At 37.2% G+C, this 57671-nt stretch carries 47 protein-coding genes and 1 tRNA gene (2 of these 48 only partly in view); 33 read left to right on the top strand and 15 right to left on the bottom strand.

The genetic code is table 11. The features are described 5' to 3' along the window. On the top strand, positions 1 to 2000 hold the 3' portion of the coding sequence (locus DKG77_RS12835) for a cytochrome c biogenesis protein CcsA (RefSeq protein WP_109663523.1). The gene continues 1171 nt to the left of window position 1, outside the view; 2000 of the gene's 3171 nt are visible here — the last part of the coding sequence; its start codon lies off the left edge, out of view; the stop codon is at positions 1998 to 2000. Between the two features lie 3 nt (positions 2001 to 2003). Here DKG77_RS12835 and DKG77_RS12830 read toward each other — a convergent pair whose 3' ends face one another. After that, positions 2004 to 3308 (bottom strand): M14 family metallopeptidase, encoded by a 1305-nt coding sequence (locus tag DKG77_RS12830; protein WP_109663521.1) that lies wholly within the window; start codon positions 3306 to 3308, stop codon positions 2004 to 2006. A gap of 252 nt (positions 3309 to 3560) precedes the next feature. Between DKG77_RS12830 and DKG77_RS12825 the strand changes: the two genes are divergently transcribed. Genes DKG77_RS12825 through bshB1 form a run of 3 tightly spaced genes read left to right on the top strand, consistent with a single transcriptional unit; the run spans position 3561 to position 6908 of the window. Continuing rightward, positions 3561 to 4970, top strand: a complete 1410-nt coding sequence (locus DKG77_RS12825; RefSeq protein ID WP_109663519.1) for an MATE family efflux transporter — start codon at positions 3561 to 3563, stop codon at positions 4968 to 4970. Positions 4971 to 5005: 35 nt separating this feature from the next. After that, positions 5006 to 6175, top strand: a complete 1170-nt coding sequence (locus DKG77_RS12820; RefSeq protein ID WP_109663518.1) for a trans-sulfuration enzyme family protein — start codon at positions 5006 to 5008, stop codon at positions 6173 to 6175. A 10-nt stretch (positions 6176 to 6185) separates the two neighbouring features. After that, positions 6186 to 6908: a bacillithiol biosynthesis deacetylase BshB1 gene (gene bshB1, locus DKG77_RS12815; RefSeq protein ID WP_109663516.1), complete on the top strand. Its 723-nt coding sequence runs from the start codon at positions 6186 to 6188 to the stop codon at positions 6906 to 6908. Here the strand turns inward: bshB1 and DKG77_RS12810 are convergent. Next, positions 6905 to 8995 carry a tetratricopeptide repeat-containing sensor histidine kinase gene (locus DKG77_RS12810; protein WP_243414926.1) on the bottom strand — a complete coding sequence of 697 codons (2091 nt, stop codon included), beginning with the start codon at positions 8993 to 8995 and terminating at the stop codon, positions 6905 to 6907. The two genes, bshB1 and DKG77_RS12810, sit on opposite strands and share 4 nt — an antisense overlap. A 329-nt stretch (positions 8996 to 9324) precedes the next feature. Between DKG77_RS12810 and DKG77_RS12805 the strand changes: the two genes are divergently transcribed. Further along, positions 9325 to 9400: transfer RNA gene (locus DKG77_RS12805), tRNA-His, on the top strand. Between the two features lie 53 nt (positions 9401 to 9453). Here the strand turns inward: DKG77_RS12805 and DKG77_RS12800 are convergent. Continuing rightward, entirely contained in the window at positions 9454 to 11010 is a 1557-nt protein-coding gene (locus DKG77_RS12800; RefSeq protein ID WP_109663514.1) for a M28 family peptidase, read from the bottom strand. A gap of 73 nt (positions 11011 to 11083) precedes the next feature. After that, positions 11084 to 11926: an AraC family transcriptional regulator gene (locus DKG77_RS12795; RefSeq protein ID WP_109663512.1), complete on the bottom strand. Its 843-nt coding sequence runs from the start codon at positions 11924 to 11926 to the stop codon at positions 11084 to 11086. Positions 11927 to 12055: 129 nt separating this feature from the next. On the opposite strand from DKG77_RS12795, the gene DKG77_RS12790 reads away from it, so the two are divergent. From DKG77_RS12790 to DKG77_RS12775, 4 genes are all read left to right on the top strand, one after another. Then, positions 12056 to 12964 carry a dihydrodipicolinate synthase family protein gene (locus tag DKG77_RS12790; RefSeq protein WP_109663511.1) on the top strand — a complete coding sequence of 303 codons (909 nt, stop codon included), beginning with the start codon at positions 12056 to 12058 and terminating at the stop codon, positions 12962 to 12964. After that, positions 12965 to 13975 carry a 4-hydroxyproline epimerase gene (locus DKG77_RS12785; protein WP_109663509.1) on the top strand — a complete coding sequence of 337 codons (1011 nt, stop codon included), beginning with the start codon at positions 12965 to 12967 and terminating at the stop codon, positions 13973 to 13975. A gap of 1 nt (position 13976) precedes the next feature. Further along, positions 13977 to 15233, top strand: coding sequence for an NAD(P)/FAD-dependent oxidoreductase (locus tag DKG77_RS12780; protein WP_109663507.1), 1257 nt, complete (start codon positions 13977 to 13979; stop codon positions 15231 to 15233). Positions 15234 to 15317: 84 nt separating this feature from the next. Then, the gene (locus DKG77_RS12775; protein WP_109663505.1) at positions 15318 to 16247 is read left to right on the top strand and encodes a hypothetical protein; all 930 of its coding nucleotides are present in this window, start codon (positions 15318 to 15320) and stop codon (positions 16245 to 16247) included. Here DKG77_RS12775 and DKG77_RS12770 read toward each other — a convergent pair. Continuing rightward, entirely contained in the window at positions 16240 to 16638 is a 399-nt protein-coding gene (locus tag DKG77_RS12770) for a VOC family protein (protein WP_109663503.1), read from the bottom strand. The two genes, DKG77_RS12775 and DKG77_RS12770, sit on opposite strands and share 8 nt — an antisense overlap. 4 nt (positions 16639 to 16642) lie before the next feature. After that, positions 16643 to 17278: an alpha/beta hydrolase gene (locus DKG77_RS12765; protein ID WP_313789957.1), complete on the bottom strand. Its 636-nt coding sequence runs from the start codon at positions 17276 to 17278 to the stop codon at positions 16643 to 16645. 74 nt (positions 17279 to 17352) lie between these two features. Here DKG77_RS12765 and DKG77_RS12760 point away from each other — a divergent pair, with 74 nt between their 5' ends. From DKG77_RS12760 to DKG77_RS12690, 15 genes are all read left to right on the top strand, one after another. Further along, a complete protein-coding gene (locus tag DKG77_RS12760) occupies positions 17353 to 17775 on the top strand; it encodes a PaaI family thioesterase (protein WP_109663500.1) in 423 nt (140 codons plus the stop codon). Then, positions 17756 to 18817: a chorismate-binding protein gene (locus DKG77_RS12755; RefSeq protein ID WP_109663498.1), complete on the top strand. Its 1062-nt coding sequence runs from the start codon at positions 17756 to 17758 to the stop codon at positions 18815 to 18817. The genes DKG77_RS12760 and DKG77_RS12755 overlap by 20 nt, the downstream gene beginning before the upstream one ends. Before the next feature lie 55 nt (positions 18818 to 18872). Next, a complete protein-coding gene (gene menD / locus DKG77_RS12750) occupies positions 18873 to 20612 on the top strand; it encodes a 2-succinyl-5-enolpyruvyl-6-hydroxy-3-cyclohexene-1-carboxylic-acid synthase (RefSeq protein ID WP_109663496.1) in 1740 nt (579 codons plus the stop codon). A gap of 40 nt (positions 20613 to 20652) precedes the next feature. After that, positions 20653 to 20994 carry a DUF2853 family protein gene (locus tag DKG77_RS12745; protein ID WP_109663495.1) on the top strand — a complete coding sequence of 114 codons (342 nt, stop codon included), beginning with the start codon at positions 20653 to 20655 and terminating at the stop codon, positions 20992 to 20994. A 75-nt stretch (positions 20995 to 21069) separates the two neighbouring features. Next, positions 21070 to 21900 (top strand): CvfB family protein, encoded by an 831-nt coding sequence (locus DKG77_RS12740; protein ID WP_109663493.1) that lies wholly within the window; start codon positions 21070 to 21072, stop codon positions 21898 to 21900. Positions 21901 to 22064: 164 nt separating this feature from the next. After that, positions 22065 to 22664 (top strand): SPOR domain-containing protein, encoded by a 600-nt coding sequence (locus tag DKG77_RS12735; RefSeq protein ID WP_109663492.1) that lies wholly within the window; start codon positions 22065 to 22067, stop codon positions 22662 to 22664. Between the two features lie 2 nt (positions 22665 to 22666). Then, positions 22667 to 23575, top strand: coding sequence for a 1,4-dihydroxy-2-naphthoate octaprenyltransferase (gene menA / locus DKG77_RS12730; RefSeq protein ID WP_109663490.1), 909 nt, complete (start codon positions 22667 to 22669; stop codon positions 23573 to 23575). Between the two features lie 33 nt (positions 23576 to 23608). Further along, positions 23609 to 24364: a LytR/AlgR family response regulator transcription factor gene (locus DKG77_RS12725; protein WP_109663488.1), complete on the top strand. Its 756-nt coding sequence runs from the start codon at positions 23609 to 23611 to the stop codon at positions 24362 to 24364. A 558-nt stretch (positions 24365 to 24922) separates the two neighbouring features. After that, positions 24923 to 26884: a histidine kinase dimerization/phosphoacceptor domain -containing protein gene (locus DKG77_RS12720; RefSeq protein WP_109663805.1), complete on the top strand. Its 1962-nt coding sequence runs from the start codon at positions 24923 to 24925 to the stop codon at positions 26882 to 26884. A 111-nt stretch (positions 26885 to 26995) separates the two neighbouring features. Beyond that, positions 26996 to 28048 carry an o-succinylbenzoate synthase gene (locus DKG77_RS12715; protein ID WP_109663487.1) on the top strand — a complete coding sequence of 351 codons (1053 nt, stop codon included), beginning with the start codon at positions 26996 to 26998 and terminating at the stop codon, positions 28046 to 28048. Next, a complete protein-coding gene (locus DKG77_RS12710) occupies positions 28039 to 28977 on the top strand; it encodes a CPBP family intramembrane glutamic endopeptidase (protein ID WP_109663485.1) in 939 nt (312 codons plus the stop codon). Before DKG77_RS12715 ends, DKG77_RS12710 begins: the two co-directional genes overlap by 10 nt. Next, the gene (locus tag DKG77_RS12705) at positions 28958 to 30037 is read left to right on the top strand and encodes an AMP-binding protein (RefSeq protein ID WP_109663483.1); all 1080 of its coding nucleotides are present in this window, start codon (positions 28958 to 28960) and stop codon (positions 30035 to 30037) included. The genes DKG77_RS12710 and DKG77_RS12705 overlap by 20 nt, the downstream gene beginning before the upstream one ends. A gap of 23 nt (positions 30038 to 30060) precedes the next feature. Then, positions 30061 to 31407 carry a M24 family metallopeptidase gene (locus tag DKG77_RS12700; RefSeq protein WP_109663482.1) on the top strand — a complete coding sequence of 449 codons (1347 nt, stop codon included), beginning with the start codon at positions 30061 to 30063 and terminating at the stop codon, positions 31405 to 31407. Between the two features lie 86 nt (positions 31408 to 31493). Beyond that, positions 31494 to 33251 (top strand): Plug domain-containing protein, encoded by a 1758-nt coding sequence (locus DKG77_RS12695; protein WP_109663480.1) that lies wholly within the window; start codon positions 31494 to 31496, stop codon positions 33249 to 33251. A gap of 187 nt (positions 33252 to 33438) precedes the next feature. Then, positions 33439 to 35601, top strand: a complete 2163-nt coding sequence (locus DKG77_RS12690; protein ID WP_109663479.1) for a TonB-dependent receptor plug domain-containing protein — start codon at positions 33439 to 33441, stop codon at positions 35599 to 35601. On the opposite strand, the gene DKG77_RS12685 is transcribed toward DKG77_RS12690, so the two are convergent. Continuing rightward, the gene (locus DKG77_RS12685) at positions 35602 to 37230 is read right to left on the bottom strand and encodes an acyl-CoA carboxylase subunit beta (RefSeq protein WP_109663477.1); all 1629 of its coding nucleotides are present in this window, start codon (positions 37228 to 37230) and stop codon (positions 35602 to 35604) included. Between the two features lie 67 nt (positions 37231 to 37297). On the opposite strand from DKG77_RS12685, the gene DKG77_RS12680 reads away from it, so the two are divergent. The 3 genes from DKG77_RS12680 to ettA all read left to right on the top strand — a co-directional run bounded on the left by DKG77_RS12680 (position 37298) and on the right by ettA (position 40254). Beyond that, complete coding sequence (locus DKG77_RS12680) at positions 37298 to 38281, top strand: Gfo/Idh/MocA family protein (RefSeq protein WP_109663475.1); 984 nt, start codon at positions 37298 to 37300, stop codon at positions 38279 to 38281. Between the two features lie 72 nt (positions 38282 to 38353). Next, the gene (locus tag DKG77_RS12675; RefSeq protein WP_233782090.1) at positions 38354 to 38530 is read left to right on the top strand and encodes a CAL67264 family membrane protein; all 177 of its coding nucleotides are present in this window, start codon (positions 38354 to 38356) and stop codon (positions 38528 to 38530) included. A 32-nt stretch (positions 38531 to 38562) separates the two neighbouring features. After that, a complete protein-coding gene (gene ettA / locus DKG77_RS12670; protein ID WP_109663472.1) occupies positions 38563 to 40254 on the top strand; it encodes an energy-dependent translational throttle protein EttA in 1692 nt (563 codons plus the stop codon). Between the two features lie 4 nt (positions 40255 to 40258). Here the strand turns inward: ettA and DKG77_RS12665 are convergent, their stop codons facing one another. Then, positions 40259 to 40945 carry a hypothetical protein gene (locus DKG77_RS12665; RefSeq protein WP_109663470.1) on the bottom strand — a complete coding sequence of 229 codons (687 nt, stop codon included), beginning with the start codon at positions 40943 to 40945 and terminating at the stop codon, positions 40259 to 40261. A 66-nt stretch (positions 40946 to 41011) separates the two neighbouring features. After that, positions 41012 to 41788, bottom strand: coding sequence for an MBL fold metallo-hydrolase (locus tag DKG77_RS12660; protein ID WP_109663469.1), 777 nt, complete (start codon positions 41786 to 41788; stop codon positions 41012 to 41014). A gap of 168 nt (positions 41789 to 41956) precedes the next feature. On the opposite strand from DKG77_RS12660, the gene DKG77_RS12655 reads away from it, so the two are divergent. Then, entirely contained in the window at positions 41957 to 42844 is an 888-nt protein-coding gene (locus DKG77_RS12655; protein WP_109663467.1) for a hypothetical protein, read from the top strand. Between the two features lie 77 nt (positions 42845 to 42921). On the opposite strand, the gene fumC is transcribed toward DKG77_RS12655, so the two are convergent. The 5 genes from fumC to prfB form a co-directional block, all read right to left on the bottom strand. Further along, entirely contained in the window at positions 42922 to 44319 is a 1398-nt protein-coding gene (gene fumC, locus DKG77_RS12650; protein WP_109663466.1) for a class II fumarate hydratase, read from the bottom strand. A 344-nt stretch (positions 44320 to 44663) separates the two neighbouring features. Continuing rightward, complete coding sequence (locus tag DKG77_RS12645; RefSeq protein WP_109663803.1) at positions 44664 to 47177, bottom strand: TonB-dependent receptor; 2514 nt, start codon at positions 47175 to 47177, stop codon at positions 44664 to 44666. Between the two features lies 1 nt (position 47178). After that, positions 47179 to 47652, bottom strand: a complete 474-nt coding sequence (locus DKG77_RS12640) for a hypothetical protein (protein ID WP_109663464.1) — start codon at positions 47650 to 47652, stop codon at positions 47179 to 47181. 124 nt (positions 47653 to 47776) lie between these two features. Continuing rightward, complete coding sequence (gene arsC / locus DKG77_RS12635; RefSeq protein WP_109663463.1) at positions 47777 to 48118, bottom strand: arsenate reductase (glutaredoxin); 342 nt, start codon at positions 48116 to 48118, stop codon at positions 47777 to 47779. A 12-nt stretch (positions 48119 to 48130) separates the two neighbouring features. After that, positions 48131 to 49226, bottom strand: a protein-coding gene (gene prfB, locus DKG77_RS12630) for a peptide chain release factor 2 (protein WP_109663461.1) whose coding sequence is annotated in 2 segments (ribosomal slippage) — positions 48131 to 49162 and positions 49164 to 49226 — 1095 coding nt in all. Because the reading frame shifts where the segments join, the coding sequence is not laid out codon by codon here. A gap of 82 nt (positions 49227 to 49308) precedes the next feature. Here prfB and DKG77_RS12625 point away from each other — a divergent pair. Together DKG77_RS12625 and DKG77_RS12620 are read left to right on the top strand one after the other, a co-directional pair. After that, on the top strand, positions 49309 to 51711 hold the full coding sequence (locus tag DKG77_RS12625) for a zinc-dependent metalloprotease (protein ID WP_109663460.1): 2403 nt from the start codon (positions 49309 to 49311) through the stop codon (positions 51709 to 51711). 13 nt (positions 51712 to 51724) lie between these two features. Beyond that, on the top strand, positions 51725 to 52750 hold the full coding sequence (locus DKG77_RS12620; RefSeq protein ID WP_109663458.1) for a threonine aldolase family protein: 1026 nt from the start codon (positions 51725 to 51727) through the stop codon (positions 52748 to 52750). Between the two features lie 5 nt (positions 52751 to 52755). Here DKG77_RS12620 and DKG77_RS12615 read toward each other — a convergent pair whose 3' ends face one another. Further along, on the bottom strand, positions 52756 to 53082 hold the full coding sequence (locus tag DKG77_RS12615) for a YbaB/EbfC family nucleoid-associated protein (RefSeq protein ID WP_109663457.1): 327 nt from the start codon (positions 53080 to 53082) through the stop codon (positions 52756 to 52758). A 61-nt stretch (positions 53083 to 53143) separates the two neighbouring features. Here DKG77_RS12615 and DKG77_RS12610 point away from each other — a divergent pair, with 61 nt between their 5' ends. The 3 genes from DKG77_RS12610 to DKG77_RS12600 all read left to right on the top strand — a co-directional run. Then, complete coding sequence (locus DKG77_RS12610) at positions 53144 to 55282, top strand: S9 family peptidase (RefSeq protein ID WP_109663455.1); 2139 nt, start codon at positions 53144 to 53146, stop codon at positions 55280 to 55282. 72 nt (positions 55283 to 55354) lie between these two features. Continuing rightward, positions 55355 to 56395: a cysteate synthase gene (locus DKG77_RS12605; RefSeq protein ID WP_109663454.1), complete on the top strand. Its 1041-nt coding sequence runs from the start codon at positions 55355 to 55357 to the stop codon at positions 56393 to 56395. A 127-nt stretch (positions 56396 to 56522) separates the two neighbouring features. Beyond that, positions 56523 to 57671, top strand: partial view of a cysteate-C-fatty acyltransferase gene (locus DKG77_RS12600; RefSeq protein WP_109663452.1) — the 5' portion only. 111 nt of this gene lie beyond the right edge of the window; only the first 1149 of its 1260 coding nucleotides appear in the window; its start codon is at positions 56523 to 56525; its stop codon lies beyond the right edge, outside the window.

Here is a 57671-nt window from a genome sequence, read left to right as displayed (position 1 = left end):
TCGATTATGATATCTTTATGAACCATGTATTGGATCACAAAGGATATCGGTTCTTTCAATCTAGTTTTCACCCAGATGAAAAAGGCACTGTTTTATCCGTTAACCATGATTTTTGGGGCACTTGGATTACCTATATAGGTTACTTTTTGCTTTATTTGGGACTAATGGGTATCATGTTCTTTGGGAAAACCCGTTTCCGTGACCTCCAAAAATCCTTGGAAAAAATCAAAACCAAAAAAGCAGCTTTAGGGACCATTGCTTTTTTCTTGTTCACTTCTTTGGCCACGGCACAGCAGGAAGACACAGAAAATCACGAACATACCAATCTTCCATCGCAAGAGCAGGTGGATTCCATTATTCAAGCCACTATCGTTGACGAGAAACATGCTGAAAGTTTTGGCGCTCTTGTCATTCAAGATGAAGGAGGAAGAATGAAACCCATTCATACATTTGCTTCAGAATTGTTGCGAAGACTAAGTGGAAAGAACACCTACGATGATTTCACCGCAAATCAAGTTTTCCTTTCCATGATGATGAATCCGGGTATTTGGTACAACACCGAGTTTATAGCACTTGGAAAAAAAGAAAATGATAGCCTTAGGAGTATTATTGATGTACCAAAGGGAACAAAGTATGTAAAAGCTACAGATTTTTTTGACGATAAAGGTACATACAAGCTACAGCCCTATTTGCAGAAAGCAACTTCGACTACCAATCCATCCAATTTTGAAAAAGACTTTAAAAAGGTAGGTGAAAGGTTAAGTTTGTTGAACATTGCCCTTAGTGGACAGATTGTTAAAATATTTCCTTTACTCAATGATGAAAACAATAAATGGATATCTGCCATTGAGTATCGATCTGGACAATATCAAGTGTCGGATTCTCTTTATTCCAATTTTGTAAAAAATTCAATGCCCTATTATTTGGGTTCCCTAAAGACTGCCATTGATTCTGGAGATTATGCTCAACCAGATATGCTGTTAGAGGCATTTAAGCAAAATCAAAGAAACCATGGTGCTGAGGTGCTGCCGGATGAAAAAAAGGTAGAGATTGAAATCATGTACAATAAGTTGGATATTTTCAACAGATTGTACAAATATTACGGAATGGTTGGTCTGTTGCTGTTCTTTATTCTGATATTTCGAATCTTTAAGGATAGAGAAATTTGGAAGGCAACAGCATATGTACTTAAAGGATCAGTGATCATCCTGTTTATTTGGCATACTGCTGGTTTGGTTTTACGATGGTATATTTCTGGCCATGCACCTTGGAGTGATGCCTATGAAAGTATTTTATATGTTTCATGGGCTACCATGGCAATAGGCTTGGCATTAGGAAGAAAAAGCGAGTTGACCCTTGCTGCAAGCGCTTTTGTAACATCGCTGCTTCTTGCAGTGGCCCATCAAAGTTGGGTAGACCCTGCCATAGCAAATTTACAGCCAGTTCTTGACAGTTACTGGCTAATGATTCATGTAGCGGTAATTGTTGGCAGTTATGGACCCTTAACTGTTGGTATGATCTTAGGAGTTGTTTCGTTATTGCTCATTATCTTGACTACCAAAAAGAACAAGGAGCGCATGGAGCTCAACTTAAGAGAGTTGATAGTTATTAATGAATTGGCGTTGACCACCGGACTTGTTATGTTGACCATAGGTAATTTTTTGGGAGGCCAATGGGCCAATGAAAGTTGGGGGCGTTATTGGGGGTGGGATCCTAAAGAGACGTGGGCCTTGATCTCAATTATGATCTATGCTTTTGTAATACATATGCGTTTGGTTCCCGGACTAAGAGGAAAGTGGATTTTCAACTTTGCAAGTATCATTGCTTTTGCCAGTATAATGATGACCTATTTTGGAGTCAATTTTTATCTAGTAGGTTTGCATAGTTACGCAAGTGGCGACCAAGTAATAACCCCTAGTTTTATTTGGTACACTGTTTTGGGTGTCTTCATTCTAGGAGGCGTAAGCCTTTGGAGGTATCGTGTTAATTATGCAAAATAATTTTTAGTCACTATCTAATAGACGCATTAGTTCCTCAGCTGCAACCTTTCCCTTTTCTTTTAAAAAAGGTCTTGGTGTATCATCCCCAAGTTCAAAAACTATAGCTGGCATTTCGTGTTTTACATAAAAATAGGTTCGTGAGACCATGGTAGGATCCAATTTGTCCGAAGCTTTGACGTTCGATTTTTTCTGCGGCAACCTATCACTAATACTATCTATCCAATCAAATATAATTTTGCCTCTTTGCCCGGTAACCGTTGTATCCAAAGGATAATAGATGTCATCCCATGTAGAATGAAAATCCGCACCAAAAACAAACTCATACCCTTCGCTGCTTTTTCTATTTAAGAAGTCCCTCACACTTTTGGTTTCTGGTTGATTGAAGTTCTGCCAATCCCTATTTAAATCTATACCGCCCATATTATGCCTCCAATGGCCATTATCTGCTCCATCTGGATTCATAAGGGGAACGACAAAAACAGTATGGTTTTTTCTAAATTTTTTCGCTTGAGCACTTTCTCCTGAAATGGTTTCGATAAAGGATTTCATTGCAATAAAGCCGGTAACTTCCGGCGGATGTTGTCTAGAGATAATCATCAACGCTTTTTTAGCCGTGCTATCCCCCTTTATTTCCATAAGTTGCATTGACCGTTTTTCTGTAGTTTTTCCTATTTCGTAGTTAGAGATAAATGGCTTTACAGAAAGAGAATCCACCCAACTTGTTACCCGTTTGGAAGTATATAATTCTTGTGCTGTTACCCATATTGGTTCTTTATTAATTGCTAAGGTCAACTCAGCAAATTCTGGAGCCGCTTTAATGCCAAAATCCCCTTCTCCTAAATTAATTGGTTTATAGGCAGTACTGTCAATGGGTTTAAAGTGGATCCCATCCGTACTGATTTTTGGATAATAACGGCTTCTAGAATCTTGATAAGAAAGTTTAATGGTAATCTCGCGAGGATTTTCCGTCCATACTTTAAAGGCATACCATGGACTCACATTAATAGGCGTATTTTCTGCTGTTATCCATACTGTGTAGTGATCATTTCCATCCGCAGCAACCCCGTTTAACCGTGCACCATCAAAATCATTGGTAAAAAAGGTGGTATTATCATCAAAAGACCATATTCCTTTCCACTGTCTTTGCACCGGTCTATTTACCGTAGGTACTACAGGGCTTGGTGCCTGCCCTTGATAACCTGATGGTTTTTGTTTTGTAGATGTATCAGATGCAATGGGACCAGATGTATTTTTACAAGAAGTTAGGAGTAAGGTCGAAGTAAATAGTAATGCTAAAATAAATCTCATAGAGAAGGTTTTAGTTATTTGGTTTTGATGCTTCTAGTTAACTATAAAAGTATGATTTTATATTTTTTTTTGAATTTATAATATGTATTCAGATGTAGCATATCATTTTTTTTAGCATCTTTGTTTCATCATGAAGTAATAAAATTATGTACGCGATAGATGTCACCTTTGGCTTTGAGCCAAAAAATTAGCCGAAAAACTTATTCGGTCAGGTTGACATATTTATTCTTTTTTCACACATAATTTTATATAATGACAAATTCTAAAATACCTTCATTTAAACAATTACTTAAATATTTCTGGATTGCCGTAACTGGCAAAGAAACTGAGTTTACTTCTGGAAGTATTCGGAAAGCTATTTTTATGCTTTCCATTCCCATGATTTTAGAGATGCTAATGGAATCAATATTTGCATTGGTGGACATTGCTTACGTTTCTCAAGTAAGTGTCAATGCAGTTGCCACTATTGGTCTTACTGAATCTGTTATCACATTGGTCTACGCACTTGCCATTGGTCTAAGCATGGCAGCAACGGCGGTAGTGGCCCGAAGAATAGGGGAAAAGGACGTTCAAGGAGCCAGAGTAGCAGCAGTTCAGGCTATAGGTTTAGGTGTAATCATTTCTGTTTTGCTTGGAATTCTGGGCATTTTCTATGCAAAGGAAATATTGGCATTAATGGGAGGAGAACCCGACCTGATTGCTGAAGGATATGGCTATACCAAATTGTTGATTGGTGGTAATATAACCATAATGCTTTTGTTCTTGATCAATGCAATATTTAGAGGTGCCGGTGATGCTTCCATTGCCATGTGGACCCTTGTTTTATCAAATGGTTTAAATATTATTTTGGACCCCATATTTATTTTTGGGTGGGGACCAGTTCCTGAATATGGGGTAATGGGGGCAGCAATCGCAACCAATATTGGTCGGGGAACTGCAGTTTTATTTCAGCTGGGAATTTTGTTCTTTGGTTGGGGTAAAATTAAATTGGCCCTACAAGATTTGGTTTTTAACTTAAAGGTTATGATCAATTTGGTAAAAGTATCGTTGGGAGGAATAGCTCAGTTTTTAATTGGTACTTCCAGTTGGGTTTTCCTTATGCGTATCATGTCCGAATTCGGCAGTGAAGTTTTGGCGGGCTATACCATCGCAATACGAGTAATCATGTTTACATTAATGCCTTCTTGGGGAATGAGCAATGCAGCTGCAACGTTGGTTGGTCAAAACTTGGGAGCCAAAAAACCGGATAGGGCGGAGATTTCTGTGTGGAAAACAGGCAAGTACAATGCCTATTTTATGGGGTTGGTTTCTTTAGTATATCTAATTTTTGCAGAGACTATTATTTCATTGTTTAATTCAACACCAAGTGTGGTCGAAAATGGAGCGCTTTGTCTTCAGATTATTGCAATAGGATATGTGTTTTATGCCTACGGAATGGTTGTTACCCAAGCATTTAATGGAGCTGGTGACACAAAGACTCCAACAAAGATTAATTTTTTCTCTTTTTGGATGTTTCAATTGCCTATTGCCTATGTTGCGGCCATAGTATTGGATTTTGGTGCAAAGGGTGTCTTTATAGCAATTACGGCAGCTGAAGTTCTTTTGGCGGTAATGGCCATAATTTGGTTTAAAAAAGGGAACTGGAAGCAAGTTCAAGTATAAGTGGTTTTGTATCTTTAACCTAAAGTTTTAAGGCAATGAATACGGATAAAAAAGGGATAAATACCACTTGCACCCATACAGGAGAATTAGAGGACACTCAATTTAAAGGTGCTGTTTCACCTTTGTATATGAGCACTTCTTATGCGTTTGAAGATGTAGATATAAAGCGTTATCCTAGATACTTTAATACACCCAATCAAGAAGCACTGTGCAAAAAATTGGCGGCTTTGGAACATGCCAAGGCCGCTCTAATTTTTGGGAGCGGTATGGCTGCCATCAGTACAGGGTTAATGGCCTTTTTACAGGCTGGCGACCACATTGTATTACAACAAACGTTGTATGGCGGCACGTATAATTTCGCTGTTACACAATTTGAAAAATATGGCATCAGTTATTCTTTTACCAATGGATGGGAAGTTGATGATTTTGAAAGAGAAATCAGACCTAACACCAAGGTGATTTATATAGAAACACCATCAAACCCACTGTTGACAATTACAGATTTAGAAGGTATTGGTCAATTGGCCAAAAAACATGGAATTGTGTCAATGATCGATAATACTTTTGCAAGTCCAATAAATCAAAACCCAATCGATTATGGAATAGATGTTGTTCTGCACAGTGCCACAAAATACATGGGTGGGCATTCAGATATCTGTGCGGGTGTTATTGCAGCTTCACAAGAGCATATGGATAAGATTTTTCAGACGGCTATTTGTTTTGGCGGCAGTTTAAGTGATTATACCGTTTGGCTTTTGGAACGCAGCATAAAAACAATGGGAATTCGAGTAAATGCACAGAACGCCAATGCCATGAAAATGGCAGCATATTTAAGTGCAAGTAAGGATGTTGAAAATGTGTATTACCCTGGACTTGAAACTCACCCTGGCCATGCATTGGCAAAATCTCAAATGAAAGGATTTGGTGGTATGCTCTCTTTTGAACTGAATTCTGAAATTGATGCATCTTTATTCTTTAAGCACCTTAAACTTATAAAACCGTCCATGAGTTTGGCCGGGATAGAAAGTACAGTTCTTTCACCTATGCAAACTTCTCACGCTCTAATGAGTCCTGAGGATCGCAAAAAACAAGGGATTAAAGACTCTTTAATAAGATTCTCGTTAGGTATTGAAGAAATGGAAGACTTAGTACGTGATATTGAGCAAGCCATTTCTAAAGTAAAATCCATGGCAATGCCTGTATAACATAACGTTGATGAAATTAGATATTTTAGTATTTGGAGCGCATCCTGATGATGCTGAGTTAGGTGCGGGCGGCACAATAGCCAAAGAGGTTTCTAGAGGTAAAAAAGTTGGAGTAATTGATTTGACCCGAGGTGAATTGGGAACAAGAGGGTCAGCCGATATAAGGGACCAGGAGGCCACTAAGGCAGCTGAGATTTTGGGTATTGCAGTTCGACAGAATATGGAGTTTGCAGATGGCTTTTTTGTGAACGATAAAGAACATCAGTTAGAAATCATTAAAATGATTCGTAAATATCGCCCAGAAGTTGTTCTCTGTAACGCCATTGATGATAGGCACATAGACCATCCAAAAGGCAGTAAATTGGTAAGTGACGCCTGTTTTTTGAGCGGCTTGGTTAAGATAGACACTAAAATGGATGGTGATGATGAATGGCAAGAGGCTTGGCGGCCAAAAGTTGTTTATCATTTTATACAATGGAAGAACCTGGAGCCGGATTTTGCAGTTGACGTCTCAGGATTTATTGATAAAAAGACAAAATCCATCTTGGCATATAGCTCTCAATTTTTTGACCCCAACAGTGACGAACCTGAAACACCTATAAGCAGTAAAAACTTCATAGATAGTGTAAACTATAGAGCCCGGGATTTAGGAAGGCTAATAGGTGTGGAGCATGCCGAAGGCTTTAATGTAGAACGATTTGTGGGAGTGGACAATTTGGATAGCCTTATTTAACTAGCTAACTTTTGATACCTTTTTTCAGCTTTGGGTACGGTAAAATAGAAAGAAGACCCTTTACGCAGGACACTCTCTACCCAAATTTCACCGTTGTTTTTAAGAATCATTTCTTTACAAAGAGATAGGCCCAAACCGGTACCTCTTTCATTGTTTGTGCCATAAGTAGTGATATTGGTGGTGTCCGCAAAGATTTTTTTCTGAATCTCTTTGTTCATCCCAATTCCGGTATCACGAATCATAATTTGCCAAACATCTCTTTTCTCTTCCGCTTCTATGGTAATAAGTCCGTCCTCTGGAGTAAACTTGATCGCATTGCTCATTAGATTCCTTATTACAATATCAATTTGATTTTGGTCAGCCCAAATAAGAGGATTTTCAGGGAGTTGGTTTATTATTTTTATTGATTTTCCTGCTGCTACTTCAGAGAGTAAGCTAATGTTTCCACTCACTAATTTATCCAAGGAAATTCTTTTGGGTTTGGTTACAACACCATTTAATTGGGTCTGCCCCCATGACAATAGATTATTTAGCGCAAAGGATATATTCTCTACATCGGATTTTAGCTTGGGAATAAAAGAAATGAACTCATTTTTACCTATTTCTCCGTCGGTAAACAATTTTAAAATTCCCTGCAATGCTCCAATAGGGCCTCTTAAATCATGACCAATAATAGAAAATAGTTTGGTCTTGGTTTTATTAATTTCATTTAATTGAGATTCTCTTTCGCTGACCACTTCAGATTTTTCTTGTAACTCTTTGTTGAGCTTTTTCTGAATATGTTCACTTCGTCTTACTATAAATGTAATTACAGCAAGAATTATGAGGATTGTTATTGAAAAGTAGATATAGTTTCTTTGTTTGGCCAATGCCACTTCATTTGTTGCAATAAGATCTTGCTTTTCTTGTTCATACTGCATTTTTGCCCTTAACAAGGAAAGACTCTGCTTGTTCTTGTCCTTAGAAAGAGAATCCGAAAGTTTGGTGAAAGTTTCTAGGTATGCAAGCGCCTTGGTATGGTCCTCCTTGTTTTTATAGAGTTCATACAGTGTTTCTGAGCAATCTATTTGCCCCTGCAACGATTTTATTTTTTCAGACAGCTGTAGGCCCAAACTTGCATGCTCTAAAGAAAGACTATCCCTTCCCAAGCCAAGATATACTTTGGCCATACCATTGAGCAATTGAATTTTTTCACGATCATCATCAAGTTGTTGATCATGTAATAGATTACTTTGGTCATACCAATACAGTGCCCATTGATATTTTTTTTGCTTCAAGTAAATACTTCCTTTTACTTGGTAGGCGTAGGCCAACCAATCATAGATCTTTAAATTTTCAAAAGAATTTATACTCTTGTTTATATTGAACATAGCAAGATCAAAATCCTCTGAATCTTTATAGAGCGAAGCCATATTACTTTGGGTTTCGGCATGTATTTGTTCGTTACCCAATGCTTTGTTTATTACCTGTACGGTATCATAGAAAACCAGCGCATTGTCAAAATCCTTTTGATCCGCGTAAAGGCTTGCAATGTTTTCATTAAAAATAGAAAGCATTGGTTTACTGTCAATCTGTTTGGCAACGTCGATTCCTTTTAGGTTAAGGTTCAATGCCTCGGCAAAATTGCCATCGTCTCTATAATCATTTGCTAAACCATTGATAATGTTCAATTCAGATCGTTTGTCCTCTTCATTAACCGCCAGTTTAAGGGCTTTTTTCAATAAAATAGTAGATTTTTGCCGATCTCCTTTATCAGAATAGTAATACCCCAAAGCTTCATTCGCCCTTATTTTTCCGTATGTAAAGTTTACCGCTTCACTAAGTTTTAAGACCCTATTTGAAATTGAATAAAGGCTATCATTGTTGATGTAGCGATAGGTAGATGCCAGATTTGATAATAGTTTTATGTGGGTGGTATCCTTTGAATTGAAACGATTTGTGCTTTCCAATCGTTTTAATCGATATGCAATGCTATCTCTTTTGTTCTTTTGCGCTTCAACAGAAGAAGTAAAGAACATTGCACAAAAAATCAAGACTACTGTTCCAAGTAGGTTTTGGAGACTGAAAGAATGGTTTATTTGGGACATACAAATGTTTAAACCTTGATTAGTAAAAATACTTTTCAATAGTTTTTTCTGGTACTAATTGTTGTGAACGATCATTATTTGTGTGTTTTGTCTGTTAAAGAGTGCATTTCATCGATGTTTTTTAATAAAAAAGACCTATTTCCTATCTAAAAAAGCATATGTAAAATATAAACCGATTCTCTTGGTTATCTGTTTGAATACAGATGATTACAAACGGTGAAACTCCTAAGGAAGAAAAGGGGGTTGAATAATATTTTGTTTTTGTGAAGGTAAAGTTTAAAATCTTTTGATTGAATTGATAAAAAAAGTATTTTTGCATCCGCTTAAATGGTGGTTGTAGCTCAGCTGGTTAGAGCATCGGTTTGTGGTACCGAGGGTCGCGGGTTCGAATCCCGTCTTCCACCCAAATAAAAAGCCCTCTTTTTAAGAGGGCTTTTTTGTTTTTCAGAAATTCCTATTTACTTGGATACTTTGTCCACCACCACTTTATTTTCCCTATTGGCAACTTCCCAAGCGGTATAAAACACAAGACGTGTTCTATTCTCTAAAAGGTCATAATTTATTTTATCAGGAGTGTCACCCGGTCTGTGATAATCCTCATGGGTTCCGTTAAAATAGAAAATAATTGGAATGTTATTTTTGGCAAAGTTGTAATGATCACTTCTGTAATAAAATCTATTGGGATCATTTTCATCATTGTAGGTATAGTCAAACTCAATATTGGTATATTTTTTATTTACTTCCTCCGAAAGATTATGTAAATCGGTACTTAGTTTATCGGAGCCTATAAGATATAGATAGTTCCGATCTCCTTCTCTTTTAGGGTCAATTCTGCCAATCATATCAATATTAAGGTTGGCAACTGTTTGCGATAATGGCAAAATGGGATCATAGTCGGTATAATACTTTGATCCTAACAGCCCTTTTTCTTCACCGGTAACATGTAAAAACACAATTGATCTTTTTGGTCCTTGGCCAGCTTCTTTGGCCATCTTAAAAGCTTCCGCTATTTCTAAAAGTGCAACACTTCCAGAACCATCGTCATCAGCTCCATTATTAATCTGACCATCTGAGGTAACACCAATATGATCTAGATGAGAAGACACAACAATATATTCATTGGGTTTTTCTGATCCTTTGATAATTGCCACTACATTTTCAGAACTTATTTGATCGTTTCCGCTTGTGGCATTCAGTTTTATGGATGATGAAACTACTACGGCCGTATTGTTTTTTTCTATGTCCTTAATTATAGCGGATGCTGAGTTTTGATTCAGTAGAACAATGAAACTGTTGGTAACCTCTTCCCTAAGAGACATTTTTCCGCTATCGTTGTTTTTCATAAAATCAAAGTAACCTTTGAATCTAAGGTAGTTTTGGGTATCATAATATAGCACGCCAACCGCCCCTTTATCAGCTGCCAAACTAGACTTTTTGCCCATGGCTTCAGACATGTTGCTCCAATCAGATTTTTTGTTGGTACCAGAAAGCATATATGTTCCATCATCATTTGTTGGTTCTCCGGATTTAATCAAAACCAGTTTTCCTGATACATCCACCCCTTCGTAGTCTGAATAACTTTCTTCTTCAATTCCGTACCCAACATACACAACTTCATTGTAAGTGCCGCTAGCGGCATCAAATGTGACCGCATCTTCACCTATTTGAAAGACAGCGTCATTAATTTCAATGCTACCTTTAGGAACTTTGGCTACTTCTAAAGGAACTTTTTGAAAATAATCACCATCCTTTTTTGCAGCGGGTATACCCAAAGTTTCATACTGTGATTTAAGGTATGCAACTGCTTTTTTCTGTCCTGGCTGCCCAGTTTCCCTTCCTTCAAATTCATCAGAAGCATATATGTACAGATGTTCCTTGAGTTCATTTTGTGTAATGCTTTCCCCAAATACAACAGGGTCCACTTCTTTTACTGTGTTGGAAACTTCAGAAACTGTTTTTTGAGCGGTATTGCAAGAAAATGCAAGACCCAAAACAATCAGAATTATTTTTTTCATGGTGATTAACTATCAAAATTTCCCAAAAATAGCGAAACGATAGCAACTGGATTGATTTTTTTTACAACATGTTTTAATATAGATGTTGAAGGTATTCAGTTGGATTAGTGCCCTTTATTTCTCTGAACATTCTATTAAAATTTGAAATGGAGTTGAACCCAGAGGTATTTGCAGCTTCCACAATGGGCATGTCTTTATGGTTTATAAGCAATTGACATACATGTTCAACCCTAACTTCAATTAAAAACCTGAAAAAAGTCTTATTTGTTCTTTCTTTGAAAAACCTGCAGAAAGCATTGGGTGTCATGTGGACCAATTTGGCAACGGTCTTCAGTTCAATTTTTTGGTCAAAGTTTTTCATTACATAATCGAATACTGCTCGTAATCGTTCTCCTTGATCGTTGGATACCTGCTTTTGCTGTACAAACCCAGAAAGCTTGGTCTTTGGAGAGTCACTTAAATCTTTAAGTAATTGGATTAAAACCATAAACCTTGAAAAGTGTCCCAAAGAAATTAAGCCTTTCATAGATTCAACAATCTTACGGTTGGTAGAAATTGTTTTAAAACCGGTTTTGGCATTAGAAAAAAAGCCTTGAAGTTCCTTCATTTCCTCAATGTCAAAAAAATTACTGCCAAAAGAATCCTTTCTAAAGAAAAGAGAAACCATTTGGGAATTTTTAGAGCTAGCGGCACTCTTGAAAAAGTGTGGTATTCCACTCCCTATAACAAATAGATCTCCTCTCTGGAATGAATGAACACTATCTCCTGCAATCAACTTTCCAGTACCTTCAAGGATTTGGCTTATTTGAATTTCTTCGTGTTGATGAAGTTTATCATAAAAGGCTGGTCCTTTATCGTTTTGTACGGTGATATTTTCCCTAGGTTTTTTGGGTATCTTAAATGCGTATACCTTCATGTGTTCTAAAATTACCTTTAAAATACATGTTATTCTTTATAATAGGATAAAATAACGCTATCATATGATAATTTTCAGGAGGTTTAAAAGAAGGTGCAATAATATTTTTGGTAAAAAATAAAATATACAATGACACAGTTTAGTTGGAAAGGGGTTATGCCCGCAGTCACCACCAAATTTACCCACGAAGATAAGTTGGACATGGAAATGTTCACGGTAAATATAAACGCCCAATTGGAGGCAGGAGTCAGTGGTATAATATTAGGGGGCACACTTGGCGAAGCAAGCACATTGGATGATGATGAAAAACAAATATTGATTGAGCATACTGTTGGGTTAGTGGACGGCAAAGTTCCCGTAGTAATGAACATAGCCGAGCAGAGTACCAAAAAAGCTATAATGGCGGCAGAAAAAGCGGAGAAATATGGAGCCAAAGGACTCATGATGCTTCCACCAATGCGTTATAAATCTACAGACTATGAAACAATGGCATATTTTAAAGCGGTAGCTCAAAATACTTCATTGCCAATTATGATCTACAACAATCCTGTAGATTATAAAATTGAAGTTACCTTGGATATGTTTGATGAATTGTTGGAAAATGACAATATACAGGCAGTGAAAGAATCTACCAGAGACATAACGAACATAACACGCATTAGGAACAGGTTTGGCGAAAGATTGAAAATTCTATGTGGAGTTGATACCCTAGCTATGGAGAGTTTGCTAATGGGCTCAGATGGTTGGGTAGCTGGTTTAGTATGTGCCTTTCCAAAAGAAACAGTCGCTATTTATCAATTGGTAAAAGAAGGAAGGATAGAGGAGGCCACTGCAATATACCGTTGGTTCATGCCTTTGTTGGAATTGGACATTAACCCGCAGTTGGTTCAGAATATTAAACTGGCCGAAGTTGCTACAGGAATAGGAACAGAGAATGTACGTTTACCTAGGTTGCCCCTGCAAGGAAAAGAGCGTGATAGAGTTCTTTCTATTATAGATCATGGAGTAAAGACCAGACCTCAAATCCCCATTTTTTAGATGAGTACGCACATATTCAAGTGTATTGATGCCCATACATGCGGAAACCCAGTTCGGCTAGTAGTAGAAGGTGGCCCAAATTTGGAAGGGAACACCATGGAAGAAAAGCGACAGTATTTTATGAAAGAATTTGACTGGATTCGCACTGGTTTAATGTTTGAGCCAAGAGGTCATGACATGATGAGTGGTAGCATATTGTATCCGCCTCACGATCCTGAAAATGATATAGCAGTTCTTTTTATAGAAACCAGTGGTTGTTTGCCCATGTGCGGTCATGGAACCATAGGAACTATGACCATTGCCTTAGAGGAGGGGTTGGTAAAGCCCAAAACACCTGGAAAAGTGAGATTGGAAACTCCTGCCGGTTTAGTTGAAATTGACTATCATAAGCAAGGAGAGAAAGTGGAGTGGGTAAAGTTGACCAATGTAAAAAGTTACTTGGCAGCAGAAAACTTAAAAATTGAAAGTGGCGTACTGGGAGAATTAACTTTTGATGTTGGTTTTGGAGGAAATTTTTATGCAATTGTGGACCCACAATCAAATTTCACAGGAATCCAAGATTTTACTGCAAGTGAATTGATTCAATTTTCTCAAGAAATTCGAACAAAAATCAACGAAGAGTATCCTAATGAATTTGTTCATCCAGAAAATTCGAATATCAATCACGTATCACATATTTTATGGACGGGTGAACCAATTGACGAAGGCTCATCTGGCAGGAACGCGGTTTTTTATGGAGAAAAAGCAATAGACAGATCTCCTTGTGGCACAGGTACGTCAGCTCGTATGGCACAATTAAATGCAAGGGGACTGTTAAACTTGGGCCAAGAATATGTGCATGAAAGTTTTATTGGTTCTAAATTTGTAGGAAAAGTAGAACAAGAAACTCTACTGGGCAATAAAAAGGCAATTATACCTAGTGTTCAAGGATGGGCCAAGATATATGGTAGAAATACAATTACAATAGATACAGATGATGATCCATACGCGTATGGATTTCAGGTGATTTAATATGGGGTCAAATAAGAATATTTTAGTAATAGGTGGTGGTATAGTAGGCCTCTCAACTGCTTATTTTTTACAAAAAGAGGGCCATCGGGTCACGGTTTTGGATAAATCTGATATTACCTCAGGAGCCTCTTTTGTAAATGCCGGGTATATAACTCCAAGTCATATAATTCCTTTGGCATCTCCAGGAATGATTTCAAAAGGAATCAAGTACATGTTCGACTCTTCCAGTCCGTTTTATATAAAACCTAGACTTGACATGGAGTTTATGAAATGGTCGTGGTACTTTAAAAAATCATCTACAAAGTCCAAGGTGGAAAAAGCTATGCCAGTTATTATGGACATTAATTTGTTGAGTAGGGAACTTTTTGAAGATATAAAGGCTTCAGGAGATTTGGGAGATTTTCATTTGGAGCGAAAAGGACTCCTAATGATGTATCAGACTGATAAAGAAAGGAATCATGAGATGGAGGTTGCAAAAAGGGCAGGGGACTTAGGTCTAGAAGTAAGTCATTTAGATGCCAACGGTTTACAAAAACTGGAACCAAATATAGAGCTTAATGCTCTTGGTGCCTTTCATTATGAATGTGACAGACATACGACTCCAACGCAATTTATGGAAAGAATGTTGGGTTTTTTACCGAAAAATGGGGTTGCAATCAATAAAAATGAAGAAGTTTTAGATATTGTTGTTAATGGAGATAGAGTAGCAGAAGTGAAGACAAGCAAAGGAACTTATCAACCGGACGAAGTTGTTTTTGCTGCCGGTTCATGGACTTCCCACCTTTCTAAAAAATTGAATATAAAACTACCATTACAAGCAGGTAAAGGATATCGCATAAATGTTGCTGATACCACCAATATCTCTATGCCAGCTATTTTAATGGAAGCAAAGATGGCGGTCACCCCAATGAACGGATTTACTCGTTTTGCTGGAACCATGGAATTTTCGGGCATCAATAACATCATAAGAAAAGAAAGGGTTGAAGCCATTGCTAAAGGAGCAGAGCAATTTTACAAAGGACTTAAAATTTCTAATGAGGATAAAGAAAACGCCAAATGTGGATTAAGACCTGTAACTCCTGATGGACTGCCTTATATAGGAAAATCAATGGAATACAAAAATCTGATATTTGCTACCGGCCATGCAATGATGGGTTGGAGCCTGGGACCGGCAACCGGCAAATTGGTTTCTGAAATAATTTCTGGAAAAACCATGTCGATGGAAATTACTTCTTTTGCTCCCGAGCGCAAGTTTTAATTAGTATTGTTTTCTTTAGGTTATTTTTGATTAGGATCATAGCATTAATTTTTTAATTGCCTCATTTAGAAGTAATTTTGAACCATGGTAAAAAACTACGCTTTTTTTTTCTTTTTTTATTTTCTTCTTGCCCATGCTTTGTGGACACAGGAGATTCAAACATTTAAGGTTCAGGATTTTGATCTAAATGGAAAGGTGAAATCATGTTTGGTTATTACAGATTACGGAAAAGAACTCTTTGAATTTAATGAAGAAGGTTTTTTGACAAAGACGATCACGCAGTACAATGATACTGATCAAGATATTACCTATTACAAATACGACAATGGTGAACTGCTAGAAAAACGAATGGAGAGCTATAAGGACAACGTACTGGATGAAGCTACCTCCATGGCGAACTTTTATTCGATTGATACATTGGCTCCAAGAAGGGTTTTAGAAAAAATTATTTCCTATGACAAAGAATTTTTAGAGCAACAAGAGCATTTGTATGATGAAAAAGGAAGACTGGTCAAAATCACAACCTCGAACAGTGAAGGGGTAGATGAAACAAGTGTTGAGTACACACCTTTTAAAAATGAGCTCACAAAAAGTTTTTTGATAAATGGAATAATGGAAAGATCCATTAGAACTTCTGAAAGGAAAAATGCCAAAGGCACTTTAAAAGTGGTTTTAACTAAGGAGTACATAGATGGAGAGTCCAATAAGGCTATAGAAGAGGTTTTTGATACAACAGGAAAAATTGTTTCAAAAGAAGTTTTTCTACATAGCCCTACCAAGAAGGAATTCGTCTCTGACAGAAAAATGCTGTATTCTTATGATGTTGATGGCATGTTGGAAAAGATTGTTACCAAGACTTCAAACTCGGTATCCGAAAAGGTATATATCTTTCAATTTGATAGCAACGTAGAGAAGAATTGGATCAAACAGATTGTTACTCCAGAAAACTCGTATACAACCCGCAGAATAACATATTATCCAGAAGAAGAAACCAAAAAGGAAAACCCTAACTAGTTAGTTGTAACAAATCCCATAGATTTCCATAAAGATCTTCAAACACCACCACAGTCCCGTAATTTTCTTCTCTAGGTTTTTCTTTAAAGTTTATGCCTTTTTCTTTCATTAGATTGTAATCTCCCCAAAAATCACTGGTATGCAAAAAAAGGAACACCCTGCCTCCAGTCTGGTTCCCTATGGCGGCTTTTTGTTCATCACCTACGGCTTTTCCCAGTAAAATATTGCATTGACCATTATTAGGAGCAACTAGGACCCATCTTTTTTCTTCTCCAAGATCAATATCTTCAATAAGTTCAAAGTCCAACTTTTTTGTATAGAAATCGATGGCCTCGTCATAATCTCTTACAACAAGGGTAACGTTTGCCAAATGTCTTTTTATATCTCCCACACAGTTAAATTAAAGTTTTAATGATTTCTGGTTTCATTTCATGTCCGCCCTCAAAACTGATGATTTTGGCATTTTCTCTAAATAGGTCGGTTATTTTAGTTTTCTCCATGTTTAATCGCTCCCTATTCATGTATTCGTCTTTATTGCCGAATACTATTTTTACTTTGGATAAATTCCAATCCAAATAATCAAAATCTTCTCTTTTTAGTTCATTTGGTATTCCTCCGGCATAAAGAACAAGATTTTGGAATTTGATTTTTCTTTTGGCTGCCCAACGTGTGGCAATAGATACTCCTTGAGAAAACCCAAATAAGATAAGATTATGTTCTGGGAGTATTTGCTCAGCATCAAAAACGGCATCAAGGTAATTTATGATATTTCCAGTTTCTTCCAAAGTATTTTCCTTGGTTAACCAACTTGCTCCAACATATTTGTACTCATTTTTTAAATAGTATTTAGATGGAGCTTGGGGAGCAATGATGTAATTCTCATCAGGATCTAAATCTTGAAAATACTTTATGAAGAACTTACTTAAGTAACCAATCCCATGAAATACAAACCAAACATTTTTTGTTTTGGAGGTCAAAGTATTGTGGGTTACATAGGTGTTTTTTGTTGAGTATGATACGGTCTTTTCCATTAAATCTATTCCGTCAGGATTAACTTAAATACATTATTGAGATAGCTTTCCGTAATTTTACAAAAAATACAAGGATGAACGAACATAAAGAGAAAATTCTATCCGTTTGTAATGGTATTTGCAAGGGTACATTGATGGAAACCCTTGATATTACTTATGTGGATGTAGGTGAGAATTTTTTGATTGCAAGAATGCCGGTCACCCCCAAAGTTCATCAACCAGACGGCGTGCTGCATGGAGGTGCATCTGTAGCACTTGCAGAAAGTGTTGCCAGTGCTGCTTCTTATATTTTTTTGGATGGACAGGAGTTTTACGTAAGAGGCATAGAGATTGCGGCCAATCATGTAAAAGGAATACGAGAAGGTTTTGTTTATGCAAAAGCGACCATTCTTCACAAAGGGAGGACTACTCAACTTTGGGAGATAAAAATTACCAATGAAGAAGGTGAGTTGATTTCCAACTGTAAAATGACAACAATTGCCTTACCAAAAAAATAAAGATTTTCATAAACTTCTAGAAAAGGTTGATAGCTGTCTTGAAAACGATTATCCTTTTTCAATTTACCGAAAACCTTTGGAGAGCAAGGTGTTTGGTGTTTTTCAGTCTAATGACGAATTGAATATTACCACCGACTTTGAAGATAAAGGATTCGTTTTTGCCCCTTTCGATTTAAATGATAATGCCGTTTTAATACATGCAGATGAGGTGTTGGAGGTTTTTTTTGAAAAAGAAGGAACAACGGATGATATTAAAACATTTACCAATGATTCAGGCAAGTACAATCACTTAAAGTTAGTTGAAAAAGGGATAAACAAAATTGGTAGCGGAGCATTAACGAAGGTCGTCTTATCCCGAAAGATAGCGGTAAAACTTTCCAGAAGTCCAAAAGAAATTTTTATTAGCCTCTTAAGTAACTACCCAAATGCTTTCTGTTATTTGTTTTTCCATCCAAAGGTGGGTATTTGGTGTGGCGCAACCCCTGAGACTTTGGTTCGTATTGCTGGCGGAGAACTGGAGACAATGTCTTTGGCAGCCACACTTCCGATAAAAGAGAATTCCTCACCAAATTGGGGAAGCAAGGAAATCGAAGAACAAAAAATGGTTTCGGACTATATAAAGGAAAAACTTGTGCACAGTTTGGAAGAATTTAATATGGGCAAGGCCGAATCTATTGTAGCGGGCGACCTATGGCATCTAAAATCCGATATTAAAGGAAAATTATCTGCAACCGCACAGATAAAGGATATCATAACCTCTTTGCACCCAACACCTGCGGTTTGCGGAATTCCAACTTCAGCGGCTAAGGCTTTTATTGTGCAAAACGAAAGTTATAAACGTACGTATTACACTGGGTTCTTAGGGGAACTCAACCTTAATAAAGAAAGAGAGATGAATCTCTTTGTTAATTTAAGATGCATGGAAATCAGTGATCAAAATGCCTCTATTTTTGTTGGAGGAGGTATTACTTCGGCATCCAATCCAGAACGTGAATGGTCTGAGACACAGAACAAAAGTAAGACCATGTTGAACATCATCTAATTTCATGGTATGGAATTTTAGGCGAATATCTTTTTGAGATGTATTTTTGTTACCAATGATGTATTCAAATATTCCCTCGGCACAGACTCTTGTTCTTTACTTTAAATCTTGGGGAATCAAAAATATTGTTATTTCTCCTGGATCTAGAAATGCTCCATTAACATTGAGCTTCACCAAAAACTCTTTTTTTAATTGTTTTAGCATTGTGGATGAAAGGTGCGCCGGGTTCTTTGCTTTAGGAATGGCCCAGCAGTTGCAAGAGCCGGTAGCTTTGGTTTGCACATCTGGGAGTGCTCTTTTGAACTATTACCCTGCGGTAGTGGAGGCATTTTATAGTGATATTCCGTTGATTGCCATTTCTGCTGATAGGCCTGATTATAAAATTGATATTGGAGATGGACAGACCATTCGCCAAAAGAATGTTTTTGAGAATCATATTGGGTATTCGGCCAATTTGAAACAAGATGCCAGTCATGCCACCGAGACATATTTGTCTTTAAATGAAGTGGGTCCTAGAGAAACCCAAGAAGAAATTCAGAAATACAATGAAGTTGAGCTAGCATCCGCATTGGAAAAAGTAATTTTGGAAAAGACACCAGTGCATATCAACATACCTTTTGAGGAACCATTGTATGGACTTTCTGGGGAAGCTGGTATAAATATTCAAAACACCAAGGTCTCCGCCAGAAACAGTCAAGAAATCCAAAATTTGGAGGAATTGATATCCATTTGGAGTTCTAGTAAACGTAAAATGGTTTTGGTAGGGGTAAATCAGCCCAACTCAATTGATAATGAAGTTTTGGAAATGTTGGCAGATGATGACTCCGTTTTGGTATTTACTGAAACGACCTCCAATGTTCATCATCCAAATTTCTTTCCGAGTATCGATAGTATCATTGCACCTATAGAGAAGTCGGATAGACGAGAAGAGTTTTTTGAAGCGCTTAGACCTGATTTACTGGTCACATTTGGCGGATTGATCGTTTCAAAAAAAATAAAGGCCTTTTTAAGAAAGTATAAACCTAAAACGCATTGGCATGTTAATGAGAAAAGGGCATTCGACACCTTTTTTTGCCTTTCAAAACATATCAAAGTTTCCCCTACGTTTTTCTTTAAATCGATAATAACTTCAAAACAGATAGTCGAAAGTAATTACAACTCATATTGGAGTAGGGTAAGGGATGGCTATGAAAGTAAGAGGGAAACATATTTGTCAGAAATTATTTTTTCAGACTTTATGGCGTTCAGCCAGATACAGAAGCACATACCAAAAGGCTATCAAGTCCATTTGGCAAACAGTTCCACTATTAGGTACAGTCAATTGTTCCCCATGGATCAATCATTAAGAGTCTTTTGCAATAGAGGTGCTAGCGGTATTGATGGCAGTACTTCAACTGCAATTGGAGCTTCTATCCATGAAAACTCACCAACGGTATTGATTACAGGTGACCTTAGTTTTTTTTACGATTGTAATGGTCTTTGGAACAATTACAAAAGATCAGATTTTAGGATAATACTCGTCAATAATTCTGGCGGAGGTATTTTTAGAATTTTGCCAGGGCAAGAAGATACGGATGAATTTTCTGCTTTTTTTGAAACCACCCATCAACAAACGGCATGTGATTTAGCTAAAATGCACGGGTTCAAATATGAAAAAGTTGAGGATGAAAAACAATTGGACACTGTTTTGAAAGACTTCTATGATGCTTCGGAAACACCCAAAATTTTAGAAGTGTTTACCCCACGGTTAGAGAACAACAAAATTTTGCTTAGTTACTTCGATTTTATATCTTAGAACCTAAGTAATATTTTAATCTTTAAGAACACTAACTACCATGAGTAAAAGAGATGATTTAATTGTTAAGTATGCCGCGGACATTAAAGACAAGTTTGGTGAAACGCCAAATATGGATTTGTTGACCAAAGTTGCTATAGGGCTAGGACCGGCTATCTACAATTTGGATGCTTCAAAAGTTTCTGGATCAGATGATAAGGAATTACAAACTGTAAAAAACAACTTCTTGATAAAGAAATTGGGGCTCGCAGATAGTTCTGATTTAATGGATGCTATCAATAGCGTTATTGATAAGTATGGAAGATCGGACAAGAACAAGCATCGTGCGGTTATTTATTATATGTTGGCCAAGCATTTTGGAAAAGAATCTATTTATAATTAGCATAAAACTGTTATGTAAAGAAAGCTGCTGCAAAGCGGCTTTTTTTATACCCATATTTCAATCTACCTTTGTCCTATGATAGAATTGGGAAATTACAACACTCTAAAAGTGTTAAGGAGCACAAGCATTGGTTTGTTTTTAGGAGATGATGAGGGAACAGAAGTACTCCTACCTAACAAATATGTTCCAGATGATTTTGAAATTGATGGTGATTTAGAGGTTTTTTGTTACCTAGACAATGGCGAACGCCCTATAGCTACAACACTTAAGCCTTTTGTGAAAAGAAATGGATTTGCTTTTCTTAAAGTTGTTGAAGTAGGTGCTTATGGTGCTTTTATGGATTGGGGTTTAGAGAAGCATTTGCTTGTTCCTTTTAGGGAGCAAGGAATTGATATGGAAGAAGGGAAAAAATATGTTGTCCATTGTTATTTAGATGAAGAAACCTTTAGGCTAACAGGTTCTAGTAGATTAAACAAGTTTTTGTCCAATGAAGGTTTTGATTTAGAAGTGAACAGTGAAGTTGAAATAATGGTGAGCAGAAAAACACCTTTGGGTTATGAAGTTATCATAGAGGACAAATACAAGGGGCTAATATTTGAAAGCGATATTTTTAAACCAATGGCCATTGGGGATAGACTTAAAGGGTACATAAAAACGGTAAGGCCAGACAACAAAGTGGATGTTTCTTTGCAACAGACGGGTTCTAAAATGCTGGAACCAACTGCAAAATTCATTTTTGAAAAGTTAAAGGAAAGCAATGGTTTTTTGCCTTTACATGATAAATCTGAACCTGACAAAATCAAAAATACATTGCACATTAGTAAAAAATCGTTTAAAAAAGCAATAGGCACATTGTACAAGGAAAGAAAAATCACCATTGCAGATGATGGTATTTATCTTGTATAACTACTTATTAATAAATGCATTACGAAATTGTTGATTCAAAATAAATTAAATTGGTACTGTTAAGTTTTTTTCTTGGATCAAAAATTTTACTTTTGTATAAATAGATATTAACTCGTTGACAATTATGCTTTTAGCATTAAGTCAGAAATCATAACCCTCCTAGTATGCCTTTTATTGAAGAAAGTGATTTGTTGGACCTGCATAAGGATTTAGATAAGGCCCAGATTATTAACGAAAGACTTTTGGATCAAATAAAGTATAAAAACAAAGACTTGCGAAAAGTAAGACTGCATCGTAATATACTGCTCGGCTTTACTGCGCTTTTTGTTGTTGGCACACTTGCCATTACATCTTTTACTGCTGGACTTAGCAGTAAAAATTCATTTGAAAATCAAAACAATCTGCTTGTTTCCATTGATAGCTTGGATGCAATAAAAACAAGAATAGGTAACCTTAAAGTACAGAATGAGGAGCTTAGTTTGGTTAAGGAATTTTACTTGGCAAAGGCATTCTTAGATAAGGAAAAGGTTTACTCGGTTCAGGTAAAATCATTTGTGGAAAATAATGTCACCCTTGCTTCTGAAGCCCTTACAAATACTCTTTTTGTCAAAACCAATCCTTTCTACGCATATTCTTTAGGAAACTTTGAAACATTGGATGAAGCTCAATCATTTAGAAAACAACTCGTTAACATGGGTTTTAAAGATGCTTTTGTTGCTTCTTACCAAGATGGGAAAAGAGTTAAAATAGAAGACCCTTATTAGTTTTGGCTAAAGCTAAGGCTTGGTTGCAAGCTGCCAGGTTAAGAACACTTCCATTATCTCTGTCAGGAATTATTGTTGGAACCGCATTGGCAAGAAAGCAAGATTTTTTTGAGCTTTCCATTTTTGTATTGGCATTGTTGACTACGGTAGGTTTTCAAGTCACTTCAAATTTTGCAAACGATTACGGGGATGGTGTTAAGGGAACTGATGATGAAGATAGAATTGGCCCTGCCAGAGCCCTACAAAGTGGATTACTAACACAATCTGAACTTAAAAAAGGCATAATTACCGCCTCGGCAATTAGTATGCTCATAGCAATGGGGTTGATTTATTTTGCGTTCGGAAAAGGAAACCTTCTATATATCGCTTTCTTTTTTGTGCTGGGAATCTTGTCCATTTGGGCCGCTATCAGATACACAATGGGTTCTGCACCGTATGGTTACAAAGGTTTAGGAGATGTATTTGTATTCCTGTTTTTCGGATTGGTTGGTGTATTGGGGAGTATGTTTCTTTATACAAAATCGTTGACCTGGACTTCTGTACTGCCTGCAATAACTATTGGTTTGTTGTGCGTAGGTGTGTTAAACTTGAATAACCTTAGGGACATTTCTTCAGATAAAAAACACGGTAAAAATACCTTGGTCGTTAAAATGGGCTTTGAAAATGGTAAGCACTACCATTTTTTTCTAATCACGTTGGCATTTCTATGTCTTTTGAGTTACACGTGGATTGAAAATATAGACGTTCTCCATTCATTTTATATGCTGGCTTTTTTACCAATTTTAATTCATGTCCGAAGAGTGGCGATTACAAAAGAACCAGGAAAGCTTGATGGCGAACTCAAAAAATTAGCGTTGAGCACTTTTTTGCTCTCCTTGCTATTCTTCATGGCAGTTAATAATTTTTTGTAATTTTGATTGACAACTCACTAAACATTACGAAACTTGGAACACCCCATTAAAATACTAATTGTAGAGGACAATGTAATTATTGCAGATGATATGCAATCCATGCTTGAAGAAATCGGGTATGAGATTGTTGACAATGTAATAGTTTACGAGCAAGCGGTTGAGGTATTAAAAAATAACCATGTAGACTTGGTGCTTATTGATATTATCTTGGCTTCTGATAAAACAGGTATAGATCTAGGGAAACACATTAGGGACGCATATAACATTCCGTTCATTTTTGTGACTTCCAATTCAGATAGGGCTACCGTTGAGAATGCCAAGACGGTTAAACCAGATGGATACTTGGTTAAACCTTTTGAGCAACAAGATTTATACACGTCCATTGAAATAGCACTTTCTAATTTTAATTATGCTAGAAAAGAGAATAGCAAGGAAATAGCTGGGAACGAAGGCGATACTTTTACTTCCAATTCTGTTTTAAAGGATTCAATCTTTGTTAAGAAACAGCACTTGTATTATAGAATACAGTTTGGTGATATACAGTTCATCAAAGCGGACAATGTATATTTAGAAGTAAATACTGTAGATAAAAAGTTTTTGGTTCGCTCTCCATTGAAGGACTATTTGGAGAAATTGCCTAAGAATAAATTTTATAGAGCACATAAGTCCTACATAGTTAATGTAGATCATATTGATGCGATCAATTCAAAAGATATTGTAATTAACAATAACTTGATACCAATATCAAAGGATTTTAAAGAGTTCATAATTTCTTCAATGAATAGTTAATTCTTATCCATTTGACAATGATTTTAAAAGTGCCGTTTGGCACTTTTTTTTGTCCAATTATCTCGTATACCTTGAATAACCACAACTTTTGACCAGTTCACAACAATATTTTTCTACTGTTTGTTTGTGCTCATACTTTAGTAGTGTAATTAATTCAGAAAAGTAATTTTTTCATTTTCATATAGTGTTCTCGTAAAAGGGTCTTGTCAAATTTGACAGGACCTTTTTTGGTTACACTAGGTTCGTAATCCATGAAATGCACAAAACATCGACAAAAGGCTTTTTTACATATGCCCAAGGCCTTTTCACAACAGAAATGGACACTTTCACAACAATACCCAATAACTCCTTTAGATTGGATTTAATTTTGTGTCTAAACTAGCGTTCTTTATATACAGCAACAATTAGAAATGTTGCTTACAATAACCATGGTTTTGTGTATTGATCATTCAGCATAATGACAGGTTTTCTTATGAGAAGATCGATACAAATAACAGTAAGCATAAAAAATTAATTATAGACTTTCTAAATCTTTCTGCAATTACGCGAAGTATATTAATGGGACGTTACTTAAAAAGGATTTTCTCGGCTTTGTTTTTTGTTTTTCTGTTGAATGTGTCCGCACAATCTATAGGGAATGAAGAGGAAAGCGCTTTAAAAGAGTTCCAGGACACCAATGGTCCTTCAAACCGGTTCGATGTTTTTTTCAACTCCATAGATCGATACAATGTTAACTCCGCATATGATTGGTTGGACACTATTAAAATATATCTTTCAAACTCCCAAAAGACCAATGATACCATTGCCACACGTCTTTATAAGGTAATGCAGACACAGGTCTACAATGATTTGGGGGAATATGATAAAAGTATTGCTTTGGCAAAAGAGCTTTACGCTGCTAAGGACTCTTTGGACTCCAGTTCCAAAAAAATTGTTTTAGATGTATTGGATGATAATTATTCCAACCTTAAACTATATGATAAACAGATAGAAATCAGAAAGGAAAAAAGGGAGCTTGGCTTAACAGAAAATGTTGCTTTCTATGATATCTACAGTAATTTAGGGTTGTACAGAAAAGCCAGAAACCAATATATAATGGAGGTTAAACCCACCATTGCAGATAATGATTCTTATGGTCTGGCAAAATACCACAGCAAAGTTGGAAACTACCTAAGATTGGACAATTCTGCACCAACTGCGTTGAGTGAATTGAAAAAAGCCAAGGCATATTTAGATGTTTTTCTTAACGACATTTCTAAGCCAAAAACAGAAGAACAACTTTTTGAAAGCGATCTGTTAAAAGCAGAGATAGAAGGTAATATTGGAAAGTGCCATGTACTATTAAATGAGTATGAAGACGCAATACCATTATTGCAAAATAGTATTGAAGTTTTGACTACCTCTTCTAAAAATTTCCATAAAAGCGAAGTCATTGAGAACACCCTTAATCTAGCCGATGCGAATTTGCAGTTGGAAAGATTTTCTGCTGCTAAGAAAAGTTTGAACATTGACTTTGAAAATATAAACACGTTGCAAAATATTAAACGCAACAGTTTACTTGCAGCATATTATGATAAAGTTGAGAACTTTAAGAATGCAGCTACCTACTATAAACGTAATGAGAAAATAAAGGATTCCCTTACACAAACACAATCTTCTATCATAAAGCAACAGTTGGTCACTATTGTAGCCAATGAGGATTTAGAAAATTCACAGCGTTTAATAGATGAACAAAAGCAAATCAATGAACTCGCACGTAGCGAAATGAAAGCTAAGGATGAGCGAATCAATCTGGTTTTTATCTCACTGATCTTTACGTTACTCGGTTTTGCAGGCTTGGTCTATGCTTATTTAAAAAGTATAAAGAACCAACGATTGATTGCAGAACAAAAACATATCATAGAGAATGCACTTGTTGAAAAGGATTCACTATTAAAAGAGATTCATCACAGGGTAAAGAATAATCTTCAAATGGTTTCCAGCCTATTGAGCTTACAGACTAAAAATACAAGAAGCAAAGCTGCCATTGAAGCATTGGAAGAAGGTAAAAGCAGGGTAAAGGCCATGGCACTTATCCATCAGAAACTGTATCAAAATGACGATTTGTCCGTTATTGAAATGCAAGGCTATATCGAAAGTCTTATTAACAGTGTGCAGTCCGTTTATAAAAAAGGAGGACATAACATCAGTATCACCATTGATGCAGAAGGCACAGAACTGGATATTGATAGGGCCATTCCATTTGGCTTGATCTTAAATGAATTGGTTTCAAACTCTTTTAAGTACGCTTTTCCAGAGAATGACGAAAACGGAAAAATTTATATCCATCTCCGAAAAAATGGAGAACAAGGATACTTTGAATATACAGATAACGGGGTAGGACTTCCTGAAGATACGGAAGAACGAACCCATTCCTCTATGGGCATCCGATTAATGAATAGACTGGTAAATCAACTTCAATCCAAATTGAATATTGACAAAGCAAGCGAAGGAGTTCGTTTTTGGTTTAATTTCAATTGATTGTATTGCCCAGACTCAAGTGCTTCTTTTTCCGTTAAAACTTATATTCCTTTATAGCCCACCATCTTCTGTCCTTTAGATTCAAAATATGATTAAATTTGAAACCATTGGATGAAAGCTACCTATAAAAAGTACATTCTTAAATTTAAAGCCCCTAGCGGAACATCTCGTGGTGTAATGACTGAAAAAGAAACATGGTTTCTTATTTTTCAAGAAGATGGACGTTTTGGAATTGGCGAGTGTGGCATTTTAAGAGGGTTGAGTGTTGATGATGTCCCCAGTTATGAAACCCAGCTTTCATGGGTTTGCAATAACATTCATTTGGGCGAAGAAGAATTATTAAAGCAGCTCAAAGAATTTCCGTCTATCCAGTTTGGTTTGGAGCAAGCTTTTATATCCTTCAATTCAGACAATCCTTTTGAGCTGTTTCCATCCGGATTCACCAAAAATGAATCTCCAATCTCCATTAACGGTTTAATTTGGATGGGAGATGAATCCTTTATGCTTTCACAATTAGAACAAAAACTGCGGGATAGCTTTGGTTGTATTAAAATGAAGATCGGAGCCATAGAATTTGAAAAAGAACTGTCCATTTTAAAATCCATCCGAGAAATCTTTGCTCCAGAAGAGATTGAGCTTCGTGTTGATGCAAATGGAGCCTTTACCGAAGAGAATGCACTAGAGAAGCTAAAACAATTATCAGAATACCATATCCATTCCATTGAGCAGCCCATTAAACCTAACAATTGGCGGGCAATGTCAGAGCTTTGCCTGCAGACTCCTTTGCCAATTGCTTTGGATGAAGAATTAATTGGCATTTTTACTGTAACGGAAAAAGAAAAATTACTACAAACCATTCAACCACAATACATCATTTTAAAACCAAGTTTGTTAGGTGGTTATGCAAGGTGCAATGAATGGATAGATTTAGCCGAAAAATTTAATATTGGATGGTGGGTGACCAGTGCATTGGAAAGCAATGTTGGACTTAATGCCATTGCACAATGGACTTACTCATTAAAAACCAGCATGCCACAAGGTTTGGGTACGGGGAGCTTGTTCACCAACAATCTTGACAGTCCTTTAGAGGTTTCTAAAGGAAAACTATTTTATAGAAAAGACAAAAATTGGAAGACTAATTTAATAGAAGATTTATGTACGTAGAACAAGGTTACAAGGGCACTTTAGGACTTTGGAAATATTTTATATTTCCAGTAGGGTTTATTGGTCTTATGGTTTTGAATTATTTAATTATCCAATTTTTAGATATTGATGTAGAAGCTCTTATACGATCCGAAATAGAAAGAAAGGGAACAAATAGATTCTTGGTAGAATCAATTTTACCATTGATAGTAGGACTTTTGTTGCTACTCTTATGGGTTAAATATGTACATCAACAGTCCATTAGCTCATTGACAACATCTAGAAAGAAAGTAGACTGGAAGAGAATCTCTTTTGCTTTTGGAATATGGGGAGTTATTACCATTTTATTAACTGCAGCCGATATTTACTTTTCTCCAGATAACTATGTGCTTAATTTTAATTTGACCAAATTCATACCCTTGGCCATTATTGCCATTCTTTTGATTCCTTTGCAAACGAGTTTTGAAGAATACCTTTTTAGAGGGCATATGATGCAAGGCTTGGGTATTATGGCTAAGAACCGCTGGTTACCGCTTATAGTAACTTCTGTTCTCTTTGGGTTAATGCATATTGCAAACCCAGAAGTGGACAAATTGGGCTATGGCATTATGATTTATTACATAGGAACAGGTTTTTTTCTTGGCATACTAACCTTAATGGATGAAGGGCTAGAGTTGGCACTTGGTTTTCATGCTGCGAACAATTTAATAACGGCTCTTTTGGTTACAGCGGATTGGACCGCCTTCCAAACAGATTCCATTTACCTTGATATTTCTGAACCTGTTTTGGGCTGGGATGTTTTAATTCCTGTATTTGTGCTCTATCCAATTCTGTTGCTCATCTTCTCAAGAAAATATGGGTGGAAAAATTGGAAAGACAAGCTGTTTGGCAAAGTACTCACCAAAGACGAATTTGTAGCTCTAAATAAAAATGAATCTAATTTGGCATAGAATCCACCCAAGTTTTAAGCTCAATGGCGTTCATTATTCGTACAATGAGCTTTTAGAAATTGGATATAGCCTGGTCAAAGAAGGAGCACCTTATCAGAAGTCCATAGGAGAGTTTATGTTGGATTGGTCTGCCGATAAACCTACTTTGGAAGTGTACACCTCTGGTTCAACGGGGAAACCTAAAAAAATCGTTCTAAAAAAGGAACACATGGTCAATTCGGCCATGGCTACAGGTAAATATTTTAGTATTGGCCAGGGCGATACTGCACTGCTATGCCTTCCATGCACTGGAATAGCAGGGAAAATGATGCTGGTAAGAGCTATGGTTTTAGGAATGGAAATAGACTGCGAAGAACCGTCATCAACTCCACTGGCAAAGATTCAAACTAATTACGATTTTGCTGCCATGGTACCCCTTCAGGTTGAAAACTCTCTGGACCAACTCTCACAAATTGCTACTTTGATAATTGGAGGAGCCGCAATCGCCAAGAGCTTAAAAGAAAAATTGGAATTGGTTTCTAACATGGTATTTGAGACGTATGGAATGACGGAAACCATTACCCACATAGCTGTAAAAAGACTTAATGAGCATGTTTCTGACAGTTTTGAGCTGCTGCCCAACATTAACGTGTCAACCGATGATAGAGACTGTTTGGTGATTTCAGCACCTCATATTTCTGATGATAAAGTTGTTACCAATGACATTGTTGAATTAATGGGGGACAGACAGTTTAGATGGATTGGCAGGTATGATTCAATTATTAATTCGGGAGGAATTAAATTGGTGCCCGAACAGATAGAATTAAAACTATCATCAATAATACATTCTCGTTTTTTTGTCGCTGGGATGCCAGATAAAAAGCTGGGGCAAAAGCTTGTTTTATTTGTTGAAGAGGGAAGAGCATCAAAAACCGAGTTATTTGAAAAAATGAAAACACTGAAGGAATTAACCAAATATGAGATTCCAAAGGAAATCCATTCTTTAACGTCATTTATTGAAACCGAAAGCGGTAAGATAGATCGTAAAAAAACTTTACTCCAACTAGGTGAAGTTTTGTAAATTCAAGCGATAAACTAATTCCTATGAAAAAAATTACCCTTTCCCTATTTATTGCATTTTCCGTTCTTTCCTATTCCCAACAAATTCTTCCAGAATCTGAGCGTGCTAGAGTGGTGGACGAAATTTTGGAAGAGCGTTTCAATACCCTGCTTCCTAAATTAATGGATGATACAGGGATTGACATGTGGGTTGTAATCTCAAGAGAATACAATGAGGATCCGGTGATAAGGACAATGCTTCCCGCAACATGGCTAAATGCAAGACGGAGAACCATTCTTTTGTTTTATATGGATAACTCAAAGGGGACCATTGATAAATTGGCGGTTGCAAGATATAATGTTGGTAAGAGTATTGTGTCTGCTTGGGACAAAGAAAAAGAACCCAATCAATGGAAAAGGTTAATGCAGCTAATTGAAGAGCGGAACCCGAAAAAGATTGGTCTTAACTTTTCCAAAGATCATAACATTGCGGACGGATTGGACAAAACGGATTATGATGAATTTATGGCCAACCTTCCTAAAAAATATCAATCCAAAGTGGTTTCTGCTGAGCAGTTAGCGGTAAGGTGGATTGAAACCAGGACACAGAGAGAAATGGTCATCTATGACCAATTGGTAGATATTACCCATGATATTATTTCGGAAGCTTTTTCTGAAAAAATAATAACGGCAGGAGTTACCACAACAACAGAGGTAGAGTGGTGGATGCGACAGAAAGTTACTGATCTGGGATTGGAGACTTGGTTCCACCCAACGGTAGATGTGCAACGGACAAGCGAGGAACTTGTAGGACATTTGTATTCCTTTTCTGGTAGACCAGATGATTTAATCATTCAACCAGGAGATCTGTTGCATTGCGATTTTGGAATTACCTATCTAAGATTGAACACCGATTGCCAGGAATTGGCCTATGTTTTAAAACCAAATGAAAAAGAAGCCCCTGCATTTTTGGTGGGTGCCTTAAAAGATGGAAACCGAGTGCAAGATTTTTTGACTAAGAACATGATAAAGGGCAGGACCGGGAATGAAATTTTAGCCTCAGCACTTCAAGAAGCTAAAGATGCTGGTTTAAGACCTGCGATCTATACCCACCCTTTAGGAACCTATGGTCACTCAGCTGGCACAACAATAGGCATGTGGGATTCTCAAGGCGGGGTTATGAAAGATGATGGAGAGAACTATCCCTTAAATCCAAATACCGTATATGCCATTGAGCTCAATGCAACGGTCAATATTCCAGAATGGAAAAGAGATATCCGCATAATGTTGGAAGAAGCCGGATTTTATGGTGAAGATGGTTTTAGATATGTAAACGGTAGGCAGACGGAACTGTTGTTAATTCCTAGAATTAAGGAATTTTTAGGAAACTAAAATTGCCCTTACGTTTTTCTTTTAGTACTTTAAGGAAGTAATTGTCACTGTATCAGTTAATTGATAAGGCATCTAAACTTAAAGCTATGAAAAAACACTATTCTTTTATCGCATCTTTTTTTATGATTTTCTCCGGCTTTGCAACAGAACGTTTAATAAGCGGGAAGGTTACAAATGGTGAAAATCCTATCTCAAATGTTAAGGTTCAAGTCGTAAATCAGGGTATAAGTTCCAGTTCTAATGTAGATGGCGCATACCAGATTGTGGCCAGTGCAGGTGATATGCTGTTCTACAATGCAGAAGGAATGGAGCCATTACAGATTCGAGTAGAAGATGTAACAAGAGTTTTAAATGTGGTCATGTTTCCTAAAGTGGAAAAACTGGAGAATGTAACAGTTACAAGGAACAGGCGCAGTAGTCAAAAAGAATTGGAAATGGATTATCACTACAATCCAAATATCATCAGAACAGCTTTTGGATATTTAGATAAAACAAAGACTTCCTATTCTGTAAGGATGATGGATGCAGATGATTTCCTACCTGGAGAATATAATTTCGAGAATGTACTTAGAGGAAGATTTGCCGGAGTAAGGGTCTCTAGAGGTATAGGTTTTGGAGGAGGAAATACAGTAGGAAGTACCAGAGCAGTTTTCCTGCGAAGTGGTTGGCCTGCCGTATTTGACATTGATGGACAGGTGTTTACGGACTTTCCGGATTTTATTGATGTTCAAAATATTGACCGTATCGCTATCATACCATCTGCCATTGGAACGGTACGATATGGTAATTTGGCCAAAGGGGGAGTAGTTATTATTAACACCAAAACGGGGACAATTATCCCAAAGGATAAAAATGGGTTATACCTTGATAGAATGAGACTTCGTAACAATAACTATGATGGCAATGCTCTTTCTAAGGAACGAGTAATGAAGAATGCACCCGCATACTTAAAAGAATTACAAGAGTCCCGTAGTTTTGAAGATGCAAAAGCATCATTTGAGATGCATTCAAAACGATATTCAAGTTCACCATACTTTTTATTGGATTCTTACCAATACTTCTATGAGAAATGGAAACAAAAAGATTATGCAGATGATATTGTCAAAAAAGGCTATGGCTTGTTTAAAGAAAATGCCGTGCTTTTGAAAGCGTTGGCTTATATGTATGAATCTCATGAAAGATATGATATGGCTCACAAAGCCTTCAGAAGGGCATTTATTCTTCGCCCTCAGTACAGACAATCTTATCTTGACCTCGCCAAAAGCAACAGAAACCTTCAAAACACGAAAAGAGCGGCTGTATTATATGCCCGTTACTTTTATTTACTGGATGAAGGTATAATGGAGGCTGATACGAGCAGTTTTTCTAGAATTATTAGCCGTGAGTTTAATAATCTGCTTTCATTGGAAAAGACAGATATGATCAAGAGTCCTGCCAATATGAAAATGGAATTAGAAGAAGAGGATTTTGACAGTACGCGTTTAATGTTAGAGTGGAATGACAGCGAGGCAGAATTTGAACTTCAATTTGTAAATCCGGATAATCAATATTACACATGGAAACACAGTCTTAAAGAAAATGCAAATACTATTCGCCAAGAAAAGGACTTTGGATATTCATGCGCTGAATATTTAATAGATGATTCGTTTTCAGGAAATTGGAAAGTAAACATTAAGTATTTAGGAAATAAGAGCTTAACTCCCACCTATTTGAAGGCAATTGTGTACCATGATTATGGCTCAAAATCGCAACGCAAAGAAGTAAAAGTATTTAAGCTGGGAACGAAAAATGTAAACCAAGCATTATTTCGGATTAATCAGGGGTCGTCAATATCTTTAAATTAAGAGTCCTGCGTTAAATTGTATTTTGTAACATTTACCTTTAATAAGAAACCGTATAATATTCTATAATAATTATACTGGGCCTGATTGCTGTTTTTTTTTAACTTTAGGCAACTTCAACAAAAGCTTTAACAGCATAATCCTTAAAATGGATAAATTCATTACTAAGGGTTCTTAAATCTTAAAGGAAATGAAGCATATTGGCCTGCTATTGTTACTACTTATTGCATTACAAAATATGACGTTTGCTCAAGAAGAGAAAAATGTCACTATCTGTTGGGATGTATCCCTATCCATGAAAGATCGGGATATCAACAAAGAGTATTATTTTTTGGATGCCTATTTCAAAACCATTCGGAACGCGAATGTAACCTTACTTACATTTAGCAATCAACTTATTTCCAAATATGACATTGCAGTTACATCCGGTAATTGGTCTGGGATAAAGGAAAAGCTAAGTGCTGTAAATTATGATGGCGCTACCTCTTATGAGGAGTTGGCAGCTTATGCGGGCAACGGAGAAGTTCTTTTGTTTACAGATGGAAAACAGAATACGGGTGGCTCCTCACCTAGTTTTGAGGGAGAACTGTACATTGTAAATAGCAATAAAGATTTTGATAGAGCCAGTTTGAATCTTTTATCCATTGTTAACAATGGAAATTTGGTCAACCTATTGGACAAATCGGATGCAAAGGCTTCTAAAGAAAATCAAAAAAAATATTCAGGTACAATATACAGTGGCACAAGCGGCCTTCCTTCCGCCAATATTTATGTTAAGGGGTTTGAAGCGGAACAGGTCAAGTCCGATGATCAAGGCAATTTTAAAATAAACGGGGCTGTGGGAGATACTTTGGTAGTGTCTTACGGAAACAAAATGACAGAACATACGCTAGATGATAACCTCGCCATCAACTTTTCATTTGAAGATAGTGGCATACAACTGGAAGAGGTTGTTTTAATTGAGAAAGTACCAGAGCAAGAAGAGGAGGTGACAACCGCATATGGTAAAGAAAACAAAGATAAGATTGGGTACGCAGTACAGTCCATATCAGATGAAGATATTGGATCCGTTTCAACAACCGCAAACAATGCAATACAAGGAAAGTTTTCTGGTGTTAGCTTAGGGCAGAATGAAGATTTGAGCCAGGTGAAGATGCGCCCAAGTAATTCAATTCTGGGCAATAATTATGGATTAATTGTAATAGATGGAGTTCCAACGGAAAGGTCAAATTCGGGCACCGGAAATATTGTGGACACTAGTTTTATTGACCCCCAGAATATCGCAAACATAACTGTCTTAAAGGGCCTTTCGGCCACAAATAGATATGGTAGCCAAGGAGCTAATGGTGTCCTGTTGATTACCACAAAAACAGCTACCATTGACGGGCCTAGAAAACAGAAAAAAGATTTGGCACGACTTACCAATAATATATATGAAGGTAAGATCAAGGTAAACAGTAAGATCTTGGTAACTCCCTATTTAAAAGAGTTGAAAAAAGGGAAAAACCTACAAGAAGCTTACAACCTTTACCTAAACCAAAGAAATAGATATTGGAACACCTCTGAATATTTTTTAGATGTTTATGGATTCTTTTATGCTTCAAACCAAGAAATTGCAGAACGAATTTTATCAAATATCCTAGAAAAACAGGACGCGAAATACGAAGAGCTAAGAGGAATGTTCCTAAAATCTGTGGAAAGCGGAAATCATACAATGGCACTATTGGCAGCAAATAAGATGTTGGAGGCTTTTCCTAATAAAATACAATCCTATTTCGATGTGGCCATAGCGAACAAAAACTCAGGGAACTACCAAAGTGCCTTAAATATGTTCAATAGCATTGCAAATGGAACTGCTAATGCTAAATTGGACTTTGCAAGTTTGGAAAAAGTGGTGGGCACCGAAATAAGGAATTTAATCAATAAGGAGCGAAAAAATATTGACTTTAAAAAAGTGAACCAAAAATACCTGAACAATCTAACCTATAACGCAAGATTGATATTGGATTGGAACAACCCAGATGCAGAGTTTGTTGTTCAATTTGTGAATCCTCAAAAACGTTTTTTTAATTGGGAACACACGAACACAAGTGATAGGAAGAGAATTTTGGATGAACTACAGCACGGTTTTGCAAATGAACAGTTTGAAATTGTTGGTTCCGAAACGATAGGAGACTGGATATTGAACGTTACGTACCTTGGAAATAGGACTAGTGGAAATAAAACGCCAACTTTTTTAAAGTGCACAGTGCAATACAATTTTGGAAAGTTTAACCAGACCAGTGAAGAACATTTGGTTCGTCTTCAAGATACAGATGACGAACAGCAATTGGCCAAATTCACGGTACAATAATTAGACTTGTAAAACGCCCATATTAAACTGCTTTTCAATGGGCGAATGATTTGCAGCTTCAATGCCCATAGATATCCATTTCCTTGTTTCCAATGGATCTATAATGGCATCTGTCCAAAGTCTAGACGCTGCGTAGTATGGCGAAATCTGATTATCATAGCGTTGTTTAATCTTATCAAACAATGCTTTTTCTTTTTCGGCACTCAATACATCCCCATTTTTTTCCAATGAGGCCTTCTCAATTTGCAACAAAACCTTAGCAGCTGAGTTACCGCTCATAACCGCAAGTTCGGCACTTGGCCATGCCACAATAAGTCTTGGATCATAGGCTTTTCCGCACATAGCATAATTACCGGCTCCATAACTGTTTCCAATTACTACGGTAAATTTAGGAACTACCGAATTGCTTACCGCATTCACCATTTTGGCCCCATCTTTTATAATGCCTCCGTGTTCACTTTTACTACCTACCATAAAGCCGGTAACATCCTGTAGAAAGACCAATGGGATTTTCTTTTGATTACAGTTGGCTATGAACCTTGTGGCCTTATCCGCAGAATCAGAATAGATAACACCACCAAATTGCATTTCTCCCTTTTTTGTTTTAACCACTTTTCTTTGATTGGCAACAATACCAACGGCCCAGCCATCAATACGTGCATAACCCGTTAGAATGGTCTTTCCAAAACCTTCCTTATATTGTTCAAATTCAGAGTTGTCTACCAATCGTTTTATAATTTCCAACATGTCATATTGGTCTCCACGCGAAGCAGGAAGAATACCATAGACATCCTGGGGGTTTTCAATAGGCTTTTTAGCTTCGATTCTATTGAAACCAGCCTTATCAAAATCTCCAATTTTGCCAACAATATTCTTTATTTTGTCCAAAGCATCCTTATCATCTTTCGTTTTATAATCTATTACCCCACTAATTTCTGAATGTGTAGTGGCGCCGCCTAAGGTTTCGTTGTCAATACTTTCACCAATAGCCGCTTTAACCAAGTAACTGCCTGCTAAAAAGATACTACCCGTCTTGTCTACAATAAGGGCTTCATCGCTCATAATGGGCAGGTATGCACCGCCGGCCACGCAACTTCCCATTACGGCAGAGATTTGTGTTATTCCCATACTGCTCATAACGGCATTATTTCTAAAAATCCTTCCAAAATGTTCTTTGTCGGGAAAAATTTCATCCTGCATAGGTAAATAGACCCCAGCGCTATCCACTAAATAGATTATGGGCAATCTGTTTTCAATTGAAATCTCTTGAGCTCTTAAATTTTTCTTTCCAGTTATGGGGAACCATGCTCCAGCTTTCACGGTAGCGTCATTGGCCACAACAATGCATTGTTTGCCTTGAATGTATCCAATTTTTACAACGACCCCTGCAGAAGGGCAACCACCATGTTCTTCATACATGCCATCTCCTGCAAAAGCCCCAATTTCAACAGTATCAGCATTCGCGTCTAAGAGGTACTCAATCCGTTCGCGAGCTGTCATCTTGCCTTTGGCATGGTGTTTTTCTATGCGTTTTTTGCCTCCACCGAGCTTAACCTCCGTTAGTTTTTTTCTTAGCTCAGAGAGTTTTAATTTGTTGTGGTCTTCGTTCTTATTGAAGTTGATATCCATAGTTTGTAACCCAATTTCATCTTGTTGGTTAAAGATAAGGAGTTATAATCATTACTTTTGATTTCATATGAAAAGTAAAATTAAATGGGGCATTATTGGCCCTGGGAACATAGCAGGGAAATTTGCTTCGGATTTAGAACTTTTTGATGATGCAGAGATTGCTGCAGTGGCTTCTAGAACCTTGGAAAAGGCACAAAAGTTTGCAGACCAATACAATATTAAAAACGTATTTGACAGTTATGACAAACTTTTTGAGTCCAATACAGCGGATATTGTCTACATAGCAACCCCACATAATTTTCATAAAGATTTAGCAATTAGGGCTATGCAGTCCGGTAAGCATGTGCTTTGTGAAAAACCATTAGGGATCAATAAATCTGAAGTGCAAGAGCTTGTTGAAGTTGCTAGGCAAAACAAAGTTTTTTTAATGGAGGGATTATGGTCAAGATTTAACCCGTCCATTAATAAAGTTAAAGGTTTAGTGGATGAAGGGGTAATAGGTAAGGTTTCCTATATACATGCAGATTTTGCCTTTTATGCCATGGACAGAGGTATGGATTCTAGGTTGTTAAACCCTAATTTGGCTTCTGGTTCAATATTGGATATTGGGATTTACCCTATTTTTTTGGCGTATTTACTATTGGGTAAACCCAAACAAATCTCCGCTTCTTCCAATTTTCATCCAAATGGTACGGAATTGCAAACATCAATGATTTTTCAGTATGAAAAAGCTCAGGCCATTTTGTACAGTGGGTTAACAAGCACATCAGAAATGAAGGCAGAAATTTCTGGCAGTAAAGGTGAGGTGTTCATAAACCCCAGATGGCATGAAGCTGATAGTTATACTTTGGTAAAAAATGAAGAATCCCAATTGATTGACCTTCCAAAACAAGGAAATGGATTTGTTTATGAGATAGAAGAAGTGCATAAGTGTCTTGGCGCAAAAAAACTGCAAAGTGAATTATGGTCACACCAAAATAGCTTAGATTTAGCTGAATTATTGGATACGGTGCGTGAAAAAGCTGGAGTTAAATTTCCGTTTGAGATATAAACTGCACATAGGTCACCAAGATTATATCAATTTTTACGATATTTGATTTTCTACTGAACTAACTATATGGGAATGAATAAAAATACAGTGCTCGCTTGGGCTACATGGATAATGATTTTTGTGGGTATGGGAATGATAGCATTGGGTGCTTTTAAATATGATGAAGTTGCGGGCTACGGATTTGCTGCCGTAGGCGTTGGCTTTTTTGCTATAGCTTGGGTTTTTAATGCACTTAAAGGTAGAGTATAGCTTTCCATTTTTCTTAACTAAAATACTACTTGATGTCAGACGATAAAAAGGTCATTTTTTCAATGTCCGGTGTTACAAAGACGTTTAAAACAGCTAACACCCCAGTATTAAAGAACATTTACTTAAGCTTTTTTTATGGAGCCAAAATTGGAATTTTAGGTCTTAATGGTTCTGGTAAGTCTACGCTATTAAAGATTATAGCGGGAGAGGATAAAAATTATCAAGGAGATGTGGTTTTTTCACCGGGTTACTCCGTGGGCTATTTAGAGCAAGAACCTCAATTGGATGATGAAAAAACAGTCCTTGAAGTGGTTAAAGAAGGTGTTGCGGAAACCGTTGCTATTCTTGATGAATACAACAAAATCAATGATATGTTTGGTCTGCCCGAAGTATATGAGGACGCAGACAAGATGCAGAAGTTGATGGATAAACAGGCTGCGCTTCAAGATAAGATTGATGCTTCCAATGCGTGGGAATTGGATACCAAATTGGAGATTGCCATGGATGCACTCCGTACCCCAGATTCTGATAAGAAAATTGGCGTTTTGTCCGGAGGTGAAAAAAGAAGGGTGGCCTTGTGCAGACTCCTGTTACAAGAACCAGATGTGCTACTTTTGGACGAGCCCACCAACCACTTGGATGCCGAATCCGTACATTGGTTGGAACATCATTTGGCACAATACAAGGGAACAGTTATAGCAGTTACGCACGACCGATACTTTTTGGATAATGTTGCTGGGTGGATTTTGGAACTGGACAGGGGAGAGGGTATTCCGTGGAAAGGGAATTATTCCAGTTGGTTGGATCAAAAATCCAAAAGACTGGCTCAGGAGAGCAAACAGGCCTCGAAACGACAAAAAACGTTGGAACGTGAATTGGAATGGGTTAGGCAAGGAGCTAAAGGAAGGCAAACCAAACAAAAGGCACGTTTAAAGAATTACGATAAGCTTTTGAGCCAGGATCAAAAACAACTGGAGGAAAAACTGGAAATATACATTCCAAATGGACCTCGACTGGGAACCAATGTTATTGAATCCAAAGGGGTAAGTAAAGCCTATGGGGATAAGTTGCTATATGAAGATTTAAGCTTTAATCTTCCGCAAGCAGGTATTGTTGGCATTATTGGCCCAAACGGGGCTGGTAAAACCACCATCTTTAGAATGATCATGGGAGAGGAAACACCGGATAAAGGAGAATTTGTTGTTGGAGACACGGCCAAGTTGGCCTATGTAGATCAAAGTCATTCCAATATTGACCCCAATAAAACAATTTGGGAAAACTTCAGTGATGGTCAGGAACTGGTAATGATGGGAGGGAAGCAAGTGAACTCAAGGGCTTATCTGAGTAGATTTAATTTCTCTGGCAGTGAGCAAAACAAAAAAGTAAACATGCTTTCTGGAGGTGAACGCAATAGACTTCATTTAGCTATGACCCTTAAGGAAGAAGGCAACGTATTGCTTTTGGATGAGCCTACCAATGATTTGGATGTAAATACGTTACGGGCTTTAGAAGAAGGGTTGGAGAATTTTGCAGGTTGTGCGGTTATCATCTCTCACGACAGATGGTTTTTAGATAGAATATGCACCCATATTTTGGCTTTTGAAGGAGATTCGCAGGTTTATTTCTTTGAAGGTTCTTTCTCTGACTATGAGGAAAACAAAAAGAAACGCCTGGGAACAGATATCATGCCCAAGCGTATTAAGTATAAAAAACTTATTCGTTAGAATATTATTCTTCTTTTTCAAATGCTTTTAACCCTTGTTCAAGTAGTTTTTTAGCTTCTTGCAGATATGCTTTTTGGTGAAATTCCAAGCTATTGGGATCATTTTGTTTTTTTGATGAATCATGATCAAATGATTTTGAAAGCAAAACCATTTGATCAATGGCTTTTTTAGTTGATGCCAGTTTATCCTTAGCATGCTTATCAAAAACGGTTATCATTTCCATCTCCACAGAAGTTTGCCCACTTTCTTCTGCATCTGAGTAGGCCTCATGTTCAAGTGCGCTGTCAGCACTATCTTCAACTACTGCCGTTGCAGCAATTCCTAGAGTACATTCATCCAGAATGGTGATCAACTCATTGATTATTCCAACAGATTTTTTTGTGAAGTAACGTCCGGCATCCCAATCCACTGGTGATGTGGCTTTGTTCAAACTTTCAATGGCGTCTAAAGTTTTATCCTCAGACTTGGCACAACCGCATTCTTCCAGAAAAGATTTTGATTTTTCCAGAGCTATCATAGCTCTTTCGGCATAATACATCTGATGCTCAAAATTGGTTGCGGTTAGGGCTTTTTTTGAATGACTGAGACCATACGTGACTTTTGCATAAAAATTGTCACACTGATTGGAAAAGTTGGCGTTTACAGCAAAAATAAATGCAAATGCAAACAAAACATAGGATTTGGGAGCCATGGTTTAGTATTGATTTGGGTTGATTCTCTATCAATAACGACAATAACCCATCAATATTTTATTGCTTCAAAAATCATCGTTCGGATACCAATCCAATTGTACCACTTTTATTGCTGTATTTCCCTTGTTTACAATCTCTTTGAACTTTGTCACGTCGCTCACATTTGGACGTCCTCTATAATGGTACGGGTACACTTCTTTTGGCTTAAATTCTAGAACAGCATCCGCAGCACTTGCCTCCGTCATGGTATAAGGAAGATTCATGCAGATGAATGCCTTATCAATGTTTTTAAGTGCACGCATTTCGGGTATGTCCTCGGTATCCCCTGAAAAGTATAAGCGCTGTTCATTCATATTCAGCACATAACCATTTCCTCTTCCTTTAGCATGAAATTTCAAGGCTTCTGTTCGCAGATTGTACATGGGAATTGCTTCAACGGTAATTTCGTATCGCTCTTTAGAATCTCCATTGTTCAAAACATCTATTTGTGGGGTAAATTCTTCTGGCATCTTATCTGCAACTGCTTGCGGAACCATGATTTTGGCTTTTGATGTATTTAGTTCTTGCAGCGTTTCTAAACTAAAGTGATCACCGTGAATGTCTGTAATTAAAATTAAATCTGGTTGTTTTTGATTTTCAAAGGCCTTAATTCCACCTACAGGATCTATATATATGATAATTCCTTTCCATTCTAAAACCACAGTGGCATGTTCTATAGGAATGATTTTCAAGGTGGCAGTTAGATCTTCTTTGGAGGTAACATCATCCTTTTGACCCTTAATTTCCTTGCAACCAAGCATTAAGAAAAAGCTAAATGCAACTAAAAAGTATTTTTTTTTCATAATAGATAAGTTTGTAAACCCTTTAAAATTAATACTTTAAATATATTGATGATAATTTTTTTAACATTATTTAATCCTTAATAATCCAAAATAAAAACTCAAGCGTATATAAACAGAACACAATTGATTAAATACACTTTAAACGCAAGATCAATTAATTTAAAAGTTATGACTGAAACAAAAAGTAACAACGGATTAAAGGTAATAGCTGGTCTATTAGGTGTGGTTCTTTTAGGAACTATTATTTATACAGTGAGTCTTTACCAGGATAAGAAAAAGACCACTACGGCACTTACTCAAGAAAAAGAGTTGGTTGTTGAAGATTTGAACAGCTTGAAATCAGAATATGATAAAGCTATTTTAGAAAGCAATGCTACTAATGAAGAATTGGTTGCTGCTAGAGACAATATTGCAAAATACATTGATTCTGTACAAGGTATGAAAGCTGATATTGCTTCACTTTCTAGATACAGAAGACAAGTTAGCGTTCTTAAAAAGGAGAGAGAAGCGTTATTAAAACAAGTTGATTCTTTAACTAGCTCAAACACATTATTGGCTATGCAAAGAGACAGCACGTTTGTTGAACTTGAAAAGCAAACTGTATTTAACGATTCTTTGGTTGTACAAAACACTCAATTGGCAGATGCTGTTGAAAGAGGTTCTGCATTAAGCCTTTCTACATTTACTGTTGATGCAGTAAGAGAGAGAAACAGCGGAAAATTGGTTTCTACTTCAAGAGCTAAATCTACTGATAAGTTCAAAGTATGTTTTACAATTGCCGATAACGTAATTGCTGAAGCTGGTGATAGAGAATTTTTTATTGAGGTTCTTGATCCACAAGGTAACGTATTGGGAGATAGCTTTTCTAAGTCTAGCGAAGAAGGTGCTTCTATCACTTACAGCAAGGGAACTAACTTCTACTACGAAAACAGTTCTTTAGATGTTTGTGATTACATTAACAAACCTGCTTCAGATTTCCAAAAAGGAAACTACATGGTAAATGTATATGACAATGGTCTAAAATTATTGGGAACTTCTAAGTTCGCATTAAAATAATACACACTATCCACATTTTATAAAAAAGCCCGGTTCACATTTTGAACCGGGCTTTTTTTATTTGCTTAGAGAAGTTTCTATTTCAAACTGCCAACCATATCTTCAGGTTTTACCCATTCATCATATTCTTCTGGAGTAACGTAACCTAAGTTAACCGCTTCTTCTCTTAAAGTTGTTCCATTTTTATGTGCCGTATTGGCAATTTCTGCAGCCTTATAATAACCAATCTTGGTGTTCAGGGCAGTGACCAGCATCAAAGAGTTATTCAAAAGTGTCTTGATTACCTCATTGTTTGGCTCAATACCGCTGGCACAATTTACATCAAAGCTCACACAGGCATCTCCAATTAACTGAGCGGATTGTAGAATGTTGGAAGCCATCATAGGTTTAAAGACGTTCAACTCATAATGACCTTGTGTGCCACCAACGCTAATTGCAACATCATTTCCCATTACCTGTGCACAAACCATGGTCAATGCTTCACATTGTGTTGGATTTACTTTACCGGGCATTATAGAACTTCCTGGCTCATTGGCTGGGATGATGATTTCTCCAATACCAGAACGTGGTCCTGAGGCCATCATTCTAATATCGTTGGCAATTTTGTTTAAGGAAACGGCCAGCTGCTTTAATGCTCCATGGCTTTCTACTATGGCATCATGCGCGGCCAAGGCCTCAAATTTATTTTCAGCTGTTACAAAAGGGTGTTTTGTAAACTCCGCAATATACTTTGCCACTAGCACATCATAGCCCTTTGGCGTATTTAATCCTGTTCCAACCGCGGTGCCCCCTAAGGCAAGTTCACTAAGGTGATCAAGTGTGTTTTTTAGTGCTTTAAGCCCATGGTCTAATTGTGAAACGTAACCTGAGAATTCTTGACCCAAGGTTAGGGGAGTGGCATCCATTAAATGGGTACGCCCAATTTTAACTACATCTTTAAACTCTTGTGACTTTTTATTTAACGTATTCCTTAACTGTTCAACACCCGGTATGGTAACCTCAACTACCTTTTTATAAGCAGCAATATGCATGCCAGTAGGAAATGTATCGTTGGAGGACTGACTCTTATTAACATCATCGTTGGGTTGTATGGTTTTTTCACCCTCGCCAATTTTTTTTCCCGCTATCTCATGGGCCCTGTTGGCAACTACCTCATTTACGTTCATGTTACTTTGAGTACCTGAGCCAGTTTGCCAGATAACCAACGGGAATTGTTCGTCATGCTTTCCTTCAAGAATCTCATCACATACTTGAGCAATCAAATCTCGTTTTTCCACAGCAAGTACTCCAAGCTCATGATTGGTGTATGCCGCTGCTTTTTTTAAGTAGGCAAATCCGTAAACCACATCTAAAGGCATGGAAGCGGGAGCGCCAATTTTAAAATTGTTACGGGATCGCTCAGTTTGTGCTCCCCAATACTTATCCGATGGCACTTTTACTTCGCCCATCGTATCTTTTTCAATTCTAAAACTCATTTTTTATGTTTTTAATGATATGCAAAGTTAGGGGTTCATGGATTTATTTTACATGACATGCGCACAAATGAACATTTTTTAATTGGAGATTTGTTTTTTTTAATCAAATCACGGTATCTTTGTTGAACAAAAGGAAAAAGTAATGTTTGATTTTGACCAATATTTAGGTTTCTTAGCTTTTTTAACCATCTTGACAATCGGTTTCTGGTTAATGATTTTCTTATTGACTTTTGTAGTGCCTTACTGGTTGTTTGGCAACTTGATAGAAATGTACAAAGAAAAACGCGAGGCTAAAAAAGCCAAGCGAAACGATTAAAAAAAAGAGACTTGAAGTCTCTTTTTTGTTACCCGTCAAATTCTATATCATCTTCCCCATTTCCTCCACTTCCTCTGTCCCTTCTCGTTCTTTCATTTTGAGGTTGGTTAAATCGATATAAAAACGATAATGTGATTTGCCGTTCACGAAATTGAAACTCACTCTCCGTAAATACATTTTCTGTTCTAGTCTCTGTTCTTCTCTTTCTAGAATTAAACAGATCTCTAACATTTAAAGAAAGTGTTGCTTTGTCCTTTATAACATCTTTGCTGAATGCCAAATTGGTAGATAGTATTCCTTTATTCACATTTTGTGCATCAATACGTCTTCCCCTATAAAAAAGGTTGGATTGAAAATCGATTGCTCCTGGTAGGGGTAGCTTGGCACTTAAGCGCGTAAACCAAGTGAAGTTGTCGGCATCAAAGTTTTGAACAACTTCTTCATTTTGAAAATCAATAAACGAGAAATCTCCTCTTAATTGTTGTTGAAAAAGATTTAAGTTCCATGTAAATCGCCAATTTTTCTTTGGAGTATAGGAAGTTGTCAGCTCCCCTCCATAGCGGGTATCCGTAGCCAAGTTGATTGGAGTGCGCACTTGTACCGGCACTAATATTGGCTCTGAGGGATTGTTGGCGTTTTCAATTTCCACAAAATCTCCGGTTTCTTGTGTAATAAATTGAAAAACACCTGTAGAACGATTATAGTAGGCAGAGGTGGTAAAGGTTAGCTTATCCCATCTTTTTAAATAGCCCAAATCAAATGCGTTGGTATACGTTGGATTTAAATCTGGGTTACCTTGAAATAGGTTGGTATTACTGGAACGTGAAGGAAATGGATTAATAAACCTTGATCTAGGCCTTCTAAGTCTTCTACTGTAACTAATGGTCAATTGTTCCATTTCTGAAAATTCATAGCCCAGAAACAAAGAAGGGAACCAATCCACATAATCCTTGTCCGTAGTCTCATTGGTTTCCACCAAGTCAATACCAATATCCGAAGCTTCCATTCGTAAACCACCAAGAATACTGAACTTTTTTAGTTTTGTTCCTATTTGGGTGTACGCCGCATTTACATATTCACTGTAGTTTAGCTCATTACTAAAGTCTGGGTCAACATTTAAAGAGCCGTTTGTATTTAAAATGCCAAAATCAAAATCGGTATTGAAATTGTTGAAAGTGCCACGATATCCTAATTCAAATTGTGATTGATTATCCTTACCAAAAGGTAATACATAATCAAATTGCACTAACTGGTTAATTTGACTTTCGTCATTGATGGTCTGTTCTGTTGGCAAAACGATATTCTCACCAAGTATAACTTCATCAATTATAGAATTTTCAAAATCTGTTCCTTTGGAATATTGATAATCCATGGTCAGTACATGTCCATCCTTTTTGAATTTCTTCTCATAATTCAAGGAATACTGCACATTTTCATCTTCTTCATCTTCCAAGGTAAATCTGTTTCGTTGGATAGTAGGATTTCTAAGGGCATCAAAATTGAAAAAATCTACATCAACCGTATTTTTACCATTTGTTTTTCGATAAACAAAAGAATTGGTAATGCTACTGTTTTCAGAAAGGAAAAGTTCAAAACCAAAATTGGTATTGAATCCATCTCGTTCTCGCTGATATTCTCTAAACTCATCTTGAAAGCTATCGGTAGAGCCATCATCATTAAAATTCTCTTGAAGAAATTGCGCATTTCCGGGAGCATTTCTATAGCGGTAGGTAGTATTAGAAAAAATATTGAAGTTTTCCCTTCTTAAGTTTAGACTTACCGCTCCACCAAAATTATCTGGGTTTCCGGCAAAGACGTTGACAGAGCCATTTAACCCTGCTGTTTTACTTTGTTTGAGAATAATGTTTAGGATTCCCGCAGTACCTTCAGCATCATACCTAGCGGAAGGGTTTGTGATAACTTCCACTTTTTCAATGGCCTCAGCTGGGAGTTGCTGTAACGCATCTGGGCTAAGCCCTGAAAGTGCAGAGGGTTTGCCGTTTATAAGTATGCGTACGCTTTCATTGCCCCTTAAACTTATATTGCCTTCAACATCTACGGTCACAGATGGTACATTGTCCAGAACATCTGTTACCGAACCACCTTTTACGGTTAAATCACTTCCTACATTATAGACTTTCTTGTCCAAGCGCAATTCTACTGTTGTGCGTTCACCCACAACTTCTACATCTTCAAGCTGTTCTACATCAATAGACAATTTAATAGTACCTAAGTCTGTACTTGTTCTTAAAACCTGTGCTTTGGCTTCGTATGTTTTGTACGAAATGTATTCTATACGAATATTATAAACTCCAGGAGAGGTTTCAACCTCAAACATACCCATGGCATCAGTAATGCCACCTGTTATTCTTTCTGGATTTTTAGTGCGCTGGAGTATTAAGGTTGCATATTCAAGAGGTTGACCTGTATCAATATCTACTACTTTCCCTGTAGTTTTAATTGGATTTGGTCGGTTGCCCTGTCCTTGAGCAATTGTTGTTATGGTATTTAACAGTAAAAAGGACAGTAGCAGTATTCTCATATCATTCTTTGGATTTCTTTTTTTTCTTCTTCTTTTTCTTCTTCTTGTCCTTGAATCTATTTTCCTGAAGTTCTTGGAAGGCATTGAACTTATCTTCTGGTAGGCCAGATTTTAACTCTTCGTTTTGGTTGGCCACTATTTTTTGCAGTTCTTCTTGCATTTTGGGTGGGTCCAAATTCAATATTCTAAGTTCCATTCTTTTTTGAACGGATTTTATCAAAGTTGTCCTCACAACAGCCTCTTCAAATGGGTTTAACCCAATAGATTCAGTTATGGAAGGCATGCGCTCATCAACAAGTTCTTCTGCGGTAAGCGGCTCTTCTTTTTTAGGAGTTTCTTGAGTTTGCGGCAATGTACTCTGCCGCCTACCGTAGCCATTATTGCCGTATCTATTCCCGTACTGAGCCTCTAAAGTGGTTATTGAAAATATTCCCAAAAAGAGGGCAAGTAGAATGGTGGTCTGTGTGTTTTTCATGATTGTATTCAAAATGTATGATTTTAAAATTAGATCAAGGTTTAACCTAGCTTGGTTAAATATATGTTAAATAGGTTTCCCTTTAAGTTCTTGAATGCAAAACTCTTGCCATTTTTTTATCATGCTATACTATTTTACTAATTTCTTCAGAAGGTCTGCCTATTACTGCTTTGTTTCCATTTACTACAATAGGACGTTCTATCAATTTGGGGTTTTCAACCATTGCAGCAATAATTTCATTTTCTGAAAGTGTTTTGCCTTTGTACTTTTCTTTCCAAACGGCTTCGTTCTTGCGAACCAATTCCATTGCGGAAATACCTAGTTGTTTAAGTATTGTTTTTAGCTCATCATGGCTTAGAACATTTTCAAGATATAGAACGGTCTCAAAATCTTTTCCAGACTTTTGCAACAGGTCCAGGCCTTCTCGGGATTTTCTACATCTTGGATTGTGATAAATCTTAATCATATCTAATTGAGTTTATTGCTCGCGTTGCCCCATCATCATAAGGAACGCCTTTAAAAATGAATCTATCTCACCGTCCATAACAGCATCAACATTTCCTGTTTCTTCACCAGTTCGTACATCTTTGACCAGTTTATATGGATGCATTACATAGTTACGAATTTGAGAGCCCCATTCAATTTTCATTTTAGTTGATTCAATTTCGGCTCTTGCTTCTTGCTTTTTACGTAGCTCTATCTCATAAAGCTGTGATTTAAGCATTTTCATGGCAGTGGCTCTATTATCATGCTGTGAGCGGGAATCCGAACATGAAATCTGTATTCCTGTGGGTTTGTGCACCAATTGCACTTTTGTTTCTACTTTGTTCACATTCTGTCCACCTGCGCCACTGGATCGGGCGGTGGTGATCTCAATGTCTGCAGGATTTACATCAACTTCAATAGTATCATCTACCAAAGGGTACACATAAACAGATGCAAAAGAAGTGTGTCGTTTTGCATTACTGTCAAAAGGAGAGATACGTACCAAACGATGCACACCGTTTTCCCCTTTTAACCATCCAAAGGCAAATTCTCCTTCAATTTCCAATGTAACCGTTTTAATTCCGGCAACATCTCCTTCTTGATAGTTAAGTTCCTTGACTTTATAACCATTCTTCTCGCTCCACATAAGATACATCCGCATTAGCATGGCCGCCCAATCACAACTTTCTGTACCACCGGCACCTGCGGTTATTTGTAAAACTGCTGTTAGTTCGTCACCCTCATCAGAGAGCATATTTTTAAATTCAAGATTTTCAATGGTCAGAATTGCCTTGTCATACTGCTGGTTAACTTCCTCTTCAGATATTTCTCCGGCGTCTTGGAATTCCATTAAAACTTCTAAATCTCCAACAAGGGATTTGGCAGAATTAAAATCTTCCACCCATCTTTTTTTAGATTTAAGAACTTGCATCTGAACTTGGGCCTGTTGTGGATTGTCCCAGAACCCGGGAGCTAAGGTTTTCTCCTCTTCGTTCTCTATTTCAATAAGTTTGGCATCAATGTCAAAGATACCTCCTTAACGCACCAAGGCGCTCTATAAGATCTTTTTGCTGATCTGTAGTAACCATAAAATTAAATTTCAAGCAAAAATAGTATTTCAATGCCGTGGAGCAACGAAATTTATATAATTTTAGCTACAACTATTCCGATATGAAAAAATACTTTTATTACTTTCTACCAATCGTCTTCACGGCAACTTTTTTAAATGCCCAAAGTTTTGATAAAATCAAGGATTATCAAATGTTCAATGGCTACTTCAATTTTTACTATGATGATAGTTCCGATAAGATTTTCTTAGAGGTCGATGAACTCGAAAAGGAATTCTTGTACGTGTATTCCTTGAGCAGTGGTATTGGAAGCAATGATATTGGTCTTGATCGCGGCCAACTGGGGAACGAACAAGTGGTCTATTTTAAAAAAGCGGGCGCTAAATTGCTTTTAATTCAACCTAATTTAAAATTTAGAGCACTCACGAACAATGAACTAGAACGTAAATCAGTGCAACAAGCCTTTGCCAAGTCAGTACTGCATGGATTTAAGATTGAAGAAGAATCCAAAGGAAAATATTTAATAGATATCACGGATTTTTTAATGCGTGATGCCCACGGAGTTTCAAATAGATTGAAGAATGCAAAACAAGGCTCCTACAGTTTAGACAAATCTAAGAGTGCTTGGGCTTTTGAAAGGACAAAGGCTTTCCCCAAAAATGTAGAATTCGATATTACTCTTACTTTTAGTGGAACTCCCGAAGGAAACAACATTCGCTCTGTAACACCAAATGCAAGTTTGGTGACCGTAGCGCAACACCACTCATTGATAGAATTACCGGATGATGACTACAAAAAGAGAGCATTTGACCCACGCTGCGGGTCATATCCATTCTCGTACTATGATTATGCCACACCAGTGCAAGAGCCAATATTAAAACGTTTTGTAACAAGACACCGTTTAGAGAAAAAGAACCCTAGTGCTGCTTCAAGTGAAGCGGTTGAACCTATTGTATATTATTTGGATAATGGAACACCAGAGCCGGTTCGTTCCGCATTGTTGGATGGCGGCAGATGGTGGAATCAAGCTTTTGAGGCTATAGGGTACAAAGATGCATTTCAACTTAATGTTTTACCAGATGATGCGGACCCTATGGATGTTAGATATAATGTGATTCAATGGGTACACCGTTCAACAAGGGGATGGAGCTATGGTAGTAGTATTACAGATCCACGTACAGGTGAAATCATTAAGGGGCATGTTAGTTTAGGCAGCTTGCGTATTCGCCAAGACTTTTTAATAGCCCAAGCACTAATGAACAAGCCTTTTGCAGAAAGAGATGATAATTACCAACCTATGTTAGAAATGGCATTAGCTAGAATTCGTCAGCTTTCTGCACATGAAATAGGACATACACTTGGCTTTGCTCATAATTTTGCCGCAAGCACAAACGGTAGGGCTTCAGTAATGGATTATCCACACCCACAATTTGAATTGGAGGGGAATACTATTGATTTTTCCAATGCTTACGATACAGGCATAGGCGCATGGGATAAAGTAACCGTAGCTTATTCATATTCAGATTTTCCCAGCACGGTAAATGAAGAGGTGAGTTTAGGTGCAATTCTAAAAAAAGCTCAAACAGATGGATTAAGATATATCTCTGACCAGGACGCCCGCCCACAAGGTGGTGCGCATGCCTTGGCCCATTTATGGGATAATGGCAGGAACGCATCTCAAGAATTAGAAAAAGTATTAGAAATTAGAAAAACCGCTATTGATAACTTTTCCATTGACAATGTGCGCACAGGAGAACCAAACTCAGTACTAGAAGATGTGTTTGCGCCTTTATATTTTTTCCATAGATATCAAACAGAAGCTGTTTCAAAATTAATTGGAGGATTGGACTATAATTATTCCATAAAAGGAGATGGACAACGCACTGTTTATTCAATCAGTGAAGCAACTCAACAAAATGCCCTAAAATCTATTCTTAGGACTTTAAATGCAGAAGAAGTAGCCATTCCAAAAGAAAAATTGGATTTATTTCCACCAAGAGCAATTGGTTATGGCCGATCCAGAGAATCTTTTAAAGGGAGAACGGGCGTTTCTTTTGATGCGCTCTCTGCTGCAGAAACTGCTGCCGATATGACCTTAGGGTTATTGTTACATCCAGAACGTGCTTCAAGGTTGATCCAACAAAAAAGTGTAGATAACGACCAACTTGGATTAAAAAATGTTTTGAATGAATTAATTGAAAACACGGTGGAGGAAAATAATAAGGATACTTACTTGAACGAGGTACAGCAAACCATCAATTTTAGGGTGTTGTATCATATAATGAATCTTGCAGCTCATAAGAAAGTGCACCCGCAGGTAAATGCAATCGCCAATGAATCAATTAAGGAGTTAAGAACCTATCTTTTGAACAATGGTAAAAATGCTGTTTCTTCAGAAATGGTAAGAAGAATAGATGCTTTTTTAAGCAAACCTTCTGCTTTTAAAGTTATTCCAGTTCCTAAAATTCCAGATGGATCGCCAATAGGAATGGATTGCATGAATTAATCTCTAACCGTAAATGAAAATCAATTTAATAAGTGATACGGTCACAATACCAACGCCTGGTATGTTGGAGGCCATGATGACAGCCAAAGTTGGTGACGATGTGTTTAAAAACGATCCAAGTGTAAACGCTTTGGAAGAAAAAATAGCTGATTTTTTTGGAATGGAAGCTGCATTGTTCTTTCCTAGTGGCACCATGGCCAATCAAGCTGCAATTAAACTACATACGAACCCTGGGGAACAGCTAATTTGTGATAAGTATGCCCATGTATATAATTATGAAGGAGGTGGTGTAAGCTTTAATAGTGGCGTGTCCTGCAGGTTGGTGGACGGCAATAGGGGAATGATGACAGCTGACCAAGTGGTACAATCCATAAACCCTCCAGATTTCTATCATAGTCCTTTGACCTCTTTGGTTTGTATTGAAAACACCACAAACAAGGGTGGAGGAGCTTGCTGGGATTTTCATGAATTAGAGAAGATAAAGGAAATCTGCCAAAACAATGGACTGAATTACCATTTGGACGGAGCTCGTATTTGGAATGCATTAGTGGCAAAGAATGAAAGTGCCAAAGCATATGGAGGTCTATTTGATTCAATTAGTGTTTGTTTGAGTAAAGGGCTTGGTTGCCCAGTAGGTTCGGTACTGCTTGGAAATAAAGAGTTTATTGATAATGCTCTACGCGTAAGAAAAGTATTGGGAGGAGGTATGCGACAATCCGGTTTTTTGGCGGCAGCGGGAATTTATGCTCTAGATCATCATATAAGTAGACTTAAAGACGATCATAAAAAGGCCAAGGAAATAGGCAAGGTGTTGGAGGAATTGGAATTCATTAAAAAAGTGGAACCAATTGAGACCAATATTATCATTTTTGAATTGGACGAAGCAAGACTGTCCGCAGAGACTTTTCTTGGTAAATTAGAAGAAAATCAAATATCAATTATTGGTATGGGGCAAGGAAAATTGCGAGTTGTAACTCACTTGGACTACACCCAAGAAATGCACGCGCATTTCTTGAAAGTGTTAAAGACTTTAGGGTAGTAGGCTTATTTAAACAAAGAATCCATTCCAGGGATGTTGGGCATGCCTTCTTTGGCTACGGCCGCCAATTCGGTTTCGTTAACATTAGTGGCCTTTTCAATAGCCTTGTTCAGGGTAAGAACCAGATAATCTTCCAGTTGTTCCTTATTCTCTATTAGGGAGTCGTCAATTTCTATTGATTTAATTTCTCTATTGGCTGTCAACGTAACTTTCAATTTCCCGTCTGAGGATGTTTCATCAATCAAAACCGTATTCAAACGTTCTTTGGTAGCCTTCACTTTTTCCTGGGTATCCTTTAGTTTGCCCATCATTCCCATAATATCTCCAAACATCGTATTGCTGTTTTATAGTTCTAATGGTTCAAAAGTAGTAATTTGGCACAAATCAAAAACTATGAAGCACTTAGTTTTAAGAAGTACTTTTTTTATTTTATACCTTACTTTTGCGGCCTCTTGTCAAAATATCAAAAAAGAACCTATGAGTGCTCAACCTCCAGTTGCAAAAAAGATTCCCACAAAGCTTGAAAAACATGGTGACGTTCGAATAGACGATTACTATTGGATGAATGATAGGGAAAATCAGGATGTTTTAGATCATTTAAATGCGGAAAACGAGTACTACGCCAAAATGACATCTCATACCAAGAAGTTCCAAGAGGAGCTTTTTCTAGAGATGAAGTCTAGGATAAAGGAAGACGATTCATCCGTTCCTTATAAATACAATGGCTATTGGTATATCACCAAATATGAAACAGGCCAAGAATATCCGATTTATTCGCGAAAAAAAGAAAATTTGGATGCAGATGACGAGCTGATGTTTAATTGTAATGAACTGGCCAAGGACCATGAATATTATAACCTAAGGGGCATTTCAATTAGTCCGGACAATACAATGGCTTCTTTCGCGGTTGATACGGTTTCCCGTAGACAATACGATATTCAAATTAAAAATTTGATAACGGGTGAAGTCTATCCTGATAAAATTGAAAACACCACGGGGAGTTCTGTTTGGGGCAATGATGGAAAAACTTTGTTCTATGCCAAAAAAGACCCTGTCACCTTGCGTTCAGATAAGATATACAGGCACCAATTAGGTACACCATCAATTGATGATGAGCTTATTTTTCATGAAAAGGACTCCACGTTCAACACTTTTGTTTACAAAACTAAATCCAGAAAATTTATAGTGATAGGTTCTGTAAGTACGCTTACCTCAGAATATCAAATTTTGAACGCTGATGACCCAAAAGGAGATTTTAAGATATTTTCTTCCAGAGAAAAGGGAGTGGAGTATTCAATTGCGCACTATAATGGGGATTTCTTTGTGCTTACAAACAAAGATGGTGCTACCAATTTTAAATTGATGAAAACTTCAGACGCAAATACAACTTCTAAAGATTGGGAAGAGTTTATTCCTCATAGAGAGGATGTGCTGTTAGAAAATGTAGATATTTTTAAAGACTACTATGTGCTTTCAGAGAGGGAAAATGGGTTAAATAAATTAAAAATCTCTCGTTGGGATAAATCTGATAGCTACCATTTGCCTTTTGAGAGTGAAACCTATGTTGCCGGAACATCTGTAAACTTAGACTTTGATACAGATGAGCTTCGCTATTATTACAATGAAATGGGAGCTCCTTATGCTATCATTGATTTTAATATGGAAAAAAAGACTCAGAAGGTTTTAAAAGAACAAGAAGTCCTAGGAAATAATTTTAATAAAACCAACTACCGTACAGAAAGGTTATGGGCTACTGCTCGAGATGGAGTTAAAATCCCAATTTCTTTGGTCTATAATAAGAATACCAGCTTGGACGGGACCAGTCCCTTGTTGCAATATGCCTACGGTTCTTATGGGAGTACTATAGACCCCTATTTTTCATCTGTTCGTTTAAGTTTGTTGGACAGGGGATTTGTTTATGCCATTGCCCATGTAAGAGGAGGGGAGTATTTGGGGAGGTCATGGTATGAGGATGGAAAATTGTTGCAAAAGAAAAATACATTTACGGATTTCATTGATTGTTCTAAATTCTTAATAGAAAATAAATTCACCAGTCCGGATCATTTATATGCCAGTGGCGGTTCTGCAGGAGGACTTTTAATGGGAGCTATCGTGAACATGGCACCAGAACTCTACAACGGAGTAATTGCCGCTGTTCCTTTTGTTGATGTGGTTACAACCATGTTGGACGATTCAATTCCTTTGACAACCGGTGAGTATGACGAATGGGGAAATCCTGGGGAGAAAGAATTTTACGAGTACATGAAATCATACTCTCCATATGATAATGTTTCACCAAAAGATTACCCCAACATTTATGTTTCTACAGGTCTACACGATTCACAAGTACAATATTGGGAGCCAGCTAAATGGGTGGCCAAGCTTAGAGAACATAAGACAGACGATAATATCCTGTTTTTAGATACAAATATGGATGCAGGTCATGGCGGTGCCTCTGGACGTTTTGAGTCCTTAAAAGAAACCGCTAAGGAATATGCATTTATTCTAGATTTGGAGGACAAAATGCCTTAAAATAAAAAATGTTATTTTTGCACCGGATAAATTTGGAGCCAATCTAGGTTTGTTCCTTACCTAAAACCAGTTATGAGAAAACAGATAAATGCGCATAGCAATATCCTTGATTTAATTGGAAACACCCCCTTAGTTAAGCTAAATAAAATTGCAGAACCCCTTACAGGTAATTTCTACGCTAAGATTGAATCTTTCAACCCAGGACATTCTTCAAAAGACAGAGTTGCTGCCTATATCATTGAAGAAGCGGAACGTAAAGGTATTCTTAAGCCTGATAGCACCATTATAGAAACTACTTCTGGGAATACAGGTTTTAGCCTTGCTATGGTAAGTATCGTAAAAGGATACAAATGTATTTTGGCTGTAAGCTCAAAATCATCTCCAGACAAAATAGATATGCTTCGTTCAATGGGAGCAAAGGTATATGTCTGTCCCGCACATGTCAGTGCAGATGACCCAAGGTCCTATTATGAAGTTGCAAAACGTTTGCACAGTGAAACCAACAACTCCATATACATCAATCAATATTTTAATGAGTTGAATATAGAGGCACATTATAAGACTACCGGACCAGAAATCTGGAGTCAGACTAATGGCGCTATCACGCATTTGGTAGCTTGTAGCGGAACAGGTGGAACTATTTCTGGAATAGCCCGTTATCTAAAAGAGCAAAACCCAAACGTAAAAATACTTGGCGTTGACGCATATGGTTCTGTCTTAAAAAAATATCATGAAACTGGCGAGTTTGACCATAATGAGATATATCCATACAGAATTGAAGGATTAGGGAAAAACTTGATTCCCGCAGCAACAGATTTTAACTGTATTGACCGTTATATTAAAGTTACAGATGCTGAAAGTGCACATATGGCCAGAAAAATATCCCATTCAGAAGGTATGTTTGTAGGATATACAAGTGGTGCCGCAATGCAAGCATTGTATCAACTAAATACAGAGGGGGAATTTGCAGAAGATAGCAATGTGGTGGTTATTTTTCCAGATCATGGTTCAAGATATATGAGCAAAGTGTATAGCAACGAATGGATGAAGAACCAAGGCTTTTTTGATACACAGAATGCTGAGACTCCTGAAAAAGTAGAATACATCAAGTAGGCAAATACTTGACAGCGTAAATAACTGAACGGCAATGGTTTCCATTGCCGTTTTTTTATATACCAAATTCATTACCTGAGGTTGGCATAAAATCTATATTTTTGCATTTGAAACAATTTTGAGGTAGATGAGAGATTTATTTGATAGAATCATTGAAAACAAAGGCCCTTTGGGAAAATGGGCATCGCAAGCAGAAGGCTATTTTGTTTTTCCAAAATTGGAAGGTCCTATCTCCAATAGAATGAAATTCCAAGGTAAAGATGTTATTACATGGAGTATCAATGACTATTTGGGGCTTGCAAATCTACCTGAAGTTAAGAAAGTTGACGGTGATGCAGCCCATGAACATGGTTCTGCCTATCCAATGGGTGCGCGAATGATGAGCGGACACACAGATTTCCATGAACAACTGGAGCGAGAGTTGGCTGCCTTTGTAAATAAAGAAGCTTCCTACCTTTTGAATTTTGGATATCAAGGGTTTATGTCCGTAATTGATGCGTTGGTTTCAAAAGATGATATTATTGTGTACGATGTTGACTGCCATGCCTGCATTATTGATGGGGTACGTCTGCATATGGGAAAGCGTTTTACTTTCAAGCATAATGATGTTCAAAGTTTAGAGAAAAACCTAGAGAGAGCCACAAAAATGGCCACAGAAACAGGCGGAGGAATACTTGTGATTTCTGAAGGGGTTTTTGGAATGAGGGGAGAGCAAGGTATACTTAAAGAAATAGTTTCACTTAAAGACAAGTTTAAGTTTAGATTACTTGTGGATGATGCCCATGGGTTTGGAACTCTTGGTGAAAAAGGAGCAGGTGCAGGAGAAGAACAAGGAATACAAGACGATATTGATGTCTATTTGGCAACTTTTGCCAAATCAATGGCAAGTATAGGAGCTTTTGTTGCTGCGGATAAAGAGATAATAGAATATTTGAAATATAATCTAAGATCACAGATGTTTGCCAAGTCACTGCCCATGGTCTACGTAAAAGGTGCGCTTAAACGTTTAGACATGTTGCGCACTATGCCACAACTTAAAGCAAAACTATGGGAGAACGTAAATGCATTGCAGAATGGTCTAAAAAATCGTGGTTTTGATATTGGAACCACTACCAGTTGTGTTACCCCGGTATATTTAAATGGAAGTATTCCTGAAGCTATGGCCTTGGTAAAAGACCTTCGAGAAAACTATGGAATATTCTGTTCTATAGTGGTTTACCCTGTAATACCTAAAGGGTTAATTTTACTACGTATGATTCCGACGGCAACGCATACC

Origin of the sequence: Flagellimonas aquimarina (genome assembly GCF_003149745.1) — a bacterium.
GTDB classification, from domain to species: domain Bacteria; phylum Bacteroidota; class Bacteroidia; order Flavobacteriales; family Flavobacteriaceae; genus Flagellimonas; species Flagellimonas aquimarina.
This window is presented reverse-complemented; position numbering and strand designations above follow the sequence as displayed.

Bases quoted from the DNA above. Each gene is read 5' to 3' on its own strand.
- DKG77_RS12810 (WP_243414926.1), bottom strand. From the start codon at position 8,995: ATGTCCCAAATAAACCATTCTTTCAGTCTCCAAAACCTACTTGGAACA.
- DKG77_RS12735 (WP_109663492.1), top strand. From the start codon at position 22,065: ATGCCTTTTATTGAAGAAAGTGATTTGTTGGACCTGCATAAGGATTTA.
- menD (WP_109663496.1), top strand. From the start codon at position 18,873: ATGATGTATTCAAATATTCCCTCGGCACAGACTCTTGTTCTTTACTTT.
- DKG77_RS12795 (WP_109663512.1), bottom strand. From the start codon at position 11,926: ATGAAGGTATACGCATTTAAGATACCCAAAAAACCTAGGGAAAATATC.
- DKG77_RS12610 (WP_109663455.1), top strand. From the start codon at position 53,144: ATGAAGCACTTAGTTTTAAGAAGTACTTTTTTTATTTTATACCTTACT.
- DKG77_RS12790 (WP_109663511.1), top strand. From the start codon at position 12,056: ATGACACAGTTTAGTTGGAAAGGGGTTATGCCCGCAGTCACCACCAAA.
- DKG77_RS12710 (WP_109663485.1), top strand. From the start codon at position 28,039: ATGTACGTAGAACAAGGTTACAAGGGCACTTTAGGACTTTGGAAATAT.
- DKG77_RS12830 (WP_109663521.1), bottom strand. From the start codon at position 3,308: ATGAGATTTATTTTAGCATTACTATTTACTTCGACCTTACTCCTAACT.
- DKG77_RS12825 (WP_109663519.1), top strand. From the start codon at position 3,561: ATGACAAATTCTAAAATACCTTCATTTAAACAATTACTTAAATATTTC.
- DKG77_RS12640 (WP_109663464.1), bottom strand. From the start codon at position 47,652: ATGAAAAACACACAGACCACCATTCTACTTGCCCTCTTTTTGGGAATA.
- DKG77_RS12615 (WP_109663457.1), bottom strand. From the start codon at position 53,082: ATGTTTGGAGATATTATGGGAATGATGGGCAAACTAAAGGATACCCAG.
- DKG77_RS12775 (WP_109663505.1), top strand. From the start codon at position 15,318: ATGGTAAAAAACTACGCTTTTTTTTTCTTTTTTTATTTTCTTCTTGCC.
- DKG77_RS12785 (WP_109663509.1), top strand. From the start codon at position 12,965: ATGAGTACGCACATATTCAAGTGTATTGATGCCCATACATGCGGAAAC.
- DKG77_RS12820 (WP_109663518.1), top strand. From the start codon at position 5,006: ATGAATACGGATAAAAAAGGGATAAATACCACTTGCACCCATACAGGA.
- DKG77_RS12745 (WP_109663495.1), top strand. From the start codon at position 20,653: ATGAGTAAAAGAGATGATTTAATTGTTAAGTATGCCGCGGACATTAAA.
- DKG77_RS12660 (WP_109663469.1), bottom strand. From the start codon at position 41,788: ATGAAAAAAAAATACTTTTTAGTTGCATTTAGCTTTTTCTTAATGCTT.
- DKG77_RS12690 (WP_109663479.1), top strand. From the start codon at position 33,439: ATGAAGCATATTGGCCTGCTATTGTTACTACTTATTGCATTACAAAAT.
- arsC (WP_109663463.1), bottom strand. From the start codon at position 48,118: ATGATTAAGATTTATCACAATCCAAGATGTAGAAAATCCCGAGAAGGC.
- DKG77_RS12680 (WP_109663475.1), top strand. From the start codon at position 37,298: ATGAAAAGTAAAATTAAATGGGGCATTATTGGCCCTGGGAACATAGCA.
- DKG77_RS12720 (WP_109663805.1), top strand. From the start codon at position 24,923: ATGGGACGTTACTTAAAAAGGATTTTCTCGGCTTTGTTTTTTGTTTTT.
- DKG77_RS12780 (WP_109663507.1), top strand. From the start codon at position 13,977: ATGGGGTCAAATAAGAATATTTTAGTAATAGGTGGTGGTATAGTAGGC.
- DKG77_RS12655 (WP_109663467.1), top strand. From the start codon at position 41,957: ATGACTGAAACAAAAAGTAACAACGGATTAAAGGTAATAGCTGGTCTA.
- DKG77_RS12620 (WP_109663458.1), top strand. From the start codon at position 51,725: ATGAAAATCAATTTAATAAGTGATACGGTCACAATACCAACGCCTGGT.
- DKG77_RS12705 (WP_109663483.1), top strand. From the start codon at position 28,958: ATGAATCTAATTTGGCATAGAATCCACCCAAGTTTTAAGCTCAATGGC.
- fumC (WP_109663466.1), bottom strand. From the start codon at position 44,319: ATGAGTTTTAGAATTGAAAAAGATACGATGGGCGAAGTAAAAGTGCCA.
- DKG77_RS12675 (WP_233782090.1), top strand. From the start codon at position 38,354: ATGAATAAAAATACAGTGCTCGCTTGGGCTACATGGATAATGATTTTT.
- DKG77_RS12800 (WP_109663514.1), bottom strand. From the start codon at position 11,010: ATGAAAAAAATAATTCTGATTGTTTTGGGTCTTGCATTTTCTTGCAAT.
- DKG77_RS12605 (WP_109663454.1), top strand. From the start codon at position 55,355: ATGAGAAAACAGATAAATGCGCATAGCAATATCCTTGATTTAATTGGA.
- DKG77_RS12625 (WP_109663460.1), top strand. From the start codon at position 49,309: ATGAAAAAATACTTTTATTACTTTCTACCAATCGTCTTCACGGCAACT.
- DKG77_RS12760 (WP_109663500.1), top strand. From the start codon at position 17,353: ATGAACGAACATAAAGAGAAAATTCTATCCGTTTGTAATGGTATTTGC.
- DKG77_RS12715 (WP_109663487.1), top strand. From the start codon at position 26,996: ATGAAAGCTACCTATAAAAAGTACATTCTTAAATTTAAAGCCCCTAGC.
- DKG77_RS12695 (WP_109663480.1), top strand. From the start codon at position 31,494: ATGAAAAAACACTATTCTTTTATCGCATCTTTTTTTATGATTTTCTCC.
- DKG77_RS12665 (WP_109663470.1), bottom strand. From the start codon at position 40,945: ATGGCTCCCAAATCCTATGTTTTGTTTGCATTTGCATTTATTTTTGCT.
- DKG77_RS12765 (WP_313789957.1), bottom strand. From the start codon at position 17,278: ATGGAAAAGACCGTATCATACTCAACAAAAAACACCTATGTAACCCAC.
- DKG77_RS12685 (WP_109663477.1), bottom strand. From the start codon at position 37,230: ATGGATATCAACTTCAATAAGAACGAAGACCACAACAAATTAAAACTC.
- bshB1 (WP_109663516.1), top strand. From the start codon at position 6,186: ATGAAATTAGATATTTTAGTATTTGGAGCGCATCCTGATGATGCTGAG.
- DKG77_RS12700 (WP_109663482.1), top strand. From the start codon at position 30,061: ATGAAAAAAATTACCCTTTCCCTATTTATTGCATTTTCCGTTCTTTCC.
- DKG77_RS12740 (WP_109663493.1), top strand. From the start codon at position 21,070: ATGATAGAATTGGGAAATTACAACACTCTAAAAGTGTTAAGGAGCACA.
- DKG77_RS12645 (WP_109663803.1), bottom strand. From the start codon at position 47,177: ATGAGAATACTGCTACTGTCCTTTTTACTGTTAAATACCATAACAACA.
- ettA (WP_109663472.1), top strand. From the start codon at position 38,563: ATGTCAGACGATAAAAAGGTCATTTTTTCAATGTCCGGTGTTACAAAG.